The organism is Streptomyces sp. MUM 203J (assembly GCF_022414595.1).
GTDB lineage: Bacteria > Actinomycetota > Actinomycetes > Streptomycetales > Streptomycetaceae > Streptomyces.
Genome location: NZ_JADWYO010000005.1, coordinates 115,344 through 173,014 on the forward strand (window position 1 = coordinate 115,344; position 57,671 = coordinate 173,014).

Below are 57,671 nucleotides of genomic sequence, written 5' to 3' on the forward strand. Positions count from 1 at the left end.
GGTCCCGACGGTCGGCGCGGTCACCCGCACGGCGGCCCGGGAGTCCCTGGAGGCCCTGCGCCCGGTGGCCGAGGAGATCGTCACCTCCGCCCGCGACCACGACCTCATCGGCTACCTGGACGCCGACCGCCGCTTCCACCTGTCCCTGCTGGCCCTGCACGGCAACGAGCGGCTGGTCGAGACGGTGGGCGACCTGCGCAAGCGCTCACGCCTGTACGGCCTCACGACGCTGGACCAGGCGGGCCGGCTGGTCGCCTCCGCCGAGGAGCACCTGGAACTGCTGGACCTGATGCTGGCGGGCGACGCCCCGGCCGCCCAGGCCTGCATGGCGCGCCACCTCGGCCACGTCCGCTCCCTGTGGGCGGCCGACGAGAACTGAGCCGGTTCCGGGGCCCCGTGGCCTCGACCTCGTCCTGTCAGGCCGTCAGGCGCCCGCGCTGCCCGGCGGTCGCGGCTCCCCAGAGGCAGGACGTGGACCAAGGCCAGGGTTTCGCCGTGGTCGCACGACCGCGCGTCGAAGTCCCGGCGCGGGGGCTTGAGCGAACCGCTCGCGCCGGTACCTCGTGTACCGCTCCCGTCACCCCTCTGGCAGCCGTGGGCGGGAGACAGCCGTCTCGTACCGGCCGGGCTGTCCTCCGAGGCGAAGCCAGACCAGACTCCTTCGATACCGATCGACATCCGCGAAACCGGCGTCGCCCCGACGGAAGGCCAACACGTCGTATCCGCCCCGGGCGGAGAGCGCCGTCTCGGGCCTCGTCGCCCAGGAACTTCAGGGCGGGCAGGACGTTCGGCCTGCCCGCCGCGTTCGGGCTGACCAGGACCGTCAGAGGCCCAGTGGCAGCTTCATGTCCGTCAGGGTGCGGAAGTCCGGACCGTCAGTCCGAGGATCCGGTGGTTCAAGCGTGCGCCGAATCGTGGAGCAACCGGGCGCAGCACGGCCGAGGTCGACAAGCGAGGCCACGGCAGTCGCACGGTCAGGTACGCGCAGACGTCGTGGGGTTCTGCTGCCGAGCTTCACGATCAGTACCTCGCTGGTCACAGCGCTACCGGGTTCTTGCAGGTTCTGGCCAGGAAGGCCGAAAAGGCGCCATTCCATGCGGAGGTGAGGCAGCGGACCCTGAAAGGAGCCAGGAAAGGACGAGGGAAAGGCGCGCGAGACGAGGACACCGGCCGAGCCGAGGGGGAGCCGCCATGTCCGGACCGCTGTATGTTCCCGTCCTGCCGGCGAGGCCGCACGCCCACAAGGCCTACCGGCAGCTGATCCCATCCGTGCAGCGTGCCGTCGTGCCGCTGTGGAACCTGCCTTCCCGTGCGGGCCTGCCCCCGGATGTCCTTGCCGCCGACGTACGGCAGGACGTGCTCGACGTCAGCAGGGTCCACCGGCACCATCCGGCCTGGGTGGACGCCCCGTGCGCTGACGAGGACCAACTGGCGTCCCTGGCACGGGTACTGTCCGCGCTTGCCGAGGTGAGTCCGTTGCGCCCCGTGACCGGCCCCGAGCGCCCACGGCAGCATCAGGCCGCCACGCTGGAGAGCGCCCGGTGCACGGGCAGCGGGCTCGCGATACGGGTCATGATGCCCGCCGACTGGGACGACGCCGTCGGCCACGGCGTCCGGGACCTGCTCGCCCGCGTCGATCCTGCCGTTGAGGCGGATCTGCTGCTCGACCTGGGCGCCGTCCGTGCCGACCGCACCGACACGGCGAAGGAGGCGCTGCGGGCACTCGACGTCCTGATGCCGCTGACACCCTGGCGGACGGCGGCGGTCCTGGGCGGCGGCTTCCCCGACGTCACCGCGGAACTCGTCGCATACGGGACGGCGGAAGAGCCCCGCGCGGACTGGCACGTCTGGCGCGAACTGCGCCGCAGCGCCCGCGGCTACCTCGACCACCTGGTGTACGGGGACTACGGCGCCGACTCCGCTCGCGGCATCACCCGCGGACCCTCGTCCGGCGACGGCGGGCCACCCTGGGGCGTGCTCCGCTACACCACCGGCGAGTCGTTCGTCCTCGTGAAGGTGCCGACCCGCGGCGAGGACCGGGCCGCGGCGGTCCGGGCCGGGGCCAGGGAGATCGTCGCACTGCCGGAGTTCCGGGGTGTGACGGCCAGTGCCGCCGAGACCTGGTTGCGCGACTGCGCGCGGGGCCAGGGCCCGAAAGGCACCGGGACCGCGGCGACCTGGCTGCAGACGGGCAACGTCCAGCACCTGACGTACGCCGTCCGGAGCCTGACTCCCCGGACCGGGCCCTGACACCCCGGGACCCGGGACACCGGACACGGACTCAGGCGAAGAGCGGCTCCAGCGCCGCCTCACCGGCCAGGATCCGCCAGGCTGGCACCCGGACCGCCCGGGCCACCGGTCCGGGCTTCGCTCCGGCGCCGCCGGACGGCAGACCGGGCAGCAGGTCACCACGGGCGTGCGTCAGCCGCAGATGACGGGCCGGATCCCGGTCGTGCTCTGCGCCGGTGTCGATGAACACCGCGGTGTTCGCCCCGTCCACGGTGAACAGCAGGTCCACGGTGTGCCCGCCGACCACGGCCTCGCGCTCCAGGTCGGTGACACCGCGGCGGCCGAGGTACTCCTGGAGCCGGTCCGCGAGCTCCGCGCGCACCCCGGTCCGCGGCTGCGCCGTCACAGCCCCGCCCGCACCCGCTGAGGAGTCCGCGCCCAGCACCTCGGACCGGTCCGCGAGGAGCGCCGGCAGACCGTCCTGCCCCTGCCAGAAACCCTGGCTGCCCACTGTGATCAGCTGCGACTTCGCCCGGGTGACGGCCACGTTCCACAGGTTGACCTGACTGGCCACCCAGTGCGTCGTCCGGGGCGGGGTGTTGCCGGTGGCCACCGGGCTGAGGACCATGACGTCCCGCTGACCGCCCTGGAAGGCGTGCACGGTACCGACTCTCACCCGGTCGTCGTCCGCCCACACGCGCGCCAGCGCCTCCTTCTGGGCGCGGAACGGGGTCACCACCCCGACCGTCGCCTCCTCGGGAAGCCGCGCCAGCAGCTGGTCGACCGTCTCCCGGACCTGCGCGGCCTCCGCCGCGTTCCGCCAGGACCGGTCGCCCGCGCCCCGCGCGGACTCGCCGTGCGGCACGTCCACCCAGCCCAGCACGGGAGCAGGGTCGGCCGACCCCGCCGGGTCGAGCGCCGGGACCTGCCGTCGCACATCGGTGAGGACCTGCAACTGGCCCGCGTAGCAGTAGCCGTTCACGACGTCCGCGATCGCCGGATGGCACCGGTAGTGCTCGTCGAGGAGCAGCGCCGCCTCCCCGTGCTGCGCGGCCGCGTGGTACGACGCGTACACGTGGTACCCGAGCCGGTGGTCCTCCAACTGCGCCGCACTCAGCCCCGCCCGCACCCGGGCCTGCCGCTCCTGCTGCGCCGTGATCCCGGGAATGTGCCCGAGCTGCATGGGGTCACCGATGATCAGTGCCCGCTTCGCCCGGAACAGCAGCGGCAGCACCGAGGGGATGGAGCACTGGCTCGCCTCGTCGATGACGACGAGGTCGAAGAGCTGCGGGGTGAGTTCGAGCTGGCGCACCGAGTGCGTACTGATCGCCCAGCCCTTCAGATGCGCCATCAGGTTCCGCTGGCTCTTCTGGAAGCCGGACCGCCGGCGCAGCGCCTGGAGCCGCTGGCCCATCAGGGAGCGCCCCCGCGCCATGGCCTCGGCGGCCACCGCCCGCGCCAGTTCGGCCGAGGTCTCCGACAGCCCGGCACCGCTCTCCAGCCTCGCCTGCTTCAGCGCCTCCTCGTCCCGGTCGAGGAGCTGCGGTACGAGCTCCCGGATCGACCCTTCCACGGCCGAGAGCTCCGCCAGGTCGAGCAGGAGCCCAGCCGGTACGGGCCGCTCCGCCGCCCAGGCCGGCCACGGGCTCGCCGGGACTTCTCCGGCCGAGGCGGCGAACGCGGCCAGTGCCCGCGCCCTGCGCCATCGGCCGAGGGCGAACCAGCCTGCGGCGGCGGCCTTCCGCGCCCGCTGCTCCCAGCGGGCCAGTGCGGCGACCCCGTCCTCGGCCCACGCCCCTTCCACCAGCTCCACCGGCAGCCCGAGCTCGTCCGCCCGGCAGTCCCGCTCCCGCAGCAGCTCAAGCAGCCGCGCCTCCTCGCCGATCAGCCGCGCCGCCTCCGCCCGCAGCGCGGCGGCCCGGCCGTGCCGGTTCCGCAGCTCGCCCGCGACCGTCGCCGCACCCCTCGCGGGGGCCTCGACCGGCTCGGCGAGCAACCGCTCCAGCTTCGCGGCCTCGCGCTCCAGCGCCTCCGCGTTCCCCGTCCGCATGAGCAGCCCGGGGGAGATCGCGTCGCAGCGCTCGGCCACCACGTTCACGGCCTCGTTGTTCGTGGAGGCGACCAGCACGGACTGGCCGGCCGCGACCGCGGTGGCCACCACGGCCGTCACGACCTCGCTCTTCCCGGTGCCGGGCGGCCCCGTGGAGACCGTGAGCGGCCGGGTCATCGCCGATGCGACCACCCGCTCCTGGCTCTCGTTGCACGGTCCCGGCGACACGACGACCGGGGCCTCGCCCCTGCCGCCGCTCTCGCCGTCACCGCCGCCCGTCAGGAGCGCGTCCAGCGCGGTGCCGGAGATCTGCCCGGTGCGCGTGGAGATCTGGAGCAGGTTGTCCACGAGCGCCTCGGTCGCGAGCCGCTCCACCCCGGAGGGCGCGAGGAGGACGGCGGCGTTGTGGGCGCCGGGCCGCAGGGAGTCCATGACGGACCGCTCGCTGAGCGCGGACAGGTCGAGCGGCTCCAGCTCCGGGATCCCGAGCCGCGTCAGGAGTTCCCGCACCGCCTTGACCATCTGCGCGCCGTTGCCCTCCTGCCAGCTCGGCTGCCAGTCGGCCAGGAGTTCGGCGGCGGCGTCGTCCGCCAGCAGCTCCGTCACGACCCCGGTGTGCAGCGACGGCACCCCGCTCGGCCGCAGCCGGTCACGGCCGTCCTCGTCGGGGGCCAGCTCCATCGGCTGGATCAGCAGAGGCGCGATCCGCACCGCGGCCCGCCCCCGGCCGACTTGGCCGCGTTCGGGCAGGGTGACGGCCGGATAGCCGTACCAGTACTCCTGCAGCGCGGACGCGTCGACCTTGGCGCCGCTGCTCTTCGGCCTGGGGAGTTGGGCGGGGGCGGGAAGGCCGGACCCGAGGCCGGACTGGATCGCTTCCGACCCCTGCCCGAGCAGGAAGTACGCCGAGCCACGGCCGCTGTCCCGGTGGGGCAGCATCCCCGCCGCCGCCTGCGCGCCCAGACAGTGCGCGTAGTAGCGCAGGAGCCGCTGCGGGTCGACGCCGTCCTGCGCGTCCTGTCCGGCGAGCAGCCGCGCCTTTCGCAACGCCGGGGAGACCAGGGCGGGCCCGGCGGCGTCGGCCGGCGGGGCGGGCAGCTGGACGGACCGGGCCACCGAGCGGGCCAGGGGGAGGGAGTGCGTCGCGCGGATGGTGGACTTGGTGGGTCGCTGCTCCTCCGGTACGCCGTTGCGCACCATCTGCGCGGTCAGGTACTCGAAGAGGTCGTCGGGGGTGATCCAGCCGCTGTCCTTGATCCGCCCGCTGCGCAGCCCCTCGACGATCTCGCCGGTGAACCGGGAGGTGCCGAGCGAGGACCCTGCGGGCGCCATCGCCGAGGCGGCCTGGAGGGCGTCCGAGGCGGTGATGAAGTACACGCCGGTCGGCCGGAGCAGCGTGCTCGGCGCGGGCCGTTGCCCCTCGTCCGCCGCGCCCTTGGCGGTCCAGCCCTGGACGACGGAGCCGCTGGAGCAGCAGTCCAGGAGTACGACCTTCGAGGAGGCCCGGCAGGACTGGAGCATCCGCTCCAGGAACTCAGCGGGCACGGCGGTGCCCGGGAGGTCGTCCGGGTCGGCGTCCCGGGTGAGGAAGTACAGCTGCCCGTCGGCCTCGCAGTACTCCCCGTGCCCGCTGAAGTAGAGCAGGGCGGTCTCACTGGACTGCCGCTCCTCCAGGAACTCCTCGATGGCGTGCAGCATCTCGGCGCGCGTCGGCTCGGCGACCATCGCGCACTCGTTGTACATGCCGATCTCGGTGCTCTCCAGCACCGCCTGCATGTAGTGCAGGTCCGCCCGGACCGGCGGCAGATTGTGGTAGCGGTCGCTGTCGTACGTGGATACGCCGATGAGCATGGCGTACCGGTCGTTGTCGCTCACGCGGCGCCCGGCCCGTCCTTGTCGCCACTGGTGCCGGTCCTGGTGCCGTCGTCGTCCGCCGGGCCCTGGGTCTCCTTGAGGAAGTGCTCGATCCGCGCGTCGTCCGCCCGGGCCTGCTTACCGGAGATGGTGAGCGTCGCGCCGTCGGGCCGGGTGACGACCACGGTCCGCTGCGGGACCCGGGAAAGCCAGATCTGAATCCCGGCGGCGGCCAGCGAGCCACCGCTGAACACAAGCCCGATGAGGTCGGCGACCGGACCGCCCTTATCGGTGTCGCCGGCACTCTCCTGTGGGCCGCCCGGGACGTCGAGGACGGCCTGCGGGTCGGTCTCGGACAGGGCGGCGAGCAGTTCGCGGGCTTCGCGCCGGGCGCGCAGCGGGTCCTCGTCGACGATGGCGATGCGGTAGCCGGCGGCCGGGTCGATGTGGGTGGTGCTCACGTTCGGTGTCCCCCTTGGTTCCCCGTGCGATGTACACGGACACACGGACCGACGAGGCTAGCGGCAGGGGCCGACAGCCGGACCGCTCCTAGCCGGAAATCTGCCAGTCATTGGCGTGAAACACTCAGCTCCGCCCAGACGGTCTTCCCAGGTGCGCCGACGCGCGGCGCGACTGCCCACCGACTCGCCAACCGCACAAGGGCGATCGCGTCCACGATCCGCCGCCGCGGATGCTTCTCCCGCCGCCCGCCCTTCGGCCCCACCTGTGGTGGCGGCTGCGACGGCTCCACCATCGCCCACTGCTCGTCCGTCAGGTCCGACGGATACCCGCCCCCAAGACCACTCACACAGTGAGCTCTTTCAGAGTGGCCACTGATCGGGTGGCCCGGGCCGAGTCAGGACGAGGACCGCAACGCACAGGGCTCCGGCGCCGTTGAGGGAGGTGTTCGAAGTCTCAACCCATCGGCGCAGAAGCCCTGTTGGTTGCCCATCCTGCCGCACTCGACTTGCCTCATGCTCTGGGGTGCGGCGGCATTCGCATATCAGATGTCCCGGAAGGTCTCGATCTGCGCGCCCACCGAGTTGAGGCGCTCCGCGAGGTCCTCGTAGCCGCGGTTGATGACGTAGACGTTGCGCAGGACCGAGGTGCCCTCCGCGGCCATCATGGCGAGGAGGACGACCACCGCGGGACGGAGGGCGGGCGGGCACATCATCTCGGCCGCGCGCCAGCGGGTCGGGCCTTCGACCAGGACGCGATGCGGGTCCAGGAGCTGGAGGCGGCCTCCCAGGCGGTTCAGGTCCGTGAGGTAGATGGCCCGGTTGTCGTAGACCCAGTCGTGGATGAGGGTCTGGCCCTGTGCTGCGGCGGCGATGGCGGCGAAGAACGGGACGTTGTCGATGTTCAGGCCGGGGAACGGCATGGGGTGGATCTTGTCGATCGGCGCCTCCAGCTTGGAGGGGCGCACGGTCAGGTCCGTCAGCCGGGTGCGGCCGTTGTCCGCGACGTACTCGGGGGAGCGGTCGTGGTCGAGGCCCATCTCCTCCAGCACCGCGAGCTCGATCTCCAGGAACTCGATCGGCACCCGGCGGATCGTCAGCTCCGACTCGGTCACGACGGCGGCGGCCAGCAGGCTCATCGCCTCCACGGGGTCCTCGGAGGGGGAGTAGTCGACGTCCACGTCGATGTGCGGGACGCCGTGGACGGTGAGCGTCGTGGTGCCGATCCCGTCCACCTGGACGCCCAGGGCCTCCAGGAAGAAGCACAGGTCCTGGACCATGTAGTTGGAGGAGGCGTTGCGGATGACGGTCACGCCCTCGTGGCGGGCGGCGGCCAGCAGCGCGTTCTCGGTCACCGTGTCGCCGCGCTCGGTCAGCACGATGGGGCGGCCGGGCGTCACGTCCGGGTCCACCTCGGCGTGGTAGAGCCCCTCCGTGGCGGTGATGTCGAGGCCGAACCTGCGCAGGGCGATCATGTGCGGCTCGACCGTGCGCGTGCCGAGGTCGCAGCCGCCCGCGTACGGGAGCTTGAAGGACCGCATGCGGTGCAGCAGCGGGCCGAGGAACATGATGATCGAGCGGGTGCGGCGGGCCGCGTCCGCGTCGATGGCCTCCATGGTGAGTTCGGCGGGCGGCACGATCTCCAGGTCGGTGCCGTCGTTGATCCACCGGGTGCGGACGCCGATGGAGTTCAGCACCTCCAGCAGCCGGTAGACCTCCTCGATCCGGGCGACCCGGCGCAGGACCGTGCGGCCCTTGTTGAGCAGCGACGCGCACAGCAGCGCCACACACGCGTTCTTGCTCGTCTTGACGTCGATGGCGCCGGAGAGGCGGCGCCCGCCGACCACGCGGAGGTGCATGGGGCCGGCGTAGCCGAGCGAGACGATCTCGCTGTCGAGCGCCTCACCGATGCGGGCGATCATCTCAAGGCTGATGTTCTGGTTCCCGCGCTCAATACGGTTGACGGCGCTTTGGCTGGTGGCCAGCGCCTCGGCGAGCTGCGCCTGCGTCCAGCCACGGTGCTGCCGGGCGTCACGGATGAGCCTGCCGATGCGTACGAGGTAGTCGTCTGCCATGAGTCGCAGGCTATCTCAGATATGAGATGCCGCTCGCCCTGGGGTGGGCCGATCGGGTGATGTCCCGTCGCCCTTACGCCAGTTGCGGACGCCGGTCCTGGCCTCCTGGCCGACAAACAGTCAGCTTCTGTCATTCATACCCTGGATAGGCCGTCTCTAGCGCATTTCTCACGAAATGGTCCAGATCGTTCAAACCGGATGCGGCCCCCGTGTCCCGGCCCCGCGCCAGCAGGTGCGGAATCGCCCCGTGCAGTGCGAGCGTCACCAGCGCGGCCCGCTCCCGGGTCGCCGGCAGCCCCGCTGCCCGCTGCATCGCCTCGAACCCCGCGAAGTCCGCGGCGGCGACGGGGTCCAGGACCTCCGCCAGCCAGGGGCGTCGCGCCGCTTCTGCCTGGAGTTCCAGATATGCCAGCATCCTGACCCGTCCGGGCCCGGCGGAGACGTCCTCCAGCAGGTTCCGCAGCACGGCGACCAGTCCTTCCCGGTCCGTGGGCCCCCCGCGTGCGGCGAGGGCCGCCCTCGCCTCCCGCACCCTCCACCGCCTCGTGACCACCCGCCACCGCCGCCTCCGCGACGGCCTGCTGCGCCTGCTCCCGTCCTGACGGGCCACCGGGGGCGCGCCTCACACGTGGAGCTCCGGCGGGAAGCCGGTCCAGCGGAGCTCGGGCGGGAGGTGGCCCGTGTCGTTGTAGAGGAGGACCGACGCGGGGCGGCCGGGTGCGTAGCGGATGACGGTCAGCGCCGCGTTGGCGTGGTTGAGGCCGATCCAGCGCCAGTCCGGAGCGTCGAGGGCGTCGCGTACCAGCCAGGCGAGGAGGAAGTTGTGGGTGACGACCAGTTCGTGGCGGGGCTCGTCACCGGCGACCGGGCCGGTGAAGCGGGCGAGGGCCTCGCCGGCGAGCCGGGGGCCGGGTTCGCGCTCCTCGGGCGGGAACGCCATCAGGCGTTCGAGCGTGGCATCAGCCGTCTCGGGGGGAAGCTCCGCCCGGCCGGGGATGTAGGGGAGGTAGTCGCCCGCGGGTTCGGACGCGTGGACGGCGACCTCCTTGAGCCGGTCCGCGACGATCCGGGCGGTCTGCGCCGCGCGGGGGAGCGGGCCGTGATGGACCGCGGACAGGGGGGCGTCGCGGAGCCGTTCACCGAGGAGGACGGCCTGGCGGCGGCCGTTCACCGAGAGTTCGCGCTCGTCCTCCGTCGCCTGACCGTGCCGGGTGAGGTAGAGGTAGCGTGCGGCCGTACTGCCTGACATGGGAGCCCTTCGACGTGATGCGGGATCGTGTCGACGGTGACGCCGCCCGGGGCGGCCCGGTTCCTGAGAACACGGCGCGGGATCGGCGGGGCCGCGCATGACCGATGCGCGCTGATGTACTACTGTTATCTCGACATCGAGATATCTGCTGACGACGCACCGCGGCCGCCCGCGCCGGTAAGGGAAACCTAACTAAGCCTTACCTTAGCGGATCGGTGACAAGCCTGTGGCGGCAGGATGCGGTTGAACGCGCACATTGATGAAGGAGACTGTCGTGTCGGCGAACAGCTTCGACGCCCGCAGCACGCTGCGCGTGGGCGACGAGTCGTACGAGATCTTCCGGCTGGACAAGGTTGAGGGCTCGGCCCGCCTGCCGTACAGCCTCAAGGTCCTGCTGGAGAACCTGCTCCGCACCGAGGACGGCGCGAACATCACCGCCGACCACATCCGGGCGCTCGGCACCTGGGACTCCCAGGCGCAGCCGAGCCAGGAGATCCAGTTCACGCCGGCCCGCGTGATCATGCAGGACTTCACCGGTGTGCCGTGCGTCGTGGACCTCGCCACCATGCGCGAGGCCGTCAAGGAGCTCGGCGGCGACCCGTCGAAGATCAACCCGCTCGCTCCGGCCGAGCTGGTCATCGACCACTCCGTCATCGCGGACAAGTTCGGCACCAAGGACGCCTTCGGGCAGAACGTCGAGCTGGAGTACGGCCGCAACAAGGAGCGTTACCAGTTCCTGCGCTGGGGCCAGACCGCGTTCGACGAGTTCAAGGTCGTCCCGCCCGGCACCGGCATCGTCCACCAGGTGAACATCGAGCACCTGGCCCGCACCGTCATGGTCCGCAACGGCCAGGCGTACCCCGACACCCTGGTCGGCACCGACTCGCACACCACCATGGTCAACGGCCTCGGCGTCCTCGGCTGGGGCGTCGGCGGCATCGAGGCCGAGGCGGCCATGCTCGGCCAGCCGGTCTCCATGCTGATCCCGCGCGTCGTCGGCTTCAAGCTGACCGGCGAGCTGCCCACCGGCACCACCGCCACCGACCTGGTGCTCACCATCACCGAGATGCTGCGCAAGCACGGCGTCGTCGGCAAGTTCGTCGAGTTCTACGGCGAGGGCGTCGCCGCCACCTCGCTCGCCAACCGCGCCACCATCGGCAACATGTCGCCGGAGTTCGGCTCCACCGCCGCGATCTTCCCGATCGACGACGAGACCCTGAACTACCTCAGGCTCACCGGCCGCTCCGAGCAGCAGGTCGCGCTCGTCGAGGCGTACGCCAAGGAGCAGGGCCTCTGGCTCGACCCGGCCGCCGAGCCGGACTTCTCCGAGAAGCTGGAGCTGGACCTGTCGACGGTCGTCCCGTCGATCGCCGGTCCGAAGCGCCCGCAGGACCGCATCATCCTGGCCGACGCCAAGTCCCAGTTCGAGCGTGACGTCCTCAACTACGTCTCCGACGCGGACGAGGCGGGCAAGGAGTCCTTCCCGGCCTCCGACGCCCCGGCGGAGCACAACGGCGTCCCGACCCGCCCCACCACCGTCACCGCCCCCGACGGCTCGACCTACGAGATCGACCACGGTGCGGTCACGGTCGCGGCCATCACCTCCTGCACCAACACCTCGAACCCGTACGTGATGGTCGCCGCCGCGCTCGTCGCGAAGAAGGCCGTCGAGAAGGGCCTGACCCGCAAGCCGTGGGTCAAGACCACCCTCGCCCCGGGTTCGAAGGTCGTGACGGACTACTTCGACAAGTCCGGCCTCACCCCGTACCTCGACAAGGTCGGCTTCAACCTCGTCGGCTACGGCTGCACCACCTGCATCGGCAACTCCGGCCCGCTGCCGGAGGAGGTCTCCAAGGCCGTCAACGAGCACGACCTGGCCGTCACCTCGGTGCTGTCCGGCAACCGCAACTTCGAGGGCCGGATCAACCCGGACGTCAAGATGAACTACCTGGCGTCCCCGCCGCTGGTCGTCGCGTACGCCATCGCCGGGTCCATGAAGGTGGACGTCACCAGGGACGCCCTGGGCACCGACCAGGACGGCAACCCGGTCTACCTGAAGGACATCTGGCCGACCGAGGCCGAGGTCAACGACGTCGTCGCCAACGCCATCGGCGAGGACATGTTCTCCAAGTCCTACCAGGACGTCTTCGCGGGCGACGCCCAGTGGCAGGCCCTGCCGATCCCGACCGGCAACACCTTCGAGTGGGACGCCGAGTCCACCTACGTCCGCAAGCCCCCGTACTTCGAGGGCATGACCATGGACCCGGCCCCGGTCGAGGACATCGCCGGTGCCCGCGTCCTGGCCAAGCTGGGCGACTCGGTCACCACCGACCACATCTCGCCCGCCGGTGCCATCAAGGCCGACACCCCGGCCGGCCAGTACCTCACGGAGCACGGCGTCGAGCGCCGCGACTTCAACAGCTACGGCTCCCGCCGCGGCAACCACGAGGTCATGATCCGCGGTACGTTCGCCAACATCCGCCTGCGCAACCAGATCGCGCCGGGCACCGAGGGCGGCTACACCCGCGACTTCACCCAGGACGCGGCGCCGGTCTCCTTCATCTACGACGCCTCCCAGAACTACCAGTCCGCGGGCATCCCGCTGGTCGTCCTGGCCGGCAAGGAGTACGGCTCCGGCTCGTCCCGCGACTGGGCGGCCAAGGGCACCGCGCTGCTCGGCGTCAAGGCCGTCATCGCCGAGTCGTACGAGCGCATCCACCGCTCGAACCTCATCGGCATGGGCGTCCTGCCGCTCCAGTTCCCGGAGGGTCAGTCCGCCGAGTCGCTCGGCCTGACCGGCGAGGAGACCTTCTCCATCGCGGGCGTCACCGAGCTGAACGAGGGCACCACGCCGCGCACGGTGAAGGTCACCACCGACTCGGGCGTCGCGTTCGACGCGGTCGTCCGCATCGACACCCCCGGTGAGGCCGACTACTACCGCAACGGCGGCATCATGCAGTACGTGCTGCGCAACCTGATCCGCGGCTGACGCCGTAGGGCCTGGTGAGGGCCGTGTCCGCCCGCCCGCGGTACGGCCCTCACCCGACGCCATGCGGCCTCAGGTCCACCGTCCCGCACCTGTGCGCGAGGAGGGCCGGCCGGGAGAGGCCGGTGCGGCAGCACCCTCGACCGGGCCGCCTGGGATAGTCGGCTCATGGTGCGAACGGACGACTCCGCCGGCGAAACCTCGCTGACCCCGGAGGAGCGCGCGGCGGCGGACTCCGCCGTTGCGACGGGTGCAGGACGCCGGGCTGGTGGCCGGCCGTGCACGCTCGACTCGCTGTTCGCAGCGTGGAGGGGCGTCGTGCGGGAGGTGGAGGAGGGCTACGCCTGGTGCGCGCCGGAGTTCGACGACGACATCTGGTGCCGGAGCGCGCTGGCCGGGGTGTGGCCGCTGCTGCCCCCGCGAGTGCGGGCGATGCGAGGACCCGAGCTCGACGGACTGGACGCCCGGTTCCGTGTGGCCACGGTTCCCTGGCCTGACCAGGACGAGGGACCGCACCAGTGGTGGAAGCGGAGAGTTCCCCGGATCCTCGAATCGGAGGAGGGCGAGGACCGAGGGCAGGGGTGGCCCCAGGGCTGGGAGATGCTGCCGTTCCCGAAGCCCGACTCGGTCCACGTCGTCGAGTGACCGGTCCCCCCGGCCGGTGCGGAGGGGATCCAGGTCGTCCGGCCCCGGTCCCGGACATCCGGGGGCCGTCCGTTTCCGGGCGGTGGGCGGCCCGGTCTCCGGGGCGGGCGCAGTACCGGCAGACGGCGGCGGCGGTGCCGGTGCGGGAGTACGCCGGTGCGGCGGTGGCGTGCCGGGTGGTGCTCCGTCATGTGTCAGGCACGGGGCGGGGGAACGCAGAACGGCCGCCTCCCCTCTTTCCCCTGCCCGCCTCCGCCCCGGACCCCTTCGGCGCCGTGCCCGGACGACGCTCGCCTTCCGGTGCCGGGCAAGGCGTGTTCCCCTCCTGGGGCTCCTGCTCGCGGGATCCCGGGCCGGCCGGGGGCGGGGCCCCGCGGCAGGGCCGTACATCGCGCACAGCAGGGCCGCCGGAGGTTCCTACGGGCACCCTCCGGCCGGTGACAGCCGGGTCACGCGCGCCAGCGGCACGTCCAGGGCCCGGCCGCCAGCCAGGACCCGTACCCTCCCGTGGCCCGCGCCCGAGCCGAGCGTCCCGCAGACCGACCCCGCGGACGTGGTGACCCGCACCAGCGCCGTGCCGTTCGCATCCGCCGGGCTCGGCCACCACGCGGTCGCCGTCGCCACCGCGACCAGCAGCACCGCCAGGAACGTCAGCCACAGCCCGCTCCGCAGCCTCCGCCCCGCCCGCGCCGCGTCCAGGGCCCGCCCCGGCAGCGGCCAGGCCACCCGGCCCACCAGGTAGGTCGCCCAGCACGCCACGGCCAGGGCCGCCAGTACCAGTACCCCGGCCGCGGCCTCCAGCCAGCGCGGCACCGGGGGCGTCCCGCTCTTCAGCACCCCGCACAGCCCGACGAACCCGAACACCGCGAGCTGCACGGTGTGCCAGCCCCGCGCCGAGCCCCGCGGCCCCTCCGCGCCGTCACGCTCACGGACGTCACTCACCCGGTCGTCGCTCATGGCGCAACGCCAGCACCGCCCGGCCGCCCGGTCAACGGGACGCGCCCCGCGTGCCCCGGATGCGCGGGCCGGACGGGAGAGCCGGGCGGCATGTCGTACCGCGAGGACGGTCCGTCGGACGGGGGCGTCGGGGCCGAGGGGCTCGGTGGGAGCCGGGCTGCTGGGGCTCGCAGAGCCCGGGACGGCGGCTTCCCCGGGCCGACCGGCCCGGACGCGTCCCGGCTCCCATGACGGGCGGCGCCCCCGCGGGGAGGAGGAGCGGAAGCCGGAGGCCGCCGGGCGCGAGCCGGAGACGGCCCGGCTGCGGGGGGCGGCCACCGGCAGCCCGCGGACGCGGAGGGGCCACGCTGCCCTTCCGCGCGCCGGTTCCGACGCCGCGGTCCTGTGACGGCTCTGCTCAGGGCCGCCGCCGCACACCCCGTACACGATCGGCGGCGGTGTGCACCACGGGCCGTCCCTCCGCTGCGCGCGGCGTCCGTTTCAGGCCGCCCCCCGCGTGCCGCCGAGCCGCGCACAGGTGCCGGTCCCGGTGCCCCCGTTCACCCGCCGGCGGTGTGACCGGACCGGCGAACTCCGCGAGCCGCACGCGCTGTTCGGTGCCGTCGGCCGGGGCACCGTCGGGATGCCGGGCGGGCCCCGGGGCGCCGCAGGGACCCGGCCTCGCCGTACCGGGCCGGTGACGCCCGGCACCGGTTCCCGGCGGACACGCGCAGCGGCACGACGCCCCTGCCGGACACGCCCACGGCTACCGCGCCCCGCTCGGCCTGACGGCGGAAAGAGTCGGGCCGAAAGTGTTGTCGATCTTGCCCCGTGGACGTTCAGTGGACTATACCTGTCGGCATCCGTGATGACGTGACCCCGGTCACGGCCCGGCGGTATCCAGCGACACCTTGCGCAGACCTGCACGACTCGGCATGACGACTCGGCACGACCCAGTTGCAACAGACCGCGGCGGCGGGGCCCTTCGCCTCAGGCGAGCCGTAAGGGCGACCGGGCACCGCCTGAGTCCTGGAGAAGGCGAGGACTTCAGCATGGGATCCACTCACGAACCGCACGCAGTCGGCCGGCGTGCGCTGATCAGACGATCCGCCGCGCTCGGGCTCGGCACCCTCCCGGCCGTGGGCCTGCTCTCCGCCTGCGCCACCGGAGGCGGCGGAGACGGCGGACAGAACCAGGGGCCCGCCCCCGCGGGTGAGAAGACCGCGAAGAACCCGCTGGGCGTCAAGGAGGGCGCCCCTCTGGAGGCGTTCATCTTCAAGGGCGGGCTCGGTGACCAGTACGCCAAGGACGCCGAGGCCGACTACAAGGCCATGTACAAGGCCGAGGTCACCCACACCGGCACCCAGCAGCTCGGCCCCAAGCTCACCCCCCGGTTCGCCGGCGGCAACCCGCCCGACGTCATCGACAACAACGGCGCCGACCACCTCGACCTCAACAAACTGTCCAGCCAGGGCCAGCTCCAGGACCTCGCCGCCCTGCTCGACGCGCCGTCCCTCGACGACCCCGCGAAGAAGGTGCGGGACACCATCCACCCCAGCACCCTGGAGAAGGGGAGGCACGGCGACACCTTCGACGTGCTCTTCTACGCCTTCACCATCTACGGCACCTGGTACTCGCAGAAGCTCATGGCCGACCGCGGCTGGACGTACCCCAGGACCCTCGACGAGATGGTCGCCCTCTGCGGCCGGATCAAGAAGGAGGGCATCGCCCCCTGGACGTACGCCGGAAAGTATCCGTACTACGTCCACTTCACCCTCTTCCCGCAGATCGCCAAGATCGGTGGCATGGAGAAGTGGATCGCCATCGACAACCTGGAGCCGCGCGCCTGGACCTCCAACGACGCGGTCCGCCAGGTCGTCGAGCACTACGAGGAGCTCGCGGCCAAGGGCTGCTTCCTGGAGGGCAGCAAGGGCCTGACGCACATTCAGTCCCAGACCGCCTGGACCAAGGGCAAGGCCGTGTTCATCCCGAACGGCACCTGGCTGGAGAACGAGGCCGCGCCCACCACCCCGGACGGTTTCGGCATGTCCGTCGGCGGCCTGCTCGACGGCGGCGCCGGCGACGCCATGCCCCACGGCGCCGTACGCGCCGAGCCCGGCGAGCCGTACGTCGTGGCCGCCAAGGGCAGGAACCCCATCGGCGGCATGGAGATGCTCCGCATCATGCTCTCCGAGAAGCACGCCCGGAACTTCTCCACCAGCGTGAAGTCCCTGACCTGCGTCACGGACGCCACCGAAGGCCTCACCCTCTCGCCGGGGCTCACCTCCGCCAGCGCGCTGTTCCGCGCGGCGGGCGACGACGTCATCACCATCCAGCTCCAGGACTGGTACCCCGCGCTGAGCGACGACAAGATCGGCGGGCTCACCGGCCAGCTCCTCGCGGGGGAGCTGAAGGCGGCCGACTGGATCAGGAAGGTGCAGGCCGAGAGCGACAAGGTGGCCCAGGACAGCCACGTCACCAAGTTCAAGCGCACCAGCTGAGCCGAGCGCCGGCCGGGCGGCGCACCAGCCTGAAGCGGTGCCCGGACCGAAGCGGCGCACCGACCGATCCGGGACCGACGAGGCCGCAGAGCCGGAAGCGAAGCAGGGAGGGCCGGGGAGCCCATGCAACACGGCAAGTACCGATTCATCGTGGGGTTCCTGGCCCTGCCGCTGCTCGTCTACGGCGTCTTCGTCGTCTCGCCGTTCGTCCAGGCCTTCCAGATCTCGATGACCGACTGGTCCGGCCTCGTCGGCAGCGCGCGCTTCGTGGGCCTCGACAACTTCGTGCGCCTCTGGGACAGCGACGACTTCTGGAACGCCCTGCGCCACAACGTTTCCATGCTGGCGCTCGTGCCGGTCGTGACCCTAGGGCTCGGGCTCTTCTTCGCCTTCATGCTGAACGTAGGCGGCCGGCGGCGCCGTGGAGACTCCGTGACCGGGGTCGCGGGGGCGCGTCTCTACCAGTTCGTCTTCTTCTTCCCGCAGGTCATCTCCATCACGATCATCGCCGTCATCTGGTTCAACATCTACAACCCCGACCCCGATGACGGCATGCTCAACTCGCTCCTGGGCACCCTCGGCCTGGGCGGTCTCCAGAACGCCTGGCTGGGGGAGAAGAGCATCGCGCTGTGGTGCATCAGCGCCGTGATGGTGTGGGGGAACGTCGGCTTCTACGTGGTGCTGTTCTCCGCCGCCATGGCGTCCATCCCGCGCGACATCTACGAAGCCGCCCTGCTCGACGGCGCCGGGCGGTTCCCCACCTTCTTCCGCATCACCCTGCCCCTGCTGTGGGACACGGTGCAGACCGGCTGGGTGTACATGGGCATCATCGCGCTGGACGCCTTCGCCCTCGTGCAGATCATGTCCGTGAACATGGGCGGTCCCGACGGCGCCACCGACGTCATGCCGCTGCGGCTGTACCAGACGGCGTTCCGCGACAGCCAGTACGGCTACGCCGCCGCGATGGGCGTCGCCATGCTCCTCGTGACCATGACCTTCGCCGTCCTCGCGCTGCGCCTCGGGCGCCGTGAGCGGATCGAGTACTGATCGAGCACCAGAGGGGACGCGCTGCTGATGGCTACCGACGAGATCCAGAAGACCGGGAACCCGGTCGCGCCCGGCGTGTACGAGGACGGCGAGCGGCCGGGATCCCTCACCAGGGCGCTCGGGCCCACCCCCGGGCGCTCGTCCGAGGGCGGGGTGCTGAACGTCTTCTCGCACGGGATCCTGGTGCTGTGGGCCCTGATGGTCGGGGTGCCGCTGCTGTGGGTGCTGTGGAGTTCGTTCAAGGACAGCAACGGCATCCTGACCGACCCGTGGGGGCTGCCCACCGTGTTCCACTGGGAGAACTGGACCAACGCCTGGAACGAGGCGAGCATGGGCCGGTACTTCCTGAACACGGCCGTCGTGGTCGGCGGCTCGGTGCTCGGCACGATGGTGCTCGGCTCGATGGCCGCCTACGTGCTCGCCCGTTTCTCCTTCCCGGGCAACCGGCTCGTCTACTACCTGTTCGTGGCCGGGATGTCGTTCCCGGTGTTCATGCTGGTGATCCCGCTGTTCTTCGTGCTGCGGGACTTTCCCGGCGGCTCCCTGCTGGCCTCGTACCACGGGCTGATCCTGGTGTACATCGCGTACTCGCTGCCCTTCACCGTGTTCTTCATGACCGCGTTCTTCCGTACGCTGCCGACCTCGGTCGCGGAGGCGGCGATGATCGACGGGGCCTCGCACACCCGGACGTTCTTCCAGGTCATGCTGCCGATGGCGAAGCCCGGTCTGATCAGCATCGGGATCTTCAACTTCCTAGGGCAGTGGAACCAGTACCTGCTGCCGATGGTGCTGAACCAGCGGGAGGACACGTACGTGCTGACGCAGGGACTCGCCATGATCGCGTTGCAGAACGGCTACGAGAACGACTGGGGGGCGCTCATGGCGGGGATGACCATCGCCATGCTGCCGGTTCTGGTCGTGTACGCGGTCTTCCAGCGGCAGGTGCAGGCGGGGCTCACGGCGGGCGCCCTGAAGTAGACCGCGAGCCGTCTACGGGTCATGAAGCGCCGGCCGGTGGAATCAGCCACCGGCTGGCGCTATCCGTATATGCGATTCCCGATATGCCGGGTTTCGCCTGAAAATACCTGCTCATCGGAGCTTCGTGATGCTCAAGGCCTTGACGGGAGGCAACCGCAAACGCTCAGCTTAGAGTTCACATGTTGGAGAAAACGGCAGGAGTGAGTGAGTCGATGGAGACTCCCGGGTCGCAGACATCACTGCATAAGGCCAACCTGGAGCGGGTCGTACGAGCGGTCCGGATGGCCGGTTCGCTCACCCAGGCGGAGATCGCCCGGGCCACCGGGCTGTCCGCCGCAACGGTCTCCAACATCGTGCGGGAGCTGAAGGAGGGCGGCACCGTCGAGGTCACCCCGACCTCGGCCGGCGGCCGGCGGGCCCGCAGCGTCTCGCTCAGCGGGGACGCCGGCATCGTCATCGGCGTCGACTTCGGCCACACCCACCTGCGGGTCGCTGTCGGCAACCTCGCCCACCAGGTGCTCGCGGAGGAGGCCGAGCCGCTGGACGTGGACGCCTCCAGCGCGGAGGGCTTCGACCGGGCGGAGCAGCTGGTCAAACGGCTCATCGCGACCACGGGCACGAGCCTGGACAAGGTCATCGGGGTGGGGCTGGGCGTTCCCGGGCCGATCGACGTCTCCTCCGGCACCCTCGGCTCCACCTCGATCCTCCCGGGCTGGAGCGGCATCAACCCCAGCCAGGAGCTGTCCGCCCGGCTCGGCGTCCCCGTACACGTCGACAACGACGCCAACCTCGGTGCACTCGGAGAGCTGGTGTGGGGTGCCGGGCGGGGGGTGCGCGACCTCGCGTACATCAAGGTCGCCAGCGGCGTGGGCGCCGGGCTGGTCATCGACGGGCAGATCTACCGGGGCCCGGGCGGCACCGCGGGCGAGATCGGGCACATCACCCTCGACGAGTCCGGGCCCGTCTGCCGCTGCGGCAACCGCGGCTGCCTGGAGACCTTCGCCGCCGCCCGGTACGTGCTGCCGCTGCTCCAGCCGGGGCACGGGCCCGACCTCACCATGGAGCGGGTCGTCCAGCTGGCCCGCGAGGGCGACCCGGGGTGCCGCCGGGTCGTCGCGGACGTGGGGCGGCACATCGGCAGCGGGGTGGCCAACCTCTGCAACCTGCTGAACCCGAGCCGGGTCGTGCTGGGCGGCGACCTCGCGGAGGCCGGCGAGCTGGTCCTCGGCCCCATCCGCGAGTCCGTGTCGCGGTACGCGATCCCCAGTGCCGCACGGCAGTTGGCGGTGGCGCCGGGGGCGCTCGGGGGGCGCGCCGAGGTGCTGGGCGCGCTCGCCCTGGTGCTGAGCGAAATGGGCGATTCGACCCTGTTGGAGAACTCGCATCAGGCCACCGCGAGGGATGCCGCCAGGGCCGCGACGGCTGCGTTCACTTAAAGAACGCATGGCACCGTTGTCATCTCGTTAAGGATTTACTCCTTGACGGTGAGGGCAGCGGCCGAGTTGACTCACAGCCACCTCGGCCGCAACGTCGCGGCCTCGTCAGGGAGGTAACCCCAGAATGAACGCAATGACGCGACGCGTTGTCATAGGTACGGCCGCGGTCTCCATGGCCCTGTCCCTCGCCGCCTGTGGGCAGGCCGGAGACTCGGACACGGCCGGTGACGGCGGTGACGGCAAGACCATCGGTCTGCTGCTCCCGGAGAACAAGACCACGCGCTACGAGACCTTCGACCGCCCGATCATCGAGGAGAAGATCAAGGAACTCTGCGAGGACTGCGAGGTCAAGTACAACAACGCCGCGCAGGACACCGAGACGCAGAAGAAGCAGTTCGACGCGCTCGTCACGCAGGGCGTCAAGGTCATCATCCTGGACGCGGTCGACTACAAGGCCACCAAGTCCTGGGTGCAGCAGGCCGAGAAGAAGGGCGTGAAGGTCGTCGCGTACGACCGGCTGGCCGAGGGCCCGATCGCCGCGTACGTCTCCTACGACAACGAGAAGATCGGTCGCCTCCAGGGCGAGGGCCTCGTCAAGGCGCTGGGCGACAAGGCGAAGGACGCCGAGATCGTCATGATCAACGGCTCCCCGACCGACCCGAACGCCCCGCTGTTCAAGAGGGGCGCGCACAGCGTCCTGGACAAGCAGGTCGGGAAGATCGTCTACGAGCAGGACATCCCGGACTGGTCGCCGGACGAGGCCAGCCGCAAGATGGGCGCCGCGATCGACGCCCTCGGCAAGGACGGCTTCCAGGCCGTCTACTCCGCCAACGACGGCATGGCCGGCGGCATCATCACCGCCCTCGGCAAGCAGGGCGTCAAGGTCCCCGTCGGCGGCCAGGACGCCGAGCTCGCCGGTCTGCAGCGGATCCTGAAGGGCGACCAGTCCTTCACGATCTACAAGCAGATCCGCCCCGAGGCCGAGACGACCGCGGAGATCGCCGTCGCGCTGCTGAAGGGCGACAAGTGGGAGCACCTCACGCCGTCGAAGGTCACCAGCCTGACGGGTGAGTTCAAGAACATCCCGGCGAAGCTCTACGACGCGCAGATCGTGACCAAGGACAAGATCGCGGACACGATCATCCTGGACAAGGTGTACTCGGCGGCCGACATCTGCACGGCGGAGTACAAGACCGCGTGTGAGGACGCGGGGATCAAGTAACCGTCGCGGGACGGTGCCGCCGGTGGCCGACCACCGGCGGCGTTTCCCCCCACCCCCTTCCCGGACCGGGGCCCCGCCCCGGACCCCGTACCACGCCTCGTAGGCAGCCCCCGGCTCGCAGAGCCGGGGGGAGCCGGTTCCGGACGTCCGACGGGCTGCAACGCGCCCGAACGGCGCTTGTCCTCGAGCGCCGGCCGGCCCTGAACGCGCCGCACGGATCCCGTCGCCCCTTGGCGCGCTCGCCCTCCACGCTTTCGCACGACCACCATCCCCCGCCGGACAGGGGCGGGGTGAAGGAGATGATTCACGTGTCCGCTACGCCCGTGCTGGCGTTGCGCGGAGTCTCCAAGCGGTTCGGCGCCGTCCAGGCGCTCACCGACGTAGACCTGGAGATCCACGCCGGTGAGGTTGTCGCCCTGCTGGGCGACAACGGCGCCGGCAAGTCCACCCTCGTCAAGACCATCTCGGGCGTCCACCCGATCGACGAGGGCGCCATCGAGTGGGAGGGGCGGCCCGTGCGGGTCACCCGGCCGCACGACGCCCAGGGGCTCGGGATCGCCACCGTCTACCAGGACCTCGCGCTCTGCGACAACCTCGACGTCGTCGCCAACCTCTTCCTCGGCACCGAGATCCGGCGCGCCGGCGTCATCGACGAGATCGCGATGGAGAAGCGCGCCAAGGAACTCCTGGACACCCTCTCCATCCGGATCCCGAGCGTCCGTATCCCGGTCGCCTCACTCTCCGGCGGACAGCGCCAGGTCGTCGCCATCGCCCGCGCCCTGATCGGCAACCCCAAGGTCGTCATCCTCGACGAGCCCACCGCCGCCCTCGGCGTGGAGCAGACCGCCCAGGTGCTCGACCTCGTCGAGCGGCTCCGCGAGAACGGCCACGGCGTCATCCTCATCACCCACAACATGGCCGACGTACGGGCCGTCGCCGACCGCGCCGCCATTCTGCGCCTCGGCCGCAACAACGGTGTCTTCGACGTCAAGGACACCTCCCACGAAGACATCGTCGCCGCCATCACCGGCGCCACGGACAACGCCGTCACGCGCCGCCAGGCCCGTACCGCCGCGAAGGGGGACGCACAGTGAGCGACCTCACCAAGACCCCCAGGCGCCAGGGCGGCGCCCACGCCGCCGGGAACGGCGGCAACGGCTCCGCCGGGCCCGCCCCGGCCGTCGACCCCCGGCTCCTCGTCCGCGAGGAGGGCCTCAGGGGTTACTTGACCGAGTTCGGCCGCAAGGTGCGCGGCGGTGAGCTGGGCTCCCTGCCGGTCCTCATCGGGCTCGTCGTCATCGCCGTCGTCTTCCAGTCGCAGAACGGCAACTTCCTGTCCGCCAGCTCGCTGGCGAACATCGCCGTCTACAGCGCGGGCCTCGGCATCATGGCCGTCGGTATCGTGTTCGTCCTCATCCTCGGAGAGATCGACCTCTCGGTCAGCTCCGTCGCGGGCGTCGGCGCCGCGGTCTGGGCCGTCCTCGCCGTGAACGGCGGCCTCAACGACTGGCTGGCCATCGTCCTCGCCCTGCTGTCCGGCCTCGCCATAGGCCTGCTGCACGGCTTCTTCTTCGCCAAGGTCGGGGTGCCGGCCTTCGTCGTGACCCTCGCCGGCTTCCTGGCCTGGAGCGGCTTCCAGATCTGGCTGCTGGGCTCCGAGGGCACCATCAACGTGCCGTCCGGCAGCGTCGTCGAAGACCTGACCGGCTACTTCTTCGCCGACAAGGCCGCCGCCTACGGCCTCGCCCTGGCCGCGGTCCTCGCCTACGGCGGCTCGCTGCTGCGGGAGGGCAGGCGCCGCCGCGCCGCCGGTCTGCTCGGCCGCCCGGCCGGCGAGATCGTGCTGCGGACCGCCTTCGTTGCCGTCCTGTGCTTCGCCGTCGCGTACGTACTGAACGAGCCCGCCGGTGCCCGGGGGCTCCCGCTGGCCCTGGTGATCTTCCTGGGCGTCCTGGTGCTCGCGGACTTCGTGGCCCGCCGCACCACCTTCGGCCGCCAGGTCTTCGCGGTCGGCGGCAGCTCCGAGGCCGCCCGCCGCGCCGGCATCAACGTCGACCGGGTCCGGATCACCGTGTTCGGCATCTCCGGCATGCTCGGCGCCTTCGGCGGCCTGTTCATCGCCAGCCTCCAGAGCGGCGCCAGCAAGAGCCTCGGCGGCGGCAACACCCTGATGCTGGTCATCGCCGCAGCCGTGATCGGCGGCACCAGCCTCTTCGGCGGCCGGGGCAAGGTCTGGTCCGCGCTGCTCGGCATGATCGTCATCCAGTCGATCCAGCAGGGCCTGAACATGCTCGGCATGGCCAGTGAGATCCAGTACATGATCACCGGTGCCGTGCTGCTCGCCGCCGTCGTGATCGACTCGGTGTCCCGCCGCACCCAGAAGGACGCCGGCCGCGCATAGCGGCCCGAGGAGCGGCGTATCTCACGTCCGCGCACGCCTCATGTGCCCGGCGCCGGGGAACCGGCGCCGGGCACGCGCGCGTCCTGGTACATCGGTATGTCCGGTACGTCGGCACATACGTGTACGACCTGTCGGCCGATGGTGTGATCATCGGTGTGACCGGCGACGTACGGCCCGATGTCCACAGTCCGGGACGGAACATTAGACTCAGCGGAATCGGCTCGCCCGATCCGGATCGACCAGACCAGCTCGACACGCACGCTCGACACACAAGGAGGCACGGGTGGCCTTGCTGACCCGCATCAGGGGACCGCGCGATCTCGACCGGCTCTCCCCGGAGCAGCTGGAGCAGCTGGCCTCGGAGATCCGCACGTTCCTCGTGGACGCGGTCTCCAAGACCGGCGGCCACCTCGGCCCCAACCTCGGTGTGGTGGAGCTGACCATCGCCCTGCACCGCGTCTTCCACTCCCCGCAGGACCGCATCCTGTGGGACACGGGCCACCAGTCGTACGTGCACAAACTGCTCACCGGCCGCCAGGACTTCTCCAAGCTGAAGATGAAGGGCGGCCTGTCCGGCTACCCGGCGCGTGCCGAGTCCGAGCACGACGTCATCGAGAACTCGCACGCCTCGACGGTCCTCGGCTGGGCCGACGGCCTCGCCAAGGCCAACGAGGTCCTCGGCAGGGGTGACCACGTCGTCGCCGTCATCGGGGACGGAGCCCTCACCGGCGGCATGGCCTGGGAGGCGCTCAACAACATCGCGGACGCCAAGGACCGGCCCCTGGTCATCGTCGTCAACGACAACGAGCGCTCCTACGCGCCCACCATCGGCGGCCTCGCCAACCACCTCGCAACCCTCCGTACGACGGACGGCTACGAGCGGTTCCTGGCCCGCACGAAGGACATCCTGGACCGCACCCCGGTCGTGGGTAAGCCCCTGTACGAGACGCTGCACGGCGCCAAGAAGGGCCTGAAGGACTTCATCGCGCCCCAGGGTCTCTTCGAGGACCTCGGTCTCAAGTACGTCGGCCCGGTCGACGGCCACGACCTGGCCGCCGTCGAGTCCGCGCTCCAGCGCGCCAAGCGCTTCAGCGGCCCGGTCATCGTGCACTGCCTCACCGAGAAGGGCCGCGGCTACCAGCCCGCCCTCCAGGACGAGGCGGACCGCTTCCACGCCGTCGGCAAGATCCACCCCGACACCGGTCTGCCCATCGCCTCCTCCGGCGCCGACTGGACCTCCGTCTTCGCCGACGAGATGGTCGAGCTGGGCAAGGAGCGCGAGGACGTCGTCGCCATCACGGCGGCCATGCTCCAGCCCGTCGGCCTGGACAAGTTCGCCAAGGCCTTCCCCGACCGCGTGTACGACGTCGGCATCGCGGAACAGCACGCCGCCGTCTCCGCCGCGGGCCTCGCCACCGGCGGGCTGCACCCGGTCGTCGCCGTCTACGCCACGTTCCTCAACCGGGCCTTCGACCAGGTCCTGATGGATGTCGCCCTGCACGACTGCGGCGTGACGTTCGTACTGGACCGGGCCGGGGTCACCGGCACCGACGGCGCCTCCCACAACGGCATGTGGGACATGTCGATCCTCCAGGTGGTGCCCAACCTGCGGATCGCCGCGCCGCGCGACGCCGAACAGGTGCGTGCCCAGCTCCGCGAGGCCGTCGCGGTCGAGGACGCCCCGACGGTGGTGCGCTACTCCAAGGGCGCGGTCGGCCCGGCCGTGGAGGCCGTGCGCCGGGTCGGCGGCATGGACGTGCTGCGCGAGGCGGACACCGACACGCCTGATGTCCTTCTGGTGTCCGTGGGCGCGCTGGCCCCGATGTGCCTGGAGATCGCGGACCTGCTCGACAAGCAGGGCATCTCCACGACGGTCGTGGACCCGCGCTGGGTCAAGCCGGTCGACGAGGCCATGGCCCCGCTCGCGGAGCGCCACCGGGTCGTCGTCACCGTCGAGGACAACGGCCGGGCCGGCGGCGTCGGCAGCGCCGTCGCCCAGGCCCTGAGGGATGCGGGCGTCGACATGCCGCTGCGGGACTTCGGTATCCCGCCGCGCTTCCTGGACCACGCCTCCCGCAAGGAGGTCCTCGCGGAGATCGGCCTGACCGCTCCCGACATCGCGCGCCAGGTCACCGGCCTGGTCGCCAGGCTCGACGGCCGGTACGAGGACGAGGCGGGCGCGGAGGTCGAGCCCATCCGGGACTGACGGCCGCCGGAACCGCTGCCGGGGCCGGTGGGATCACCCCGTACGGGGCGGTCCCACCGGCCCTTCGCCCCGGGCCCGTCAGGGCTCCAGCTTCACCGAGTTGTACGGGGTGTAGTCGTAGTCCGCGTAGGTGCCCGCGCGCTGGTTGCCCAGGCAGCGGGTGCCGTTGGTGCCCAGACAGTTGCGGGCTTTGGCGTCGCCGGTCTGGTTGTTGAAGAACCGCTTCATGCCGTACTGGTTGGAGAGGTTGTACGAGCCGTACCTGTACCACTTGTGGCTCGGGTTGCCGCCGTTCCAGCTCGCGTTCGGGTAGAGGCAGACGTAGCCGGACGGACAGCCCATGTAGGAGGCGCCCTGGTCGGTGGCCTGGGCGCTGCCGCTGAGCGCCAGGACACCGCCCGCGGCGAGCGCGACGCCTGCGGCGGCGGTCTTCCTGAGGGTGTGCAGGGTGTGCCTGATGTGCTTCATCTGGGTGTTCCCCCTGGGGTGTTGCCCCGGTCGTGACACATGTGGCCGTGACACGCGGCTCGGAGTGGTCTGGTCCGGGCCGCACCACCATGTTCCCGGGGCGCCGGGGGGAGGTGGCCAGCCGATATCCGGACAACCGTCACCCTTCAGGAGCGAACGGCGCGCGGACCGGCGCACTCCGCGCCGTGCTCCGCGACCCTCGCGCGCAGCGCGCGGTCGGCTGTGACGACGACACACCGGCGGGGCGCCGCGTCACGCGCGAGGTCCGTGATCGTGTCGTCCCCGCTGCCCGGCGCCGACACCACGCGGACGCCCGGGACCGGCTCCACGCCCCTGGCCCGGCCCTCCACCACGAGGACGATCTCGACCGGCCCGGGCAGCAGCCCCGGGACGCCGCCGGCGTAGCCCGCCAGCCGGTCGCGCAGGCGCTCGGCGGCGCCGCGGCGGTCCCGCCACCAGCCGTCGGGCACGGAACCGACGACGTTGGCGCCGTCGACGATCAGCAGGGGACGGTCTGCGGGCTCGGACATGGGACCCACGTTATCCACAGGCGACGGCCGGTTTTGTCCCGGTGCCGTTCGGCGCTCGTACTATTGCCGAATGACTTCTCCCCAAGCTTCCGGTACCGCCCCGGCCATCCCGGGCGGCGACCCGGCCCTGGACGTCCTCGGCCGGGTTTTCGGCTACGACTCCTTCCGAGGCGAGCAGCGGGAGATCATCGAGCACGTCATAGGCGGTGGCGACGCGCTCGTCCTCATGCCGACCGGTGGCGGAAAGTCGCTCTGCTACCAGATTCCCGCCCTCGTGCGGCCCGGGGTCGGGGTCGTCGTCTCGCCCCTCATCGCCCTGATGCAGGACCAGGTCGACGCCCTGCGCGCACTGGGTGTGAGGGCGGGGTTCCTCAACTCCACTCAGGACCTGGACGAGCGGCGACTGGTGGAGGCGGAGTTCGCGGCGGGAGAGCTGGACCTGCTGTATCTCGCGCCCGAGCGGCTGCGGGTCGATTCCACACTGCGGCTGCTGGAGCGCGGGAAGATCGCTCTGTTCGCCATCGACGAGGCGCACTGCGTGGCCCAGTGGGGCCACGACTTCCGGCCGGACTACCTCCAGCTGTCCCAGCTCCACGAGCGCTGGCCCGACGTGCCCCGTATCGCGCTCACCGCGACCGCCACCCGGGCCACGCACGGGGAGATCGCCTCCCGGCTGAACCTCCAGGGCGCCCGGCACTTCGTCGCCAGTTTCGACCGGCCGAACATCCAGTACCGCATCGAGCCGAAGAACGAGCCGAAGAAGCAGCTCCTCGCGCTGCTGAAGGGCGAGCACGCGGGCGACGCGGGCATCGTGTACTGCCTGTCCCGGGCCTCGGTGGAGAAGACCGCCGCGTTCCTGGCCGAGAACGGCGTCGACGCCGTCCCGTACCACGCCGGGCTCGACGCCCGTGTCCGTGCCGCGAACCAGGCGCGGTTCCTGCGGGAGGACGGGCTCGTGGTGGTCGCCACGATCGCGTTCGGCATGGGCATCGACAAACCCGACGTCCGGTTCGTCGCACACCTCGACCTGCCGAAGTCCGTCGAGGGCTACTACCAGGAGACCGGCCGCGCGGGCCGCGACGGCCTGCCGTCCACGGCGTGGCTGGCGTACGGGCTCAACGACGTCGTGCAGCAGCGCCGCATGATCGACACGTCTGAGGGCGACGCCGAGCACCGGCGCCGGCTGGCCGCACATCTGGACGCGATGCTCGCGCTGTGCGAGACCGTCGAGTGCCGGCGGGTGCGGCTCCTCGCGTACTTCGGCCAGGAGGGTGCCACCGCGTGCGGCAACTGCGACACCTGCCTGACCCCGCCGAAGTCCTGGGACGGCACGATCGCCGCGCAGAAGCTGCTGTCGACCGTCGTACGGCTCAAGCGCGAGCGGAACCAGTCGTTCGGCGTCGGCCAGATCGTCGACATCCTGCTGGGCCGCAGGACCGCGAAGGTGCTGCGCTTCGACCATGACGCGCTGAGCGTCTTCGGGATCGGCGCGGACCTCGGCGAGGCCCAGTGGCGGGGAGTCGCCCGCCAGCTTCTCGCGCAGGGGCTGCTGGCCGTGCAGGGCGAGTTCAACACACTGGTGCTGACCGACGACTCCGCCGATGTCCTGGGCGGTCGGCGTGAGGTGCTGCTGCGCAGCGAGCCGGAGAAGCCCGCGAGGGCGCCCAGGGGCGCGTCCGGCGGCAGGAAGAAGCCCGCGCCCGTGGACCTGCCCGCGGAGGCACTGCCGGTCTTCGAGCGCCTGCGCGCCTGGCGGGGCGCCACGGCCAAGGAGCAGGGCGTGCCCGCGTACGTCATCTTCCATGACGCGACGCTGCGGGAGATCGCGACGGCACGGCCGGGAAGCCTGGCCGAGCTGGGCGCGGTCAGCGGCGTGGGCGAGAACAAGCTGGCGAAGTTCGGCGACGGCATCCTGGAGGTGCTGGTCCAGGAGGGCTGAGCCCCGGGCGGTCCTTCCCGGGTCCTGCTCCTTCCCGGCGGAACCGTTGCGCGGCTTCCGCCGCGTAAGGGGCTGCCCCCCTCTTCACCCCCGTCCGGGAAGAGGCGGGAACGGACGAGCGGGCCGCACGGGGACAGTCCCCGTGCGGCCCGTCGGACTCGGCGGCAGTCGGTTACGCCGGGACGCTCGCCACGCCCTGCGCCAGGAACCGCTTGCCGTTCACCCGCTCGGAGACACCCTCACGGTCCAGGTACGGCGTGATGCCGCCCAGGTGGAAGGGCCAGCCGGCACCGGTGATCAGGCACAGGTCGATGTCCTGCGCCTCGGCCACCACGCCCTCGTCGAGCATCAGGCCGATCTCCTGCGCGACCGCGTCCAGGACGCGGTCGCGCACCTGCTCCTCGGTCAGCACGACGTCGCCCTGCTTGAGCAGCGCCGCGACCTCCGGGTCCAGCTCCGGCTTGCCGGAGTCGTACACGTAGAAGCCGCGCTTCCCGGCCTCGACGACGGCCTTCAGGTTCGGGGACACCGTGAAGCGGTCCGGGAAGGAGCGGTTCAGGGTCTCCGACACGTGCAGACCGATCGCGGGGCCGACCAGCTCCAGCAGCACCAGCGGCGACATCGGCAGACCGAGCGGCTCGACGGCCTTCTCGGCGGTCTCCACGGAGGTGCCCTCGTCGATGACGTTCTGGATCTCGCCCATGAAACGGGTCAGGATGCGGTTGACGACGAACGCCGGGGCGTCCTTCACCAGCACGGCCGTCTTCTTCAGCTTCTTGGCGACGCCGAAGGCCGTGGCCAGCGACGCGTCGTCGGTCTGCTCACCGCGGACGATCTCCAGCAGCGGCAGCACGGCGACCGGGTTGAAGAAGTGGAATCCGACGACCCGCTCCGGGTGGCGGAGCTTGGAGGCCATCTCGGACACCGACAGCGAGGAGGTGTTGGTGGCGAGGATCGCGTGCGCCGGGGCGACCGCCTCGACCTCGGCGAACACCTTCTGCTTGACGGACATCTCCTCGAACACGGCCTCGATGATGAAGTCCGCGTCCGCGAAGCCCTCGGCCTTGTCCAGGACACCGGTGACCAGCGCCTTCAGACGGTTGGCCTTGTCCTGGTTGATGCGGCCCTTGCCGAGCAGCTTGTCGATCTCGGCGTGGACATAGCCCACACCCTTGTCGACGCGCTCCTGGTCGATGTCCGTGAGGACGACCGGGACCTCGAGGCGGCGCAGGAAGAGCAGGGCGAGCTGCGAGGCCATCAGACCGGCGCCGACGACGCCGACCTTGGTGACCGGTCGGGCCAGGCTCTTGTCCGGTGCGCCGGCCGGGCGCTTGCCGCGCTTCTGTACCAGGTTGAAGGCGTAGATGCCGGAGCGCAGCTCGCCGCCCATGATCAGGTCCGCGAGGGCCTGGTCCTCGGCGTCGAAGCCCTTCTGGAGGTCGCCGTCCTTGGCGGCCTCGATGATGTCGAGGGCCCGGTAGGCGGCCGGGGCCGCGCCGTGCACCTTGCCGTCCGCGATGAACCGGCCGCGGGCCACGGCGGCGTCCCACGCCTCGCCGCGGTCCACCTCGGGACGCTCGACGGCGACCTCGCCCTTCAGGACCTTCGCGGTCCAGAGGAGCGACTGCTCCAGGAAGTCCGCGCCCTCGAAGATCGCGTCCGCGATGCCCAGCTCGAAGACCTGCTTGCCCTTGAGCTGGCGGTTCTGGTTCAGCGAGTTCTCGATGACGACCGAGACGGCCTTGTCGGCGCCGATCAGGTTCGGCAGGATCGTGCAGCCGCCCCAGCCCGGGACCAGGCCCAGGAAAACCTCGGGGAGCGAGAAGGCCGGCAGGGCCTTCGACACGGTCCGGTAGGTGCAGTGCAGACCGGCCTCGACACCGCCGCCCATCGCCGCGCCGTTGTAGTACGCGAAGGTGGGGACGGCCAGCGCGGCCAGGCGCTTGAAGACGTCGTGGCCGCCCTTGCCGATGGCCAGGGCCTCCTCGTGCTGCTTCAGCAGCTCGACGCCCTTGAGGTCGGCGCCCACGGCGAAGATGAACGGCTTGCCGGTCAGGCCGACACCGACGATCTCGCCCTCGGCGGCCTCCTTCTCGACCTGGTCGATCGCCGTGTTCAGGTTGGCGAGCGACTGCGGGCCGAAGGTGGTCGGCTTGGTGTGGTCGAAGCCGTTGTCCAGGGTGATCAGCGCGAAGCGGCCGGCGCCGAACGGCAGGTCGAAGTGGCGTACGTGCGCGCTCGTGACGACCTCGTCCGGGAACAGCTCGGCCGCCTTCTTCAAAAGCTCAGCGGTGGTGCTCACTTGCTGCCTCCGGCGTCCTTGTGGTGCGGGTTCTCCCAGATGACCGTGGCGCCCATGCCGAAGCCGACGCACATGGTGGTGAGGCCGTAGCGGACCTCGGGCTGCTCCTCGAACTGGCGGGCCAGCTGGGTCATCAGCCGGACGCCGGAGGAGGCCAGCGGGTGACCGAACGCGATCGCGCCGCCGTACTGGTTGACGCGCGCGTCGTCGCCCGCGATGCCGTAGTGGTCGAGGAAGGCCAGGACCTGGACGGCGAAGGCCTCGTTGATCTCGAACAGGCCGATGTCGCCGATGGCCAGGCCCGCCTTGGCGAGCGCCTTCTCGGTGGCCGGGATCGGGCCGTAGCCCATGACCTCGGGCTCGACGCCGGCGAAGGCGTACGAGACGAGTCGCATCTTGACCGGGAGGCCGTTCTCGCGGGCGAAGTCCTCGGACGCGATGATCGACGCGGTGGCGCCGTCGTTGAGCCCCGCGGCGTTACCGGCGGTGACCCGGCCGTGCACGCGGAACGGGGTCTTGAGACCGGCCAGGTTCTCCAGCGTGGTGCCCGGGCGCATCGGCTCGTCGGCGGTGACCATGCCCCAGCCGGTCTCGCCCGCCTCGGGGGTGGTGCGGCGCACCGAGATCGGCACCAGGTCCTGCTGGATCTTGCCGTCGGCGTACGCCTTGGCGGCCTTCTCCTGGGAGCGCACGGCGTACTCGTCGGCACGCTGCTTGGTGATCTGCGGGTACCGGTCGTGCAGGTTCTCCGCGGTCATGCCCATGAACAGGGCCGACTCGTCGACCAGCTTCTCCGACACGAAGCGCGGGTTCGGGTCGACGGCCTCGCCCATGGGGTGGCGGCCCATGTGCTCGACACCGCCGGCGATCACCGCGTCGTACGCGCCGAAGGCGATGGAACCGGCGGTGGTCGTCACCGCGGTCAGCGCGCCCGCGCACATGCGGTCGATCGAGTAGCCCGGCACCGACTCCGGCAGGCCCGCGAGGATGCCCGCGGTCCGGCCGAGGGTCAGGCCCTGGTCACCGATCTGCGTGGTCGCGGCGATGGCGACCTCGTCGATCTGCTTCGGGTCGAGGCCGGGGTTGCGGCGCAGCAGCTCCCGGATGGCCTTCACAACGAGATCGTCGGCGCGGGTCTCGTGGTAGATGCCCTTCGGGCCCGCCTTGCCGAACGGGGTGCGGACGCCGTCGACGAAGACGACGTCCCTGACGGTACGAGGCACGATGGCTCTCCTCCAGGGTGCGGGATGGCACTGCTGCGGCGCGTGCGCTGAGCGCGCGCTCAGGTTCATGCTACTTGTGGGTAACCAGCCTGCCCAGCCCCCCGGCCCGGAGCGGCGAACGTCACACGTACGGCCCCGCACGGCGGGCGAGGCCCGTACAGAGGGCACGGCCCCGCACAGCCCGGGTTCCTGTCCGGCCGTGGCACTGCCTGGAACCGCACCGTTCGGCGGCCCTGGCCGCGCGGGACCGCCGCCTGACGACCGGGCGCCCCGCCGAACCGGCGCGCACACCGGGGACGCGCTCCCGCGCCCCCACGCAGAAGGAAGGGCGCCCCCGGGTTCGTACGGACTCCGTACGAACCCGGGGGCGCCCTTCCGGTGACGGGATCCGCCCGGGGCGGGCCGCTCAGGCCTTCCTGCTGCGGAGGGCCTTCACCAGCTCCGGTGTCACCTGTTCGATCTGCCACGGCCGCGCCCCGTATCCGGCGAGCGCCCCGGCCACCGACTCGGCGGCCGGGTCCTCCGGGGGCTCCCAGCAGACACGGCGCACCGTGTCGGGCGTGATCAGGTTCTCCTGCGGCAGGTTCAGCTCCTCGGCCAGAGCCGACACCGCCGCCCGGGCCGCCGACAGCCGGGCCGCGGCGGCCGGGTCCTTGTCCGCCCAGGAGCGCGGTGGGGGAGGGCCCGCCACGGGCTGGCCGGGCTGGGGCAGCCCGCTGTCGGGCAGCGCCTTGGCCCGGTCGACGGCCGCCTGCCACTGTTCCAGCTGGCGGCGGCCCATCCGGGCGCCGAAGCCGGGCAGCGCGGTCAGCGCGGCCACGTTCGACGGCAGCGCCAGCGCGGCCTCCACGATCGCGGCGTCGCTCAGCACCTTGCCCGGTGACACGTCCCGCCGCTGGGCGATGCGGTCCCGGGTCGTCCACAGCTCCCGCACGACGGCCATCTGGCGACGGCGGCGCACCTTGTGCATCCCCGACGTACGGCGCCAGGGGTCCTTGCGCGGGGGCGGCGGCGGCGCGGCGGCGATCGCGGCGAACTCCTGGCGGGCCCACTCCAGCTTGCCCTGCCGGTCCAGCTCCTTCTCCAGCGCGTCCCGCAGGTCGACGAGCAGCTCGACGTCCAGCGCCGCGTACCGGAGCCAGGGCTCGGGCAGAGGGCGGGTGGACCAGTCCACCGCGGAGTGCCCCTTCTCCAGGACGAATCCGAGGACGGACTCGACCATGGCACCGAGGCCCACGCGCGGGAAGCCCGCGAGGCGCCCGGCCAGTTCGGTGTCGAACAGCTCGCTCGGCACCATGCCTATCTCCCGCAGGCACGGCAGGTCCTGGGTCGCGGCGTGCAGGATCCACTCGGTGCCGTCCAGTGCCGAGCCGAGCGCCGACAGGTCGGGGCAGCCGACCGGGTCGATCAGCGCGGTCCCGGCGCCCTCGCGGCGCAGCTGCACCAGGTAGGCGCGCTGGCCGTAGCGGTAGCCGGACGCCCGCTCGGCGTCGACGGCGACAGGGCCGGTCCCCTCGGCGAAAGTCTCGATGACCTGCGCCAGCGCGTCGGCGTCGGCGACGACGGGAGGAATGCCCTCGCGGGGCTCCAGCAGGGGCACCGGCTCGGTGCCGGGCTGCGGGTCGGGCTCGGAAACCGGCCCGGGGGCGGGCGGCGAGGCCGGTGCGGTGGGAGCGCGGCCCACAGCGGCGGCCCCCTCGGCTGCGACGCCGTCGTCCGGAGGGCCGCCCCCGGCGGTTCGCAGTGATGTCTTAGCTGCGGTGTCTCGGGCGTCGGTCACCTGTCAAGGGTATCTGTGAACGGAAGGCGCCCGTCGACGGAACGTTCCGTCGACGGGCGCGTGAACGGGGGGACGACTGTCAGTGGATGATGCCGGTACGGAGCGCCACCGCGACCATGCCGGCCCGGTCGCCGGTGCCCAGCTTGCGGGCGATCCGGGCGAGGTGACTCTTCACGGTGAGCGCGGACAGGCCCATCGAGACGCCGATGGCCTTGTTCGACTGGCCCTCAGCCACCAGCCGGAGCACCTCGACCTCGCGCCCCGACAGCTCGCGGTAGCCGCCGGGGTGCCCCGGGGCGCCCGGAGGGCGGCGGTGCAGCCGGGCCGCGGCGGACCCGATGGGTGCGGCGCCCGGCCGGGTCGGGTGCCCGATGTTCGTACGGGTGCCGGTGACGACATAACCCTTGACGCCGCCCGCCAGGGCGTTGCGTACGGCGCCGATGTCGTCGGCGGCCGACAGGGCCAGGCCGTTGGGCCAGCCGGCGGCGCGGGTCTCGGACAGCAGGGTGAGCCCGGAACCGTCGGGCAGGTGGACGTCCGCGACACAGATGTCACGGGGGTTGCCGATACGGGGACGGGCCTCCGCGATGGACGACGCCTCGATGACGTCGCGCACTCCGAGCGCCCACAGGTGGCGGGTCACGGTGGAGCGGACGCGCGGGTCGGCCACGACGACCATGGCCGTCGGCTTGTTCGGGCGGTAGGCGACCAGGCTTGCGGGCTGCTCGAGGAGAACGGACACCAGGCCTCCTGGGAAGGTGCGGGACACTGCCCGGCTCGGGGAAGTGGCCGGGGCGAACCGTGCAGATAGGGTCACAGACCTCTTCGGCAGCAACCCCACCCTCCTTTAGGGGAAGATCACGATTTCGTGAGTAACAATCAGGACAATTCGGACGCATGAGCGATCATCCTACGAGCGAACCGCCCGCTGTCCTCCGTGCGGGTCAGCCGGGGGAACACACGGACGGCCCAGGGGACGCCGAAACGCCGCCTACGGGTGGTGCGGCCCCCGGCGCTGGGGCAGCGACACGATCCCCGGCCCGCCGTCCACCCCGCCCGCACCGGCCGGGGGCAGTCCCGCCACCTGGCACAGCAGATCGCCCCACGCCGCCAGATGCGCCGCCGCGTCCGGCACTCCGCCCCGGCCCTCACGCGGCGTCCAGGACGCCCGGATCTCGATCTGCGTCGCCGGACGGCGCTCCGCCAGCCCTCCGAAGTAGTACGAGCCCGCACGCGTGACGGTCCCGCCCTCCGCCCCGTAGGCCAGCCCCCGCGCGTCCAGTGCCCCCGTCAGCCAGGACCAGCACACCTCCGGGAACAGCGGGTCCGCCGCCATCTCCGGTTCCAGCTCCGCCCGCACCAGCGTCACCAGCCGGAACGTGCCCTGCCATGCCTCGTGCCCGGCCGGGTCGTGCAGCAGCACCAGCCGCCCGTCCGCCAGATCCTCGCCGTCCTCGACCGCCGCCGCCTCCAGGGCGTAGGCGTACGGGGCCAGCCGCTGGGGAGGGCGCGTCGGGTCCAGTTCGATCTCCGCCCGCGGGCGCGCCGCCCGCAGCGCGTCCACCGCCATACGGAACGCGTACGGCGCCGGACCGCCCTCACCGCCGCCCATGCCCTCGATACCGCCGGAAGTGTTGGAAAACTGTCCCTGAGCCGCAGCCATGCGGGGAAGAGTAGGCGCAACCGGGCTCGTCCGCAGGGAGAGACACCAGCCGCGGTTCGGCCGCCCCGCGAGACCGTGGACGCACACATGCGAAGATGCGGGGCGTGAGTGCCAACACCCGCCCCTCGGGCCACCAGACGCAGCAGAGCCAGCCGCAGACGTACGACTCCGCCTTCCTCAAGGCGTGCCGACGCGAACCGGTGCCGCACACGCCGGTCTGGTTCATGCGCCAGGCGGGGCGCTCACTCCCCGAATACCTGAAGGTCCGCGAGGGCATCCCCATGCTGGAGTCCTGCATGCGGCCCGATCTGGTCACCGAGATCACGCTGCAGCCGGTCCGCCGTCACAAGGTGGACGCCGCGATCTACTTCAGCGACATCGTGGTCCCGCTCAAGGCCATCGGCATCGACCTGGACATCAAGCCCGGGGTCGGCCCTGTCGTCGCGGAGCCGGTCCGCCGCCGCGAGGACCTGGCCCGGCTGCGTGACCTGACGCCGGACGACGTCGCGTACGTCACCGAGGCCATCGGCATGCTCACGGGTGAGCTCGGCGGCACCCCCCTCATCGGTTTCGCGGGCGCGCCCTTCACCCTCGCGAGCTACCTCGTGGAGGGCGGCCCGTCGCGCAACCACGAGAACACCAAGGCACTCATGTACGGCGACCCCGGGCTGTGGGCCGACCTCCTCGACCGGCTCGCGGAGATCACGGCGGCGTTCCTGAAGGTCCAGATCGAAGCGGGCGCCTCCGCGGTCCAGCTCTTCGACTCCTGGGTCGGCGCCCTCGCCCCCGCCGACTACCGGCGCTCCGTCATGCCCGCGTCCGCCAAGGTCTTCGACGCGGTCGCCTCGTACGGCGTACCGCGCATCCACTTCGGCGTCGGAACGGGCGAGCTGCTCGGCCTCATGGGCGAGGCGGGCGCGGACGTGGTCGGCGTGGACTGGCGCGTCCCCCTCGACGAGGCCGCGCGCCGGGTGGGTCCCGGCAAGGCCCTCCAGGGAAACCTGGACCCGGCCGTCCTGTTCGCCCCGCGCGAGGCGGTGGAGGCCCAGACCGACGAGGTGCTGCGCGCGGCGTCCGGGCTGGAGGGCCACGTCTTCAACCTGGGCCACGGGGTGCTCCCGACGACGGACCCGGACGCCTTGACGCGGTTGGTGGAGCACGTCCACACGCGCACGGCCCGCTGACCTGAGGGGCCCGTGGGCGCCGTCGCGGGCAAGCTCCGCTGCCTCCCGGTGCTGCTCGGCCTGGTCGGCCTCGTCGTCGTCGGGACCGGTCTCTTCTCCGGCGCGCTGTCGGAGCGGGACCTGGGCTGCGGCGCTCCGTGCGCGGGCGCACCCACGGCTCCCGGCGCCGCCGCCCGCTACGACGACGGCCTGGAGGTGCGCGTCTCCGCGGCGCGCCGCACCGAGCGCGGCAGCACCGTGGAGATGACCGTGACCCTCCGCGGCACCGGCAGCGAACCCACTGCCCACGGCTCGCTCCGGATCTGGTCCTCCGATCCGGACAAGAGCATGAGCCTGCCCATGGACCGGCAGGACGACCGGGTCGCGCGGCCGCTCGCGCCGGGTGACACGGTCCGCGTCACGTACCGGGTCCGCGTCGAGAAGGTCGCCGACGGCGGGCGGATCAGAGTGTTCGTGAGGCCGGGAGACCGCTACGTCCAGGCGGAGTGGTACGTCCCCCTTCCCGTGTCCTAGCGGCGTGGCGGCTGGGAACCGCCGGACACGCCGCACCGACGCCCCGGTCCGGAGCGCTTCGCCGGGCCGGGTGGTCACCAGCCGGATGCCCTGCGGTCGCCGGGCCCGGCCCGTCGGCGTCGCCCGCAGCACGCCGGGCGGCTCGCGCGAACCGCCGACGGCTCCCTGACGCTGGTCACCGGACCGCCCCCGCCCTCCCGGCCGCCGCCACCGCCTTGCGGGCGGCCACCTGGACCGGGTCCCACACCGGGGAGAACGGCGGTGCGTAGCCCAGGTCCAGGGCGGCGACCTGTTCCACCGTCATCCCGGCCGTCAGGGCGACCGCCGCGATGTCGACCCTCTTGCCCGCGCCCTCCCGGCCCACGATCTGGACGCCCAGCAGGCGGCCGGTGCGCCGCTCCGCCAGCATCTTCACCGTCATGGGCGCCGCGCCCGGGTAGTAGCCCGCGCGGCTCGTCGCCTCGACGGTCGCCGTGACGAACCGGAGGCCCACCGCCCGGGCGTCCCGCTCCCGCAGCCCCGTGCGGGCGATCTCCAGGTCGCACACCTTGCTCACCGCCGTACCGACCACACCCGGGAACGTCCCGTACCCGCCGCCCACGTTCGCACCGATGACCTGGCCCTGCTTGTTGGCGTGCGTGCCCAGCGGGATGTGCCGCTCCCGGCCGGACACCAGGTCCAGCACCTCGACGCAGTCGCCGCCCGCCCAGACGTCCTCCCGCCCCCGCACCCGCATCGACAGGTCGGTGAGCAACCCGCCGGACGCGCCCAGCGGCAGGCCCGCCGCCCGCGCCAGTGAGGTCTCCGGCTCCACGCCGATGCCCAGCACCACCACGTCCGCCGGGTACTCCACGCCCCCGGCCGCCACCGTCCGCACCCGGCCGTCCGGGCCCGTCCCGACGGCGGTGGCCGGTGCGCCGCCCACGACCGTGACGCCCATGCCCTCCATGGCCTTCCGGACGAGCCGGCCCATGTCGGGGTCCAGGGTCGACATGGGTTCCTCGGCCATGTCCAGCACGGTGACCTCGTACCCCCGCCTCAGCAGCGCCTCGGCCATCTCCACGCCGATGTACCCGGCACCGACGACGACCGCCCGCCGCCCGCGCGCGGCGGTCAGGGTGTCCAGCAGCGCCTGCCCGTCGTCCAGGGTCTGCACCCCGTGCACCCCCGGAGCGTCGATGCCGGGCAGCGGCGGCCGCACCGGACGGGCGCCGGTCGCCAGCACCAGCCGGTCGTACGGGGTCCACACCTCGCGCCCCGACTCCAGATCCCGGGCCCGCACCCGCCGCCGGTCCAGGTCCAGCTCGGTCACCTCGGTGCGGATCTGCACGTCGATGGCGCGTGCCCGGTGCTCCTCCGGCGACCGGGCGACCAGCCGGTCCCGGGCGGGCACGTCGCCACCGACCCAGTACGGGATCCCGCAGGCCGAGTACGAGGTGAAGTGGCCGCGCTCGTACGCGACGATCTCCAGTTCGTCCGGCCCCTTCAGCCGCCGGGCCTGCGACGCGGCGGACATGCCCGCCGCGTCGCCCCCGACGACGACCAGCCGCTGCCGCCCCGCGTGTCCTGTCGGTGTCGCCATGGGGCCACCTTGCCCCACGGATCCCGGCCCGTCCGGCGGAACACGGCTCCGCCCGGAGGAGCCGGGCCGGGGAGAGGGCCTCAGCCCCGGTCCGCCTCCGAGGCACCCGGCTCGGCCGCCGCCGGGCCCGGGAACGGCGGAAGCGCCGCCTCCGCAGCCGGAGACCCGGGCTGTTCCGTGCGCGCCGCCACGCGCCCGCGCCGCCGCAGCGGGCGCACCACCAGGCGCCACACCGCGTACCCCGCCGCCAGCACCGCCAGCCACGGGGCCAGCGCCGCCAGGACGATCACGAGCCAGGTGCCCGCCGCCACGAGCGCGCCCCAGCCGCCGCGCAGTGCGTCCAGCACGCCCGGCGCGCCGTCCTCGTCCGTGTCCTTCTCCGCGGGGTCCGGTTCGGTCAGCTCCAGGGTGACCGTCGCCATGGACGTGCGGTCCTTCAGCGACGCCTGCTGGGCCAGCAGCGCCTCCAGGTCGGACTGACGGCGGCTCAGCTCCCCCTCCAGGGTCACCACGTCGCTCAGCCGCTCCGCCTTGTCCATCAGCTCACGGACCCGCGCCACGCTGGCCCGCTGGGTCGCGATCCGGCTCTGGACGTCCACCACCTGGTCGGTGACGTCCTTGGCGTCCGCCTTCCGGGAGCGCAGCTTCCCCGCGCCCGACAACTCCTCCAGCACCGCCTCGTACTCCTGCTGCGGCACCCGCAGGACGATCCGGGAGCTGAGCCCCCTCTCGCCGCGCCGCGTGGTGGACTCGTTGGCCACGTGTCCGCCCGCGTTCTCGGTGACCGTACGGGCCCTGGCCAGTGCCCTGTCGGCGTCCTTCACCTCCACGTGCAGTTCGGCGGTGCGGATGACGTGCTGCTGCGGCACGGCGGGCTTCCCCTTGGCGTCCCGGGCCGCGCTCTCCTCCTTCTGCTCGCCGGCGGACGACGCGCCTGAACCGTCGTACCCGGGCGCTGCCCCCGGGTTGCCCTCGGCGGGACGCGCCGCGGCGCGGTCGGCGGTCGACTCGGTGCCCCCGCCCTCGCCGCTGCACCCGGCCAGCGCCAGGGAGGAGCCCAGCAGGACGGCGGCGAGAACATGCAGCGAACGGGGTCGCGAACTGGATGGCATGGGTGTGTGTCCCCCCAGAGACATGCGTGGCACGAGACCGGCGGGATCGCCGGTGACCGTTCGACGTGCGGGGCAAGGGGCCCGGTTTCCCTTTCCCGGTACCGAAAGGGTCACGGTCGGGACCCGGAGGGCGTTTGAGACAGTGGTCCCATGAACGTGGACAACGTGGACACACCCCCCGGCCGGGTAGTCGTCGTCGGCGGCGGCATCGCCGGACTCGCGGCAGCCCACCGCGTGCTCCTGGCCGGGCGGAGGGTGACCCTCCTGGAGGCCACCGGCCGGCTCGGCGGCAAGCTCCACGCCGGGGACATCGCGGGCGCCCCCGTCGACCTCGGCGCCGAGTCGATGCTCGCCCGCCGCCCCGAGGGCATCGAGCTGGCCACCGCGGTCGGCCTGGGCGGCGACCTCCAGCCCCCGGCCACGGCCGCCGCATCCGTGTGGACGCGCGGCGTGCTGCGCCCGATGCCCAAGGGGCATGTCATGGGCGTCCCGGGCGGTGCCGGGGGACTGGGCGGGCTGCTGTCCGACGAGGGGCTGCGCGCGGTCGCCCGGGACCGCGCGCTCCCGCCCGCCGACCCGGGCGAGGACGTCGCCATCGGCGCGTACGTCGCGCAGCGCATGGGCCACGAGATCGTCGACCGGCTCGTCGAACCGCTGCTCGGCGGGGTCTACGCGGGCGACGCCTACCGCATCTCCATGAAGGCCGCCGTGCCGAGGCTGCTGGACGCCGTCCGCGCCCACGGCACGCTGACCGAGGCGGTCGGCTCCCTCCTGCCCGCACCTCAGGCCGTTCCCCGGCAGACCCCCGCCCCCGTGTTCACCGGACTGCGGGGCGGCATCGGCCGCCTCCCGCTCGCGGTGGCCGAGGCGATCCGGGAACGGGGCGGGGAGATCCGTACCGAGACCCCCGTCCACGCGCTGACCCGCCGCGCCGACGGCTGGGAGGTCCGCACCGACACCGAGGTCCTGCACGCCGACGCGGTGATCCTCGCCGCACCCGCCTGGTCCGCGTCCGCGCTGCTCGCCGCCGAGTCCCCGGCCGCCTCCGCCGAACTCGCCGCCGTCGAATACGCCTCCATGTCCCTGGTCACCCTCGCGTTCCGGCGCGCCGACCTCGCAGGGACGTTCCCGGCGGGCTCCGGCTTCCTGGTGCCGCCGGTCGACGGCCGCACCATCAAGGCGTCCACCTTCGCCAGCCAGAAGTGGCAGTGGATCGCGGACGGTGCCCCCGACCTGCTGGTCCTGCGCACGTCCCTGGGCCGGTACGGCGAGGAGAGCCACCTGGCATGGGACGACGCCGAACTGGTGGCGGCCTCCCTCAAGGACCTCGGGGACGCCGTCGGGCTCACCGCACGGCCCGTCGCCACCCGGGTCGTCCGCTGGATCGACGGCCTGCCGCAGTACCCCGTCGGCCACCACGCCCGCGTCGCCCGCATCCGTGACGCCGTCGCCGAACTGCCCGGCCTGCGGGTGTGCGGAGCCGCGTACGACGGTGTGGGCATCCCGGCCGTCGTCGCGGACGCGCGGCGCGCGGCCGAGGAGATCGACGCGATCCTCCCGAACCCCGCAGGCCCCGTCCGCTAAAGACCCCGCCCCGCAGACCGACCCTGGCGCGGAGCACTGAGAGTGACAAGCGAGAATAGCCCCATGAGTGCGCCCGAAAAGATCCCGAACGCCGGTAAGAAGGCGAAGGACCTCAACGAGGTCGTTCGCTACACCCTCTGGTCCGTGTTCAAGCTGCGCGACGTCCTGCCCGAGGACCGCGGCGGCTACGCGGACGAGGTTCAGGAGCTGTTCGACCAGCTCGCCGCGAAGGACGTCACCGTGCGCGGCACGTACGACCTGTCGGGGCTGCGGGCCGACGCGGACGTGATGATCTGGTGGCACGCCGAGTCCTCGGACCAGCTCCAGGAGGCGTACAACCTGTTCCGCCGCACCCGGCTCGGCCGCGCGCTGGAGCCGGTGTGGTCCAACATGGCGCTGCACCGCCCCGCCGAGTTCAACAAGTCGCACATCCCGGCCTTCCTGGCGGACGAGGAGCCGCGCGACTATGTGAGCGTCTACCCGTTCGTGCGCTCGTACGACTGGTACCTGCTGCCCGACGAGGACCGGCGGCGGATGCTGGCCGACCACGGCAAGATGGCCCGGGGCTTCCCGGACGTCCGCGCCAACACGGTCGCGTCCTTCTCGCTCGGTGACTACGAGTGGCTGCTCGCGTTCGAGGCGAACGACCTGCACCGGATCGTGGACCTGATGCGCCATCTGCGGGGCAGCGAGGCGCGGATGCACGTCCGCGAGGAGGTGCCGTTCTTCACGGGGCGCCGCAAGAGCGTGGCCGATCTGGTGGCCGGCCTGGCGTGAGGCCCGTACCGGCCGGGGGCCGACGGCCCGCAGCCGGACACGGACCCCGGAAAGCGCACCACGGGGCTCCGCGAGCGCGTCACGGATGTGGCGGCGGGCGCGGCCCCATGTGACCTGGTGGCGGACGGCACGACCGGCCGCCACCTCTGACCCGGAAGATCAGACGGCGGGGATGAACCCTCCGCCGGTCCAGCGACACCGGGTCCGGCTCCGGGTGCGGCGCGCGGATTCTCCGCGCGCCGCACCGGCGCCCCTTCTACGCGCGTCGCCCGCGGGCCCCGGGGCACCGCCCTCATCGCATCAGGGCCGCGCGGGCCGCGTGCACCAGGCGGGTCACCCGGCCCGGCGGGCGCGGCCCTGACCGCTCCGCGCACCACAGCCACAGCCTCCGCCGGGCCCCGGAGTCCCCCGGCAGTCCCTTCTCCAGCAGCTCCCGCGCGAACTCCAGCGCGTCCTGCCGGTACCCGCCCGGCATCGGCCGCCGCCCCGCGTACGCCACGAATGCCTCCCGGTACGCCCGCTCACCCAGGATCACCGGCAGTTCGGGCGCCGTCTTCGCCACGACCCCCGCCCGCTTGCGCGCCAGCGCCAGGCTCTGCGTCCGCAGCCGTGCCCGGTCGAACCCCTCGGGCGCGGGGGTGCCCGCCACCAGCGCCGACAGCAGCGCGACCTGTGTCAGCCCCAGCCGCTCCCGCGCCGCCTCGGAGACCGGCTCCGCCTCCGGTACGGGTTGTGCCTCCGGTGCGTGCTCCGCCTGCGACGGCTGCGCGTCCCGCGCGGCGGGCGGGGGCGTCCCCGCCTTCTCCACCGTCGTACGGATCGCCGTCAGTTCCGCCCCCAGCTCGGCCTCCGCCGGAAAGTCGTCGTCCCGCTCCAGCAGCACTCCCGGCGGCGTCCCCCGCGCCGCCAGCTCGGCCAGCAGCTCCAGCACCGGTTCCGGCACCGGGTGCGCGTGGGTGTCGTGCCACACACCGTCCCGCTCCACACCGCCCGCCACATGGACGTACGCGACGGCCTCCAGCGGCAGTTCGGCCAGTGCCTTCAGCGGGTCGTCGCCCCGGTTCACCCGGTTCGTGTGCAGGTTCGCCACGTCGATCAGCAGCCGCACCCCGGTCCGCTCCACCAGCTCCGCCAGGAACCGGCCCTCCGTCAGCTCCTCGTCCGGCCAGGAGAACAGCGCCGCGATGTTCTCCAGCGCCAGCGGCACCGGCAGGGCGTCCTGCGCGATCCGCACGTTCTCGCACAGCACGTCCAGCGCCTCGCGGGTACGCGGCGGCGGCAGCAGATGCCCGGCCTCCAGAGCGGGCGACGCGGTGCGTTCACCCCCGGCCCGTACGAACGCGATGTGCTCGGTCACCAGCGGCGCGCCCAGCGCGGTCGCGGCGTCCGCCAGCCGGGCCAGCCGGGCCTCGTCCGGCCGGTCGGAGCCGCCCAGGCCCAGCGCCACGCCGTGCGGCACGACGGTCACGCCGCGCTCGCGGAGCCGTACGAGCGCGTCGGGCAGGTGATCCGGGCAGACGTTCTCGGCGACGACCTCCACCCAGTCGACCCCGGGCAGCCGTTCCACCGCGTCCGCGATCTCCGGACGCCACCCGATGCCGACGCCCAGACCTTTCGGACGCGGGCCACTCAGCTGTGACGGGACCATGCCCCCTCCCCTCCTCTTAGAGGGGTCATGGCCCCGTCAGCTACCTGTGAACCGGCGGACGCCGCTTTCAGAGCTTCATTTGAGGTTTCACGGGCGGCTCGTGTTGATCGCTGTCGGCGGGCCAGGCCGGGTCGAGGGCTCCGAGGTGACCTGGCCCTGGGGCACCACCGGGGTGGGTGCGGGCGGCAGGTTGCCGTTCGGGGCGGGCGGCCCGGAGGGACTGGCCGTGGACCGGCCGGCGGCGTCGTTGGCGATCGTGTCGAAGTCCACCATGCCGGTGGCCTCCAGCATGGTGATGTGGTCCAGCACCGTCTGGTTGGCGTCGCTGGCCAGTTGCCGGATGAGCGTGTTGCGGGTGGTGTGCCGGACCTTGGCGATCAGACCGAACACCTTGCCGTGCGAGTCACGCAGGATGTTCGCGAACTTCCTCTCGTACTCCTCGCCCTGCGCCGCTGACAGCTCCCGCAGCCAGCCCTGCTGCTGTTCGGTCGGCTGGTTGGGCAGCTCCACGCCGAGCTTCGCGGCCACGTCCCTGGCCCGCTGGTCGAGGTCGGAGTGGCCCACCACGAGATGGTCTCCCGCGTCCTTGATGGCCTGGGTCGGCGCCCGCTCCATGGCCTGCTGGCCCGCGGGCAGCTCCCACAGGCCGGCCAGCCGCACCTTCACCAGGAAGTCCCGGTCGGTCGCGGAGAGCGGTCCCCACTGGGTGGACACGCTCGACGCGGCGAGATTGGCCTCGCCGGTGCCCGAGCGGTCGGCGTACTTCCACACCGGGAACGCGAGTGCCAGAACCGTGGCCACGAGCGCCGCGATGATGAGTGCCGTGCCGTTGATCCGCCGCAGCAGCAAGGTGCCTCCCGAACCTGTGACGTGCGTGTCGCTGGTGGGGGATACGGATGGGGGCGGGGAAGCGTTCAACGGGATTCCGGCTCGGGGCTCCGCTGCCCGGACAGCCTCCGTTCCCCCGGGCGCCGGAGGAGGCGGTACGGGGCGCCGGGGCACCCCGGTTCCGTCCGGGAGCGGGGCGGGGAAGGGGTCACGCGGGCGGGAACCCGCGCCAGTCCTCGTCCGACGACACCGGTGCGAAGCCCTCCGCCGCCACCGTCGGCCCCGGCGCGATCTCCGTGAAGCCCGCGTCGTGCACGATCGGCCGGTCGCCCGCGGCCAGTTCGGCCCAGCGGGCCGGGGAGGCCGTGCGGACCATGAGCGGAAAGCCCGCCTCCCGCCAGGCAGCGCGGGCCGGGCCGTCCAGGGCCCACCACAGCAGCTGGGCGCCGTGGCCGGCCTGGGCCATCTCCTTGCCGGTCGACATCCGCAGCTCCGGGTTCAGCCACAGGGCGGCGCCCCGCCAGGCGGGCGCCGGCACCGGCGGTTCGGCCGGGTCGGCCAGTTCCGTGCCGGAGACCTGGAGCCTGGCCAGGTCCTTGGGCCAGCCGTCCAGCGGGACCGGCGGGAAGACCCGTACCTCGGCGGTCACGCCGGTCACCGTGACGCCGGGCAGCCGTTCCGCGCGCCGCCACTCGGCGCCCCGGGCGCGTCGTACGACCTTGCGGATCCGGCCGTCCTGCCAGGCACGCACCGCCTCGGCCCACTCCCCGTCGCCGGCCGACCGCGCGTCCGTGAGCATCACGAGCACCGCACGCGCCGCGGTCTCCAGGGCGTCCGTGCGGGCCGGCGGGGTGTCCCGCTCGATCCGTACCACCAGGGGCAGGACGAACTGCGGTGCGGCGTCGCGCGGCTGGGCGGTGGAGGCGGTGCGGGTCGTGTCGCTGGTCACGGGGCCAGTCTGCCAGGCGGCCTCCTTGGCAGAAGGGGCTGCTCCGGGACACCATGCCCGCATGAAGAGCGATCTTTTCGCGTCCGAGAACCTGGCGCAGCAGGCCACCGTCCCCGGCATGACTCTGCAGAACCCCAAGTGTGTGAAGTACGCCGTCAACGGCGAGATGCACGCCCGTCAGGGCTCGATGATCGCCTTTCGCGGGAACCTCCAGTTCGAACGCAAGGGCCAGGGCATAGGCGGCATGCTCAAGCGGGCCGTCACGGGCGAGGGGCTTCCGCTGATGGCGGTGCGCGGGCAGGGGGAGGCCTGGTTCGCGCACGAGGCGCAGAACTGCTTCATCGTGGAGCTGGACCCCGGGGACGCGCTCACCGTCAACGGCCGCAACGTCCTGTGCTTCGACGCGTCACTGTCGTACGAGATAAGGACCGTGAAGGGCGCGGGCATGGTCGGTGGCGGGCTGTTCAACAGTCTCTTCACGGGTGTCGGCAAGCTCGCCCTGATCTGCGACGGCTCGCCCCTCGTGATTCCGGTGGTCCAGAACCAGCCGGTGTACGTCGACACGGACGCGGTGGTCGGCTGGAGCGCCCATCTGGACACCTCGCTGCACCGCTCGCAGTCCTTCGGCTCGATGATCCGGGGCGGCTCGGGCGAGGTGGTCCAGCTGGTGCTGCGGGGGGAGGGCTTCGTGGTCGTACGGCCCAGCGAGGCCACGGCTCAGCCCGCGCAGAACTGAGCCCGGTCAGCAGCGGCCTTCCTCGACCTCCACGGACAGCCGGATCACGGCGCCGGGGGCCAGGGGGTCGCGGGGCTCGTCGGGGACGGGTGGCGAGACGGACATGCAGTAGGCCGTGCTGGTGTCCTCGGTCGTGATCTCGAACCGATCGGCGGTGGTTCCGGCGTCGGTTCCGGTACCGGTGTCGTCGGAGATCTCGTCGACGGCGACGAGTCCGTGTTCCGGTCCCTCCCCGGTGGCCTCGACGGCGTCTCGGATCGCGCTCGTGTAGTCGCCGCCGTACCAGAGCAGGTAGTCCGGCTTGGCCTCCGCCTCCAGGGCCCGGGCCGCACCGTGCACGGCGTCGCGCAGCTCTCCCTCGCTCCACCGGCCGGACGCGAACATGTGGGAGAGCCAGCCGGCGGCGACCAGCAGGGACACGACGATCAGTACGCGGCCGACAGGGTTACCCGTGTTGTAGACCCAGCGGCCGCCGGAGCGGACGAAGACGCGGTCGCCGTGTTCCCCACCCATACGGCGAGCGTAGCGCGGCGCCCTGCCGGTTCCGTCCCCACCGCGATCCCGTCCGGCTGTGCCCGACGCCCGACTCCGTCGAGCGGGGTGCCTTCGCCCTCGGGCGCCGGGTGGCCGGGGCGTGTCCGGCGGTGTGCGTCCTCAGAGGCCGGGAGCGCGCCCGACAGTGCTCGTCCTCCGAGTCCGCCGGGCCGGGCCTGCACACGTCCGGACCACGCTCCTCCGCAGGCGCCGGAAGGGCAGGACGGCGCTTCCTGCGGTGTTCGCCGGCCCCTCAGGTTCCGGAGCAGCGGGGGCCTGGGGAGCCCGGGGGCGGAACCCTGTTTCGGGAAGGTGCGGCGTGAGGGAGGAGAATCTCCCTCAGGTCGCCATCAGCTCCGACACCTTCACGAACCGGTAGCCCCGCGCCCGCAGTTCCGGGACGATCCGGCGGACCGCCTGCTCCGTGACCGGCGCCGCGCTCCGGGTGCAGTGCATGACCACCAGGGAGCCGGGGCGCACCCCGGCGAGCACCTGCTCGGCCACCGCGTCCGGGTCCTCGGCGAACGCGTCGCCGCTCACCACGTCCCACTGGACCGCCGTCACCTCCGCGGGTGCCAGGGCGCGCAGCGCCGTCCTGTCGTAGCAGCCGCCGGGGAAGCGGAAGTAGGGGACGACGTTACGGGCCCCCGCCGCCCGGAACGCGTCGAACGCGCGGCGCACGTCGGCGGCCATGTCCTGGCGCGGCAGGACCGGCAGTCCGTAGCAGGGCGCTTTGAAGGCATGGTGGCTGTAGGAGTGGTTGGCGATCTCGAAGCGCTGGTCCGTGCCGATGGACCTGGCCTGGTCCGGGTACTCCTCGGCCCAGCGGCCGGTCATGAAGACCGTCGCGTCCACCTTGAGGCGGCGCAGCGTGGCGATGAGCTCCGGGTTGTCGAACCGTTCGCCGCGTGCGGCCCGCGGGCCCTGGTCGGCGGTCATGTCGGCGTCGAAGGTGAGCGCCACGGTCTTCTCCGGCGCGCCGGAGGCCGGATCGGAGGCCCGCTCGAAGACGGGCGTCAGCCCGTCCGGGCCCGGCGGCAGTGCCGGTACGGGGCGGGTGCGGGCGGCAGCGGAGGGGGAGCCCGAAGCCGTCGTGGGCGACGGGCCCGCGGCGCCGGAGCGTTCGCCGGCCGCGCCGGGCCCGTTCCCCGGCGGGCCACTCGTCTCCCCGCCGCAGCCCGCCAGCACCGCGCCCAGGACGGACAGCGCCACCACACGTCGTACTCGTACGAAAAGTGTCACTATCGGAAAGTATCCGATCAGTTGCCGAACACCTCCGCACGCCCCGGACGTGCCTCCTCCGCATGGCGCAAGGCACCTGGTGCCGGGGCCGGGGCGCGGCACGCGAACCGGCCGCCGCCCCGTCAGCGGGGCGGCGGCCGGGTGGGCCTGCGGGTCCGTCAGGCGAGCGTCGCCGTCAGGGTGATCTCGGTTCCGGCGAGCGCCTTGCTGACCGGGCAGTTCAGCTTCGCCTCCTCCGCCGCCTTCACGAACGCGGCCTCGTCGATGCCGGGGACCTCGCCCACCACCGTCAGGTGGACGTTGGTGATGCCGGTGCCGGGCACGAACGTGACCTCGGCCTTCGCGTCGAGCCGGGTCGGCGGGGTGCCGGCCTTGGCCAGGCCGCCGGAGAAGGCCATGCAGTAGCAGCTGGAGTGCGCGGCGGCGATCAGCTCCTCGGGGCTGGTCCTGCCGGGGGCCTCCTCGGACCGAGCGGGCCAGGACACCTCGTACGAGCCGAGCCCGGAGTAGTCGAGCGAGACGGTGCCCCGGCCCCTGGCCAGATCGCCTTCCCAGACGGTGTGCGCGTGACGCTTGGTCGCCATGCCGGATCCCTTCGGATGGATACGCTCCACAACGGGTTACAGCATCCCAACCTACTGGGCGATCAGGTCCTTCGAGTCGCGGGCGAGCGCGGTGAGCCGGGAGATCGCCCGGAAGTACTTCTTCCGGTACCCGCCGTTCAGCATCTCGTCGCTGAACAGCCGGTCGAACGGCAGCCCGGAGGCCGCCACGGGTATCTCCCGGTCGTACAGCCGGTCCGCGAGGACCACGAGCCGCAGCGCCGTCGACTGGTCGGGAACCGCGCGGACGTCGGTGAGGCACACCGCCCGCAGGTCGTCGGTCAGCGCTCCGTACCGGCTCGGGTGGACCCGGGCCAGGTGCTCCAGCAGGCTGGGGAAGTCGTCGAGCGATGCACCGGGCGTCTTCCGCGCCGCCCTGGTCACCTGCTCGTCGGTGTACGGCGCGGGGGCCTCCGGCAGCCCGCGGTGCCGGTAGTCCTCGCCGTCGATGCGCAGGGCCTGGAAGTGCGCCGACAGCCCCTGGATCTCGCGCAGGAAGTCGGCGGCGGCGAACCGTCCCTCACCGAGCCTGCCCGGCAGCGTGTTGGAGGTGGCCGCCAGCGCCACCCCGGCCTCCACCAGCTTGCCGAGCAGGCTGGAGACCAGCACCGTGTCGCCCGGGTCGTCCAGCTCGAACTCGTCGATGCACAGCAGCCGGTGCCCACCGAGGGTCTGCACGGTCTGCTGGAAGCCGAGGGCGCCCACCAGGTTCGTCAGCTCGACGAACGTCCCGAAGGCCTTGAGCGAGGGCGCCGCCGGTGTGGCGTGCCACAGCGAGGCCAGCAGGTGCGTCTTGCCCACGCCGTACCCGCCGTCCAGGTACACCCCGCGCGGACCGGCCGGCAGCGCGGTCTTCGGCTTGCGGGCGAACCAGCGCCGCATGCCGCCGCTCGCCGCCCCGGCGCCGCTCGCGTGCGCCCCGCCCAGTCCGTCCGCGAAGCCGGCGAGCGTCTTGACCGCGTCGGACTGGCTCGGCTGGTTCGGGTCCGGGATGTACGTGTCGAAGCGCACTCCGCCGAAGCGCGGCGGCGGCACCATCTCGGCGACCAGACGGTCGGCGGGGACATGCGGCTCGCGGGCGCACAGGGACTGCGGGGCCGCTTCGGTGGTCAGGGCACTGGTCGACACGCTCCCCACTGTAAGCGCCGTGCCAGACTGCTCGTCATGCGACGCCTGTTCCCTGTGACCGACCAGACACCGCCCGTTTCCGCCGGGGCCGCCGAGGCGGGGGACCACGACTGGTCCCTCGACGCACTGGCCGACGCCTACGCGTACCCGGAGGACGGCGCCTGGCTGCGGGCCAACATGGTCTCCTCCCTGGACGGGGCCGCCCAGCACGACGGCCGCTCCGAACCGATCTCCTCGGCGGCGGACATGCGGCTCTTCGGCACCCTGCGCGCGCTCGCGGACGTCATCGTGGTGGGCGCCGAGACGGTGCGCCTGGAGCAGTACCGCCCCGCACGCGCGCGTGCCGCCTTCGCGGAGCGGCGCAAGGCGGCCGGACAGGGGCCCGCGCCGGCCGTCGCGGTGGTGAGCGCCTCGCTGAACCTCGACTTCTCGCTGCCGCTGTTCACCGAGCCGCTGGTGCCGACGCTGGTGCTGACGGGTGCGGCGGCGCCGTCGGAGCGGATGCGTGCGGCGGAACGGGCGGGCGTCGAGGTGGTCGTCGCGGGCGACGGGCCGGGCGTGGAGCCGGAGCGCGTGGTGCGGGCGCTGGCCGGGCGCGGGCTGACCCGGCAGCTGACCGAGGGCGGTCCACGGCTCCTGGGGCAGTTCGTCGTGGCCGGGGTGCTGGACGAGCTGTGCCTGACGGTGTCGCCGGTCATGACGGCCGGGGGAGCGCAGCGGATCGCGGGCGGGCCGTCCCTGGCGGTGCCGTCGCGCTTCGCGCTGGCGTCGGTCCTGGAGGAGGACGGGTTCCTCTTCACCCGGTACCGGCGCGTCTGACGCGCCGTTTCCGCCGGGTCCGGCGCGGCCGGTGCCACGGCCTCCCGGTCCCCGAGCGGCGGCTCGCACCCGGCCCTCCACCCCTCCCCGGACCTCTCACGACGGACATTTCGAACGGATATTCGCATCCAGCAGGGTCAAACCACCCTTCGAATCAAGCGGAATTTTCCGTTCCGCTTAGCGTCCGGCGGGCACACTTAACTCGCAGACCCCGTGCGGGCACGGGGAAGGATGGTTTCCGCAGAAGGGCTCCGGAAGTGTTCACAAGCGTTCTGATGATCGAGAAACCGCTGTCGTCCGTGGACGTGGAATTCGTCACGACCCTGCACGGGGACGAGCGCATTTCCTTCATCGTGCTCATGCAGCCCCGCGGCGACCAGGCCGACGCCCTCCTGCGCGCGATCGACGACCTCGCGCTCGGTGAACTGAAGAAGGCGACCCAGGAGGGCGAGAAGCCGTCCGGCAAGGACGCGCGGCGGCCCGCGGAGATCGCCCTGGACCACTCCGTCCGGGCCCTGCGCAACGCCGGCTGCGAGGCCGTCGGCCAGGTCGTCGAGGACCACCCGCTGGACAAGATGAAGGCCGTGGTGGAGGAGTCGGAGGCCGACGAGGTCATCGTCCTGACGGCCCCGCACTACGTGGAGGAGTTCTTCCACCGCGACTGGGCGTCCCGCGCGCGGCACAAGGTCGGCGTACCGGTGCTCAAGCTCTTCGCGCACAGCGAATAGGCTGGGCCCCCGCACACACGCCACACCCCCGGGGAGAGTCCGCATGGCACCCGCCATCCCTGCCGCACTGGAACGGCCGCACTTCATCGGCATCGGCGGCGCCGGTATGTCGGGCATCGCCAGGATCCTCGCCCAGCGCGGGGCCAAGGTCGCCGGCAGCGACGCGCGCGAGTCCGAGACCGCCGCGTCGCTGCGCGCCCTCGGCGTGACCGTCCACATCGGACATGCCGCGCACCACCTCGCGGACGACACCAGCAGCGTCGTCGTCTCCAGCGCCATCCGCGCCGACAACCCCGAGCTGGCCCGCGCCGCCGAGCTGGGCATCCCGGTCGTGCACCGCTCCGACGCGCTGGCCGCCTGCATGAAGGAGCTGCGGGCCGTCGCCGTCGCGGGCACCCACGGCAAGACGACCACGACGTCGATGCTGGCCGTCGCCCTGACCGAGCTCGGCCTGGACCCGTCGTACGCCATCGGCGGCGACCTCGCGGGCCCCGGCACCAACGCCCGTCACGGCGACGGCGAGATCTTCGTCGCGGAGGCGGACGAGAGCGACCGCAGCTTCCAGAAGTACGACCCCGAGGTCGCCCTGGTCCTCAACGTCGAGCTGGACCACCACGCGAACTACGCCTCCATGGAGGAGATCTACGAGTCCTTCGAGGCATTCGTCGCCAAGATCCGCCCCGGCGGCACGCTCGTGGTGGGCGAACACGCGGGCGCCGACGAACTCGCCGCCCGGGTCTCCGGCCGCCCCGGCCTGACGATCCTGCGGGTCGGTGAGGCGGAGGGCTGCGACGTGTGGATCCGCGAGATCACCCCGCGGGGCATGACCAGCGAGGTCGCGGTCGTCCTGGACGGCGTCGAGCACACCTTCACCGTCTCGGTCCCCGGCCGCCACTACGCCCACAACGCCGCCGCCGCACTCGCCGCGGGCGCGCGCGCCGGGGTCGATCCGGCCGCACTGGCGAAGGCCCTCACCGCGTACACCGGCGTCGGCCGCCGCCTCCAGCTCAAGGGCGAGGCCGCCGGAGTCCAGGTCATCGACTCGTACGCCCATCACCCCACCGAGATGACCGCCGACCTGGAAGCCATGCGCGCCGCCGCGGGCCCCGACCGCCGCCTCCTGGTGGTCTTCCAGCCCCACCTGTTCTCCCGCACCCAGGAACTGGGCACCGAGATGGGCCAGGCCCTGGCCCTCGCCGACCGGTCGGCCGTGCTCGACATCTACCCGGCCCGCGAGGATCCGATCCCGGGCATCACCAGTGCGCTGATCATCGACGCGGCCGTCGCGGCGGGCGCCGACGTGACGCCCGTCCACGACAAGGACGCGGTCCCGGACGTGATCGCGGGAATGGCGGCACCCGGCGATCTGGTTCTCACCATGGGCGCGGGCGACGTCACGGACCTCGGACCGAGGATCCTGGCCCGACTCGCCCGCTGAGCCTCGCGCACCGACCCCAGGGGAGCTGAGCAGACCATGCCGTACGAGGTAGAGAAGCCCGACGACCGGTGGCGCGCCGAACTGACCCCGCAGGAGTACCACGTCCTGCGCGAGGCCGGGACCGAGCCCGCGTTCACCGGTGAGTACACCGACACGGACACGAAGGGCGTCTACGCCTGCCGTGCCTGCGGCGCCGAACTCTTCACCTCCACCACCAAGTTCGCCTCCCACTGCGGCTGGCCGTCCTTCTACGACCCGAAGGACACCGACGCGGTGGAGCTGCTGGAGGACCGCGCGTACGGCATGGTCCGCACGGAGGTCCGGTGCGCCCGCTGCGGCTCCCATCTGGGCCATGTCTTCGAGGGTGAGGGCTACCCGACCCCGACGGACCAGCGGTACTGCATCAACTCGGTCTCCCTGCGGCTGGTCCCGGACGGGGACTGAGCGCGGGAGGGGTGCGTGTGCGGGAGCGCGTCCTGCGGCAGGCGGGCAGGGCGGATCCGCCGCCGCGGCGCGATTGCGCGCTTCAGCGGCGCGTGGCGGCCCGGTTCGCGCAGGCCGATCACCCGGCCGTGCTGCTGCCGACGGCTCCCCGGCCCGACGCCGTCGCGTTCACACACGAGACGGGCGGTCGCGTCGACCGGGGCGGGCCGGTCGCGTGCCCGGCCGCCCCGGCGGAGCGTCGACCGCTCCCGGAGCGCCGACCGGGTGACCGTCATCGCGGTGGGCGACACCACCGAGGCGCGGGTCCGGCTCCGAGTACGGCGAGGGCCGGCGGCGCCAGGCGTCCTGGCCCGGCTCGTGGGAGACCGCCGTCCCCGAGCTGGCCGGGCGGCCCGGTGGCGTCCGTGACGCCCGGCAGGGCCCGGACGGCGGCGGTGATCTCCCGGGGCTGGCAGGACGGCCGAGGCCCGGGTGTCGCGGGGGCGTGCGCCGTGCTCGTAAAGGAGGCCTGCGCCACCGGCACCACCGACCGCCCGGTGCCCCGCGCGTGGGCTCGCACCGCAGAACGGCACCCGGGCATGCGAGCCCGGCGCCCCGCTCCGGATCGCTTCCTGCCGACCGGGAACCGGGCAGGGGGACTTGCGGGCAGGTGACCGCGTCCGGTGCGACGCAGGCGAGTTCGCCCGCGTCGTAGAACGCCTTCACCCCGTCCGGGCAGCTGCGCGCACCCGGTGTGCGTCACGGAGGCCGCGGTCGGCCGTGGTCCGCGCGGTCCCTCGGGAGAGGTGGATCACAGGGCTTTAATTGGAGTGCAGGATGCCGATTCTGTAGGGTCGTGTTCGTGCGACTGACCCGATACACCGATCTCGCGCTCCGGGCCGTGATGCGACTGGCCGTCCTGGACGGCGGGGAACTGCTGACCACGAAGCAGATCTCCCAGTCCATGAACGTCCCCTACGCGCACATGGCCAAGGCGATCGCACACCTGCAGCATCTGGGGGTGCTGGAGGCCCGGCGCGGGCGTAACGGCGGACTGACCCTGACCGAGGCGGGGCGAGGTTTCCGGGTCGGCCGACTGGTCAGGGCGCTGGAGGGTGACCGCGAGGCCGTCACGTGTGAGGGGGAGCAGCCGTGCCCCCTCTCGGGGGCCTGCCGGCTGAGGCGTGCGCTGCGGGAGGCGCAGGAGGCCTTCTATGCCTCGCTGGACCACCTCACGGTGGACGATCTGGCCGGATCTCCCACCGGGCCCGTACTCCTCGCCCTCGGGGTGCGTCAGGCCTGACCCTGCCGCCGCCGGTTCCGGCTCCGTTTGGCGGACGAGGGGTCGGCGCGAGAAAAAATTAGAGTTCCATATACCAAATAAGGAGTGCTCGATGCTCTCAACGCAGTCGGTACCCGTCGTACGCGCCACCCTGCCGGCCGTGGGGGGTGCCCTGCCGCAGATCACCGCACGCTTCTACGAGCGGCTCTTCACGGAACACCCCGCCCTGCTCCGGAACCTGTTCAACCGCGCGAACCAGGCCAACGGCAGCCAGCGGGAAGCCCTCGCCGGGTCCGTCGCCGCCTTCGCCGCACTTCTGGTGGACCGGCCGGACGAACGGCCCGACGCGCTTCTGGCCCGCATCGCCCACAAGCACGCCTCACTGGGCGTCACGCCCGAGCAGTACACGATCGTCGGGCGACACCTCATGGGCGCCGTCGCGGAGACACTCGGCGACGCCGTCACCCCCGAGGTCGCCGGGGCCTGGGACGAGGTCTACTGGCTGATGGCCAACGCCCTCATCGCTCTCGAGGCGCGGCTCTACACACAGGCGGGCATCGCCGGGGGCGACGTATGGCGCACGATGGAGATAGCCGAGCGCGAGCAACAGTCCACCGACGCCGTCTCCTTCGTCCTGCGCCGTCCCGACGGTGAGCCGACCGAGCCCTTCCTTCCGGGGCAGTACATCAGCGTGCGAGTCCTCCTCCCGGACGGAGCCCGCCAGATCCGCCAGTACACCCTCTCCTCCGCCCCCGGGCAGAAGAACCTGCGCATCACCGTCAAGCGCGAGACGTCCGCCGACGGCTCGGCGCCCGACGGAGAGGTCTCCTCCTGGCTCCACGCCCACGCCCGTCCCGGTGACCTCATCGACGTCTCGCCGCCCTTCGGCGACCTGGCCCTCCCCGAGGGCGACACTCCTCTCCTGCTCGCCTCGGCGGGCATCGGCATCACCCCGATGCTGGCCATGCTCGATCACCTCGCGCTCTCCACCTCGCGTCGGGCCGTCACCGTGATCCATGCCGACCGGGCGCCCGAACACCATGCCCACCGCTGCGAACAGGCCGAACTCACGAGCCGTCTGGAGAACGCCGACCTGCACGTGTGGTACGAGGAGGGAGCGGACCGGGCCGACGCAGGGCACGTCTCCGCGGGACGGGCGAACCTCGACGCGCTCTCCCTGCCCGCCCACACCAGCGCCTACCTCTGCGGCCCGCTGCCCTTCATGCGGGCACTGCGCGGGGAGCTCCTGGCCAAGGGGCTCCATCCCTCCGCCATCCACTACGAGGTCTTCGGGCCGGACCTCTGGCTCGCCAGGTGACACGGTCCGCCCCGCGGCCCGGTGCGCGCCGAGGCGGGCGACGGGCCTGACGAGGGTCGGAGGCGGTCGCGGGACAGCACCTGGACGACGCCCGTCTCGGCGGCGGCACCCGTGATGCCGCCCGCTCGGCTTCGGGGCGGGCGGGATCAGCCCTCCGGCGGTGGCGGGCATCACCGGCCTGCCGTCCACCAGTTCAAGCCAGTTCCCCTCCGGTCACGGAAGGCGAGTGCCGTAGGCTCGCGGCGCGACGGGAGGGGAGTGCGACGGGAGTTCCTGCCCTGGGCGAACCGGCCGGTCCGACACCAAAGACAAGGCCGCGAACCATCACGCGCTATTCCCGCCCGCCATGGACGACACCCCAGGAGGTCGCGCCGAGACGCTGCGCGCCACACCCCTCGTCCACGGCCGGGAGAAGACCGGTGCCTCCGCGTTCCGGTATGCGCCTGCTCCCCTCCTCGTCCGAGCACGAGCGAGCCGTGTGAACCGGACCTCGCGACGCCACCCTGTACGGGGGCGACCCCTCCCCATGACGACCGCACACGAAGGGACACCACCCTGCAGACCGACCTCGACACCCATGACGCGCCCGCCGGTGATCGCTACGGCGAGCGGCTGTTCAACGGCGCGGGCGGCCGGGAACTGGCCCGGCTCACCGCTCTGGCGGAGGCGTTCGACACCGCCACACGGAATCGATTGAGCGCACTGGGGATCCAGCCGGGATGGCGCTGCATGGACGTCGGCGCGGGCCCCGGCAGCATCACGGGCTGGCTCGCCGAGCAGACGGGCGACGGCGGCGAGGTGGTCGCCGTGGACCGTGACACCCGGTTCCTCGAACCGCTGAGGAGCGAAGGGGTCGACGTCCTTCGGGCGGACCTCCTGGACCCCGCGACCGACCCCGGTCTGTTCGACCTGATCCACGCCCGGTTCGTCGTGATGCACATCCGCGAGCGCGAGCGGGTGCTGGAGCGGCTGGCGTCCTGGCTGCGACCGGGTGGCCTGCTCGTCGTCAGCGACAACGCCGACCTGGGCACACCAGGGTCACCCCACGAGCGATTCCGTGCCACGA

General features: G+C 72.2%; 47 protein-coding genes and 1 pseudogene (2 of these 48 cut by a window edge). 25 read left to right on the forward strand and 23 right to left on the reverse strand.

Features of this window, described 5'->3' with window-relative positions:
* Both I3F58_RS05180 and I3F58_RS05185 read left to right on the forward strand, forming a co-directional pair.
* On the forward strand, positions 1 to 379 hold the 3' portion of the coding sequence (locus I3F58_RS05180; RefSeq protein ID WP_240106988.1) for a GntR family transcriptional regulator. 293 nt of this gene lie to the left of the window's left edge; the window shows 379 of its 672 coding nt (coding positions 294–672); its start codon lies off the left edge, out of view; its stop codon occupies positions 377 to 379.
* Between the two features lie 812 nt (positions 380 to 1,191).
* A complete protein-coding gene (locus I3F58_RS05185; RefSeq protein WP_240106989.1) occupies positions 1,192 to 2,250 on the forward strand; it encodes a beta family protein in 1,059 nt (352 codons plus the stop codon).
* Positions 2,251 to 2,281: 31 nt separating this feature from the next.
* On the opposite strand, the gene I3F58_RS05190 is transcribed toward I3F58_RS05185, so the two are convergent.
* From I3F58_RS05190 to I3F58_RS05215, 6 genes and pseudogenes are all read right to left on the reverse strand, one after another.
* Positions 2,282 to 6,154 (reverse strand): AAA domain-containing protein, encoded by a 3,873-nt coding sequence (locus I3F58_RS05190; RefSeq protein ID WP_240106990.1) that lies wholly within the window; start codon positions 6,152 to 6,154, stop codon positions 2,282 to 2,284.
* Positions 6,151 to 6,594, reverse strand: a complete 444-nt coding sequence (locus I3F58_RS05195; RefSeq protein WP_240106991.1) for a hypothetical protein — start codon at positions 6,592 to 6,594, stop codon at positions 6,151 to 6,153. Before I3F58_RS05195 ends, I3F58_RS05190 begins: the two co-directional genes overlap by 4 nt.
* A gap of 107 nt (positions 6,595 to 6,701) precedes the next feature.
* Positions 6,702 to 6,941: a transposase gene (locus I3F58_RS05200; RefSeq protein ID WP_374207905.1), complete on the reverse strand. Its 240-nt coding sequence runs from the start codon at positions 6,939 to 6,941 to the stop codon at positions 6,702 to 6,704.
* A gap of 195 nt (positions 6,942 to 7,136) precedes the next feature.
* The gene (locus tag I3F58_RS05205; RefSeq protein WP_240106992.1) at positions 7,137 to 8,666 is read right to left on the reverse strand and encodes a UDP-N-acetylglucosamine 1-carboxyvinyltransferase; all 1,530 of its coding nucleotides are present in this window, start codon (positions 8,664 to 8,666) and stop codon (positions 7,137 to 7,139) included.
* 130 nt (positions 8,667 to 8,796) lie between these two features.
* A pseudogene (locus tag I3F58_RS05210) lies at positions 8,797 to 9,177 on the reverse strand (TetR/AcrR family transcriptional regulator); the annotation flags it as partial.
* Positions 9,178 to 9,288: 111 nt separating this feature from the next.
* Positions 9,289 to 9,915 (reverse strand): histidine phosphatase family protein, encoded by a 627-nt coding sequence (locus tag I3F58_RS05215; protein ID WP_240106993.1) that lies wholly within the window; start codon positions 9,913 to 9,915, stop codon positions 9,289 to 9,291.
* A gap of 274 nt (positions 9,916 to 10,189) precedes the next feature.
* Here I3F58_RS05215 and acnA point away from each other — a divergent pair, with 274 nt between their 5' ends.
* The gene (gene acnA, locus I3F58_RS05220) at positions 10,190 to 12,904 is read left to right on the forward strand and encodes an aconitate hydratase AcnA (protein ID WP_308354951.1); all 2,715 of its coding nucleotides are present in this window, start codon (positions 10,190 to 10,192) and stop codon (positions 12,902 to 12,904) included.
* A 165-nt stretch (positions 12,905 to 13,069) separates the two neighbouring features.
* Positions 13,070 to 13,546 carry a hypothetical protein gene (locus I3F58_RS05225; RefSeq protein WP_240106995.1) on the forward strand — a complete coding sequence of 159 codons (477 nt, stop codon included), beginning with the start codon at positions 13,070 to 13,072 and terminating at the stop codon, positions 13,544 to 13,546.
* Between the two features lie 417 nt (positions 13,547 to 13,963).
* Here I3F58_RS05225 and I3F58_RS05230 read toward each other — a convergent pair whose 3' ends face one another.
* On the reverse strand, positions 13,964 to 14,503 hold the full coding sequence (locus tag I3F58_RS05230) for a hypothetical protein (RefSeq protein ID WP_240106996.1): 540 nt from the start codon (positions 14,501 to 14,503) through the stop codon (positions 13,964 to 13,966).
* Positions 14,504 to 15,534: 1,031 nt separating this feature from the next.
* Between I3F58_RS05230 and ngcE the strand changes: the two genes are divergently transcribed.
* The 8 genes from ngcE to dxs all read left to right on the forward strand — a co-directional run bounded on the left by ngcE (position 15,535) and on the right by dxs (position 26,273).
* Positions 15,535 to 16,983 (forward strand): N-acetylglucosamine/diacetylchitobiose ABC transporter substrate-binding protein, encoded by a 1,449-nt coding sequence (gene ngcE / locus I3F58_RS05235; protein WP_240106997.1) that lies wholly within the window; start codon positions 15,535 to 15,537, stop codon positions 16,981 to 16,983.
* Positions 16,984 to 17,106: 123 nt separating this feature from the next.
* On the forward strand, positions 17,107 to 18,030 hold the full coding sequence (locus I3F58_RS05240; protein ID WP_240106998.1) for a carbohydrate ABC transporter permease: 924 nt from the start codon (positions 17,107 to 17,109) through the stop codon (positions 18,028 to 18,030).
* Positions 18,031 to 18,057: 27 nt separating this feature from the next.
* Entirely contained in the window at positions 18,058 to 19,008 is a 951-nt protein-coding gene (locus I3F58_RS05245) for a carbohydrate ABC transporter permease (RefSeq protein ID WP_240106999.1), read from the forward strand.
* Positions 19,009 to 19,220: 212 nt separating this feature from the next.
* On the forward strand, positions 19,221 to 20,444 hold the full coding sequence (locus I3F58_RS05250; protein WP_240107000.1) for an ROK family transcriptional regulator: 1,224 nt from the start codon (positions 19,221 to 19,223) through the stop codon (positions 20,442 to 20,444).
* A gap of 124 nt (positions 20,445 to 20,568) precedes the next feature.
* A complete protein-coding gene (locus I3F58_RS05255) occupies positions 20,569 to 21,666 on the forward strand; it encodes a substrate-binding domain-containing protein (protein WP_374207906.1) in 1,098 nt (365 codons plus the stop codon).
* Between the two features lie 299 nt (positions 21,667 to 21,965).
* Positions 21,966 to 22,760: an ATP-binding cassette domain-containing protein gene (locus tag I3F58_RS05260; protein WP_240107002.1), complete on the forward strand. Its 795-nt coding sequence runs from the start codon at positions 21,966 to 21,968 to the stop codon at positions 22,758 to 22,760.
* A complete protein-coding gene (locus I3F58_RS05265; RefSeq protein WP_374207907.1) occupies positions 22,757 to 24,067 on the forward strand; it encodes a sugar ABC transporter permease in 1,311 nt (436 codons plus the stop codon). The genes I3F58_RS05260 and I3F58_RS05265 overlap by 4 nt, the downstream gene beginning before the upstream one ends.
* A gap of 283 nt (positions 24,068 to 24,350) precedes the next feature.
* On the forward strand, positions 24,351 to 26,273 hold the full coding sequence (gene dxs / locus I3F58_RS05270) for a 1-deoxy-D-xylulose-5-phosphate synthase (protein WP_240107003.1): 1,923 nt from the start codon (positions 24,351 to 24,353) through the stop codon (positions 26,271 to 26,273).
* 78 nt (positions 26,274 to 26,351) lie between these two features.
* On the opposite strand, the gene I3F58_RS05275 is transcribed toward dxs, so the two are convergent.
* Together I3F58_RS05275 and I3F58_RS05280 are read right to left on the reverse strand one after the other, a co-directional pair.
* On the reverse strand, positions 26,352 to 26,741 hold the full coding sequence (locus I3F58_RS05275; RefSeq protein WP_240107004.1) for a hypothetical protein: 390 nt from the start codon (positions 26,739 to 26,741) through the stop codon (positions 26,352 to 26,354).
* 146 nt (positions 26,742 to 26,887) lie between these two features.
* Positions 26,888 to 27,271 carry an NTP pyrophosphohydrolase gene (locus tag I3F58_RS05280; RefSeq protein WP_240107005.1) on the reverse strand — a complete coding sequence of 128 codons (384 nt, stop codon included), beginning with the start codon at positions 27,269 to 27,271 and terminating at the stop codon, positions 26,888 to 26,890.
* 70 nt (positions 27,272 to 27,341) lie between these two features.
* Here I3F58_RS05280 and recQ point away from each other — a divergent pair, with 70 nt between their 5' ends.
* A complete protein-coding gene (gene recQ, locus I3F58_RS05285; protein WP_240107006.1) occupies positions 27,342 to 29,210 on the forward strand; it encodes a DNA helicase RecQ in 1,869 nt (622 codons plus the stop codon).
* Positions 29,211 to 29,382: 172 nt separating this feature from the next.
* Here the strand turns inward: recQ and I3F58_RS05290 are convergent, their stop codons facing one another.
* From I3F58_RS05290 to I3F58_RS05310, 5 genes are all read right to left on the reverse strand, one after another.
* Positions 29,383 to 31,512 (reverse strand): 3-hydroxyacyl-CoA dehydrogenase NAD-binding domain-containing protein, encoded by a 2,130-nt coding sequence (locus I3F58_RS05290; RefSeq protein ID WP_240107007.1) that lies wholly within the window; start codon positions 31,510 to 31,512, stop codon positions 29,383 to 29,385.
* Positions 31,509 to 32,735, reverse strand: a complete 1,227-nt coding sequence (locus tag I3F58_RS05295) for an acetyl-CoA C-acyltransferase (RefSeq protein WP_240107008.1) — start codon at positions 32,733 to 32,735, stop codon at positions 31,509 to 31,511. Before I3F58_RS05295 ends, I3F58_RS05290 begins: the two co-directional genes overlap by 4 nt.
* A gap of 406 nt (positions 32,736 to 33,141) precedes the next feature.
* The gene (locus I3F58_RS05300; RefSeq protein WP_240107009.1) at positions 33,142 to 34,515 is read right to left on the reverse strand and encodes a ribonuclease D; all 1,374 of its coding nucleotides are present in this window, start codon (positions 34,513 to 34,515) and stop codon (positions 33,142 to 33,144) included.
* A 79-nt stretch (positions 34,516 to 34,594) separates the two neighbouring features.
* Positions 34,595 to 35,257, reverse strand: coding sequence for a response regulator transcription factor (locus I3F58_RS05305; RefSeq protein ID WP_240107010.1), 663 nt, complete (start codon positions 35,255 to 35,257; stop codon positions 34,595 to 34,597).
* A gap of 249 nt (positions 35,258 to 35,506) precedes the next feature.
* Positions 35,507 to 36,178 carry a DUF3000 domain-containing protein gene (locus I3F58_RS05310; RefSeq protein ID WP_240107011.1) on the reverse strand — a complete coding sequence of 224 codons (672 nt, stop codon included), beginning with the start codon at positions 36,176 to 36,178 and terminating at the stop codon, positions 35,507 to 35,509.
* Positions 36,179 to 36,282: 104 nt separating this feature from the next.
* Here I3F58_RS05310 and hemE point away from each other — a divergent pair, with 104 nt between their 5' ends.
* Positions 36,283 to 37,362, forward strand: a complete 1,080-nt coding sequence (gene hemE / locus I3F58_RS05315) for a uroporphyrinogen decarboxylase (RefSeq protein ID WP_240107012.1) — start codon at positions 36,283 to 36,285, stop codon at positions 37,360 to 37,362.
* 12 nt (positions 37,363 to 37,374) lie between these two features.
* A complete protein-coding gene (locus I3F58_RS05320; RefSeq protein WP_240107013.1) occupies positions 37,375 to 37,875 on the forward strand; it encodes a hypothetical protein in 501 nt (166 codons plus the stop codon).
* Between the two features lie 175 nt (positions 37,876 to 38,050).
* On the opposite strand, the gene I3F58_RS05325 is transcribed toward I3F58_RS05320, so the two are convergent.
* Positions 38,051 to 39,457: an FAD-dependent oxidoreductase gene (locus tag I3F58_RS05325; RefSeq protein WP_240107014.1), complete on the reverse strand. Its 1,407-nt coding sequence runs from the start codon at positions 39,455 to 39,457 to the stop codon at positions 38,051 to 38,053.
* Between the two features lie 80 nt (positions 39,458 to 39,537).
* Entirely contained in the window at positions 39,538 to 40,569 is a 1,032-nt protein-coding gene (locus I3F58_RS05330) for a DUF4349 domain-containing protein (RefSeq protein ID WP_240107015.1), read from the reverse strand.
* A 150-nt stretch (positions 40,570 to 40,719) separates the two neighbouring features.
* On the opposite strand from I3F58_RS05330, the gene hemG reads away from it, so the two are divergent.
* Both hemG and hemQ read left to right on the forward strand, forming a co-directional pair.
* Positions 40,720 to 42,153, forward strand: coding sequence for a protoporphyrinogen oxidase (hemG, locus tag I3F58_RS05335; protein ID WP_240107016.1), 1,434 nt, complete (start codon positions 40,720 to 40,722; stop codon positions 42,151 to 42,153).
* Between the two features lie 63 nt (positions 42,154 to 42,216).
* Entirely contained in the window at positions 42,217 to 42,930 is a 714-nt protein-coding gene (gene hemQ / locus I3F58_RS05340; RefSeq protein WP_240107017.1) for a hydrogen peroxide-dependent heme synthase, read from the forward strand.
* A gap of 292 nt (positions 42,931 to 43,222) precedes the next feature.
* Here the strand turns inward: hemQ and I3F58_RS05345 are convergent, their stop codons facing one another.
* The 3 genes from I3F58_RS05345 to I3F58_RS05355 all read right to left on the reverse strand — a co-directional run bounded on the left by I3F58_RS05345 (position 43,223) and on the right by I3F58_RS05355 (position 46,355).
* Positions 43,223 to 44,578, reverse strand: a complete 1,356-nt coding sequence (locus tag I3F58_RS05345) for a DUF692 domain-containing protein (protein WP_240107018.1) — start codon at positions 44,576 to 44,578, stop codon at positions 43,223 to 43,225.
* An 87-nt stretch (positions 44,579 to 44,665) separates the two neighbouring features.
* A complete protein-coding gene (locus I3F58_RS05350; RefSeq protein ID WP_240107050.1) occupies positions 44,666 to 45,421 on the reverse strand; it encodes a DUF4142 domain-containing protein in 756 nt (251 codons plus the stop codon).
* Positions 45,422 to 45,614: 193 nt separating this feature from the next.
* Positions 45,615 to 46,355: a peptidyl-tRNA hydrolase gene (locus I3F58_RS05355; RefSeq protein ID WP_240107019.1), complete on the reverse strand. Its 741-nt coding sequence runs from the start codon at positions 46,353 to 46,355 to the stop codon at positions 45,615 to 45,617.
* Between the two features lie 61 nt (positions 46,356 to 46,416).
* Between I3F58_RS05355 and I3F58_RS05360 the strand changes: the two genes are divergently transcribed.
* Positions 46,417 to 47,091: an AIM24 family protein gene (locus tag I3F58_RS05360; RefSeq protein WP_240107020.1), complete on the forward strand. Its 675-nt coding sequence runs from the start codon at positions 46,417 to 46,419 to the stop codon at positions 47,089 to 47,091.
* A 6-nt stretch (positions 47,092 to 47,097) separates the two neighbouring features.
* Here I3F58_RS05360 and I3F58_RS05365 read toward each other — a convergent pair whose 3' ends face one another.
* The 4 genes from I3F58_RS05365 to zapE form a co-directional block, all read right to left on the reverse strand.
* Positions 47,098 to 47,604, reverse strand: a complete 507-nt coding sequence (locus I3F58_RS05365) for a hypothetical protein (protein ID WP_240107022.1) — start codon at positions 47,602 to 47,604, stop codon at positions 47,098 to 47,100.
* Positions 47,605 to 47,964: 360 nt separating this feature from the next.
* Positions 47,965 to 48,867: a polysaccharide deacetylase family protein gene (locus I3F58_RS05370; RefSeq protein WP_240107023.1), complete on the reverse strand. Its 903-nt coding sequence runs from the start codon at positions 48,865 to 48,867 to the stop codon at positions 47,965 to 47,967.
* Between the two features lie 158 nt (positions 48,868 to 49,025).
* Positions 49,026 to 49,451 (reverse strand): OsmC family protein, encoded by a 426-nt coding sequence (locus tag I3F58_RS05375; RefSeq protein WP_240107024.1) that lies wholly within the window; start codon positions 49,449 to 49,451, stop codon positions 49,026 to 49,028.
* 51 nt (positions 49,452 to 49,502) lie between these two features.
* Positions 49,503 to 50,597, reverse strand: a complete 1,095-nt coding sequence (gene zapE / locus I3F58_RS05380) for a cell division protein ZapE (protein ID WP_240107025.1) — start codon at positions 50,595 to 50,597, stop codon at positions 49,503 to 49,505.
* 36 nt (positions 50,598 to 50,633) lie between these two features.
* On the opposite strand from zapE, the gene I3F58_RS05385 reads away from it, so the two are divergent.
* The 7 genes from I3F58_RS05385 to I3F58_RS05415 form a co-directional block, all read left to right on the forward strand.
* On the forward strand, positions 50,634 to 51,416 hold the full coding sequence (locus I3F58_RS05385; RefSeq protein ID WP_240107026.1) for a pyrimidine reductase family protein: 783 nt from the start codon (positions 50,634 to 50,636) through the stop codon (positions 51,414 to 51,416).
* A 257-nt stretch (positions 51,417 to 51,673) separates the two neighbouring features.
* Positions 51,674 to 52,144 (forward strand): indole-3-glycerol phosphate synthase, encoded by a 471-nt coding sequence (locus I3F58_RS05390; RefSeq protein WP_240107027.1) that lies wholly within the window; start codon positions 51,674 to 51,676, stop codon positions 52,142 to 52,144.
* Between the two features lie 43 nt (positions 52,145 to 52,187).
* Positions 52,188 to 53,582, forward strand: coding sequence for a UDP-N-acetylmuramate--L-alanine ligase (gene murC / locus I3F58_RS05395; protein WP_240107028.1), 1,395 nt, complete (start codon positions 52,188 to 52,190; stop codon positions 53,580 to 53,582).
* 36 nt (positions 53,583 to 53,618) lie between these two features.
* Positions 53,619 to 54,026 (forward strand): peptide-methionine (R)-S-oxide reductase MsrB, encoded by a 408-nt coding sequence (msrB, locus tag I3F58_RS05400; RefSeq protein ID WP_240107029.1) that lies wholly within the window; start codon positions 53,619 to 53,621, stop codon positions 54,024 to 54,026.
* Positions 54,027 to 54,867: 841 nt separating this feature from the next.
* Positions 54,868 to 55,308: an Rrf2 family transcriptional regulator gene (locus I3F58_RS05405; protein ID WP_240107030.1), complete on the forward strand. Its 441-nt coding sequence runs from the start codon at positions 54,868 to 54,870 to the stop codon at positions 55,306 to 55,308.
* Between the two features lie 91 nt (positions 55,309 to 55,399).
* Entirely contained in the window at positions 55,400 to 56,605 is a 1,206-nt protein-coding gene (locus I3F58_RS05410) for a globin domain-containing protein (protein ID WP_240107031.1), read from the forward strand.
* Positions 56,606 to 57,298: 693 nt separating this feature from the next.
* A protein-coding gene (locus tag I3F58_RS05415; RefSeq protein WP_240107032.1) for a class I SAM-dependent methyltransferase crosses the window boundary here: on the forward strand, positions 57,299 to 57,671 show its 5' portion. Its footprint extends 317 nt past the window's final position; only the first 373 of its 690 coding nucleotides appear in the window; it begins with the start codon at positions 57,299 to 57,301; its stop codon lies beyond the right edge, outside the window.

Coding starts and splice junctions, on each gene's coding strand:
- I3F58_RS05185 (WP_240106989.1), top strand. CDS start 1,192: ATGTCCGGACCGCTGTATGTTCCCGTCCTGCCGGCGAGGCCGCACGCC.
- I3F58_RS05205 (WP_240106992.1), bottom strand. CDS start 8,666: ATGGCAGACGACTACCTCGTACGCATCGGCAGGCTCATCCGTGACGCC.
- I3F58_RS05215 (WP_240106993.1), bottom strand. CDS start 9,915: ATGTCAGGCAGTACGGCCGCACGCTACCTCTACCTCACCCGGCACGGT.
- I3F58_RS05225 (WP_240106995.1), top strand. CDS start 13,070: ATGGTGCGAACGGACGACTCCGCCGGCGAAACCTCGCTGACCCCGGAG.
- I3F58_RS05230 (WP_240106996.1), bottom strand. CDS start 14,503: ATGAGCGACGACCGGGTGAGTGACGTCCGTGAGCGTGACGGCGCGGAG.
- ngcE (WP_240106997.1), top strand. CDS start 15,535: ATGGGATCCACTCACGAACCGCACGCAGTCGGCCGGCGTGCGCTGATC.
- I3F58_RS05240 (WP_240106998.1), top strand. CDS start 17,107: ATGCAACACGGCAAGTACCGATTCATCGTGGGGTTCCTGGCCCTGCCG.
- I3F58_RS05245 (WP_240106999.1), top strand. CDS start 18,058: ATGGCTACCGACGAGATCCAGAAGACCGGGAACCCGGTCGCGCCCGGC.
- I3F58_RS05250 (WP_240107000.1), top strand. CDS start 19,221: ATGGAGACTCCCGGGTCGCAGACATCACTGCATAAGGCCAACCTGGAG.
- I3F58_RS05255 (WP_374207906.1), top strand. CDS start 20,569: ATGAACGCAATGACGCGACGCGTTGTCATAGGTACGGCCGCGGTCTCC.
- I3F58_RS05260 (WP_240107002.1), top strand. CDS start 21,966: ATGATTCACGTGTCCGCTACGCCCGTGCTGGCGTTGCGCGGAGTCTCC.
- I3F58_RS05275 (WP_240107004.1), bottom strand. CDS start 26,741: ATGAAGCACATCAGGCACACCCTGCACACCCTCAGGAAGACCGCCGCC.
- I3F58_RS05280 (WP_240107005.1), bottom strand. CDS start 27,271: ATGTCCGAGCCCGCAGACCGTCCCCTGCTGATCGTCGACGGCGCCAAC.
- recQ (WP_240107006.1), top strand. CDS start 27,342: ATGACTTCTCCCCAAGCTTCCGGTACCGCCCCGGCCATCCCGGGCGGC.
- I3F58_RS05310 (WP_240107011.1), bottom strand. CDS start 36,178: ATGGCTGCGGCTCAGGGACAGTTTTCCAACACTTCCGGCGGTATCGAG.
- I3F58_RS05325 (WP_240107014.1), bottom strand. CDS start 39,457: ATGGCGACACCGACAGGACACGCGGGGCGGCAGCGGCTGGTCGTCGTC.
- I3F58_RS05330 (WP_240107015.1), bottom strand. CDS start 40,569: ATGCCATCCAGTTCGCGACCCCGTTCGCTGCATGTTCTCGCCGCCGTC.
- hemG (WP_240107016.1), top strand. CDS start 40,720: ATGAACGTGGACAACGTGGACACACCCCCCGGCCGGGTAGTCGTCGTC.
- hemQ (WP_240107017.1), top strand. CDS start 42,217: ATGAGTGCGCCCGAAAAGATCCCGAACGCCGGTAAGAAGGCGAAGGAC.
- I3F58_RS05345 (WP_240107018.1), bottom strand. CDS start 44,578: ATGGTCCCGTCACAGCTGAGTGGCCCGCGTCCGAAAGGTCTGGGCGTC.
- I3F58_RS05360 (WP_240107020.1), top strand. CDS start 46,417: ATGAAGAGCGATCTTTTCGCGTCCGAGAACCTGGCGCAGCAGGCCACC.
- I3F58_RS05365 (WP_240107022.1), bottom strand. CDS start 47,604: ATGGGTGGGGAACACGGCGACCGCGTCTTCGTCCGCTCCGGCGGCCGC.
- I3F58_RS05375 (WP_240107024.1), bottom strand. CDS start 49,451: ATGGCGACCAAGCGTCACGCGCACACCGTCTGGGAAGGCGATCTGGCC.
- I3F58_RS05385 (WP_240107026.1), top strand. CDS start 50,634: ATGCGACGCCTGTTCCCTGTGACCGACCAGACACCGCCCGTTTCCGCC.
- murC (WP_240107028.1), top strand. CDS start 52,188: ATGGCACCCGCCATCCCTGCCGCACTGGAACGGCCGCACTTCATCGGC.
- msrB (WP_240107029.1), top strand. CDS start 53,619: ATGCCGTACGAGGTAGAGAAGCCCGACGACCGGTGGCGCGCCGAACTG.
- I3F58_RS05410 (WP_240107031.1), top strand. CDS start 55,400: ATGCTCTCAACGCAGTCGGTACCCGTCGTACGCGCCACCCTGCCGGCC.